Origin of the sequence: Vibrio sp. CJQ_6, assembly GCF_043106745.1 — a bacterium.
Taxonomy (GTDB): domain Bacteria; phylum Pseudomonadota; class Gammaproteobacteria; order Enterobacterales; family Vibrionaceae; genus Vibrio; species Vibrio furnissii.
Map to the genome: position 1 here is coordinate 115,343 of NZ_JBICMV010000037.1, position 57,671 is coordinate 173,013.

Sequence of the window (57,671 nt, forward strand, 5' to 3'; positions counted from 1 at the left end):
GCGTTGCCTGCTGTGTTACTGGTGCTGGTCGGTCTGATCCCTCTTGTTGTTGTTAACCGTTCTCTGGAGCAAACCCACTGATGAGCTGTGCATTATCGATTCAACATCTGACTTGTCAGTACGAGACGCAAACGGTCCTGGAATCACTGTCGCTGAATGTCGAACAGGGTGAGATTGTGTGTTTGTTGGGGGCCAGTGGTTGCGGAAAAACGACCTTACTGAAAGCGATCGCGGGGTTGTTGCCCTTGTCGTCGGGCATCATGAGTCTCAATGGCGTTACGATTGACGATGGCGAGCATTGGCTGCCACCCGAGCAACGCAACATCGGGATGATCTTCCAAGACTATGCGCTGTTCCCCCATTTGACCGTGGCGGACAATATCGCTTTTGGTTTGCGCCACATGTCGACGACGGTGCGTCAGTTGCAAGTTCAACAGATGTTGGAGTTAGTGCATTTAAGTGGTTATGGCGACCGGTATCCGCACCAACTTTCAGGTGGACAGCAGCAACGTGTGGCAATCGCACGTTCACTGGCCTATAAGCCCGATCTACTGCTGCTGGATGAACCATTTTCCAATATTGACACTCAGGTGCGCCATGACCTGATTGCCGAGATTCGTAAGATCTTCAAAAAGCAGGGGGTGACAGCGATTTTTGTCACTCACTCGCGAGAAGAGGCGTTTGCCTTTGCCGACAAAATGGCGGTGATGAATCACGGGGTTATCGAGCAATACGGCACCGCGTCGGCGTTGTATTATCGTCCGTCGAGCAAGTTTGTTGCTGATTTTCTAGGTGGCGGCAGTTACCTGCCTGCGACACGTATCGATGAACAGCGTTATCAAACGCCGCTCGGTGTGGTGGACGCGCAGGCGCAGCAAAGTATTGCGCCGGGCAGTGAATGTGAGCTGCTACTGCGTCCCCAACAGGTCATGATTCGCGCCGATGCCGAGAGCAGCGTTGTGGTACTCGAACAGCAATTTATGGGCGATCATTGTCGCTATGTGATTGATGCACATGGTTCCACGTTATTGGCGACTTCATCGCAAGGTTTGTCTGTGGGACAAACCGTGGCTGTGAACATTGATACACAAGGCGTATTGGCCTTTGCATAAGACAAAAAAAGCCCGGTGGACAGACCGGGCTTTGGTTTTTTACAGCGCTGGATTACAAGGACAGAAATTGTTTCATTTGCTGTAAAACTCGTTCTGCGGTGTCTTTGTCGTGCATTTCAGCAAAGATACGCAGCAGAGGTTCGGTGCCGGAGAAGCGCGCAATCACCCAGCCGCCGTTACGGAAATAGACTTTCGCCCCATCTTCGTAGCTGACTTTTTCAACCTCAAATTCAAATTCAGGCAACTGTTTTTCCACGTAGAGTTTCGAGTAGAGTTCTGCTTTCTGCGCGGGCTTAAATTTACAATCCCCTTCGGCAGTGTATGCATAGCCATAGCGGTTGTAGATTTCGCTCAGCAATTCAGACAGCTTTTTCCCCGTTACACTGATCATTTCCACCAATAGGCTCGATGCGAATACACCATCTTTGCCTTTAATGTGACCACGAATGGTCAGACCGCCGGAACTTTCGCCGCCGATCAGTGAGTCGTCGGCCTCCATTTGGGAGCTGATGTGCTTAAAGCCTACCGGAACCTCAAAGCTCTTTTCGCCATGGTCGGCGGCGACTTTATCTAGCAGATGCGTGGTCGCGATATTACGCACCACTGAGCCTTTCCAGCCTTTGTATTCAAGTAGGTAGTAGTAGAGCAGCAACAGCACTTCATTGGGATGAATGAAGTGACCTTTTTCGTCAATGATTCCCAAACGGTCGGCATCGCCATCGGTGCCAATACCAATGTCGTAGCCTTCATCTTTGACCAAGTGTTGCAGGCGATACAGTGTTGCAGCGCTGGGTGAAGGCATCAAGCCACCGAAATCTGGGTTTTTGCCATCGTTGATCACGTCGACGTCACAGCGGCCACTGATCAAGACGGTTTGCAGCGCGTTTTTCGCCACGCCAAACATCGGATCGATCAACACACGCAGGTTGGCGCGTTTGATCGCTTCAATGTCGATAAAGTCGATGATCGAATCGACAAACTCATTCATTGGGTTGATCACTTGAATGCGACCGTTGGCGACCGCTTGATCAAAGTCTTCGCTGCGGACGTCGGATGCAGTCAGTGTGCCAACTTGCTGCTCGATCTTGTGGGTGATCACTTCATCGGCGTCGCGTCCACCTTGAATGAAGACTTTGATCCCGTTGTAGTCCGCCGGGTTATGTGAGGCGGTGATGCACGCAGAATAGGCGCAGTTCATCGCTTTGGCCTTATACATCACCACCGGCGTGGGCACAAACTTATCAATGAAGCTGACGGTGATGTGGTTACCTGCCAAGACCTCGGCAAACCAACGGCCTGCTTTGTCTGACAGAAAACGGCGGTCATAACCGATCACGAATCCGCTGTCGGCCACTTGCTCGTGGTTGATGATGTTGGCCACGGCTTGTGCGACCAGACGAACGTTGTCTTTGGTAAACTCTTCGCCGATAAAGGCGCGCCAACCACCCGTACCAAATTGAATCATGCTATGTCTCCTTACGAGGGTGCCGCTGGGCGGCACCCGAAATCGGATTAACCTAAAATCACCGTGACTTGATTTTCGCTGCCTGCCGGTTGGGCATCAATGGCATCGACCGCTTCACCGTTGACCAGAATCGATTGCACGCCTTTGCTGACGCCATTCGGGTTTTGGACTGAGATGTGATACATCGCACCGCGCCACTCGCGCGTGACCTCAAAGCCCGGCCAAGCGGCAGGAATACATGGATCCACGGTCAAGGTGTCAAATCCGGTACGCACTCCCAAAATGAAGTTGGTGGTCGCGTAGTAGGCCCAGCCCGATGTACCGGTGAGCCAAGGGTGGTTTGCACGGCCGTGATCTTGGTGGTCGCGACCCATGATGAATTGCACGTAGGAATATGGCTCTGCCACGCGCGTTTCAATGATGTCGTTCTGGTTGTATGGGTTGAGCGAATCGTAGAATTCCATCGCGCGATCACCGCGTCCCAGTTTGGCTTCGGCGACCCATGCCCACGGGTTCGGATGCGAGAAAATCGCACCGTTTTCTTTCACGCCTTGGTAGACGCGGGTGACAAAACCGATGTCATCGTTGGGCGTTGCAAACGAGGGGGCGTTGAGGTGTAAACCGTATGGGGAGAACAGGTACTCATACACGGCATCCATGGCTTTTTCGCCGCGCTGTTGAGAGACGGCGCCAGACAAGACGGCCAGCGTATTGGACTCAAGGTGAACCTTGCCTTCCTGTTGCTCAAACGTGCCGATTTTGTCGCCATCTTTGGTCAGGCCGCGAATGTACCAGCCGCCATTGTCATCCCATAAATGGGTTTCACATGCTTCGCGCACGCCGTTGGCCATCGCCTGATATTTGTCGATGGCTGCCGCATCTTGACGATGACGTGCCAGTTCCAAGAACGCTTCCAACGCCCAGAAATGCAGGAAGGACACCATGGCAGACTCGCCGCCGCCAAGGTTGAGGCAGTCGTTCCAGTCGGCGCGTAAGCCTTTACAAATACCGGTTTGACCCACGTATTCCGCAGAGAAATCCAAGGCTGCCATCATGTGTTGGTACACGGTCGCATCGCCGCCGTCAGCATAAGGGATCACTTCATCAATAAAGCTCAGATCCCCCGTCTCTTTGACGAAGTTGAGAATGGTCGGCACGATCCACAGGTGGTCATCCGAGCAGGTGTCTTTGATGCCGTGGATCTTGTCTTCATCCGATGGGGTCGGGACCACCGTCGGTGATTTCGACGGTTTGACATCGGCTTTTTCTGGATCGAACCAATCTGGATCAAACAAGTGCAGCCCGTAGCCCGCTTTCACTTGCCCACGCAACAGATCCACCAGACGTTTACGGGTCATGGCGGGGTTGGTGTGCGGGACGGAGATCGCATCTTGCGCGGTGTCGCGATAACCCAAGCCTGTGCGACCACCGACTTCAATGAACGAGGCAAAGCGTGACCACACCACGCAGGTTTCGGCTTGATACAGAGTCCAAGCGTTGATCATGGTGTCCAAACCTTGGTTGGGGGAACGCACTTGGAATTTCGCGCAGCGTTCGTCCCAATGCTGTTTGATGCCCGCAAAAGCAGCATCGACTTGGCTGAGGTCTTGATATTTCGCTCGTAGTTTCTCTCCGTTGCCTTTACCGACCCCCAGAATCACCGCAAAGCGGACTTTTTCACCCGGTTGCAATACAAACTGTTTGTGCAGGGCGCCACAGTGGTTGTAGCAGGTTTGCGCGCTGTTCGAGCAGCGACCGTTAGCAACGGCAATCGGGTTGGCTTCGTCGCGGTACATGCCGAGAAACGCATCACGCTGACCGTCGTAACTATCCGCATCAAACGTGGCGGTCAGGTAGTAGAATCCGAGGAAATCATCAGTGTTGTAGTACAGGTCGTATTCCAGAACGCCATTGTTGTATTCGGTGCCCGCAGAGTAGAGTGACATCTGGTGGTTCTGGTTGTCTGAGGCGATGTGGCTGAACGAGAACTCAACATAGCCGAATGCGCTGATCGTGCGTGGTTGATCGGAGGTGTTTTCAATTTCAACATCCCACACCTGCGCATCTTCGCCTTTTGGTACGAACAACGTTTTCGTGGCCACAATGCCGTTGTAATCACAACGGAATTTGGAGTAGGACAAACCATGGCGCACTTCGTAATGGGCATCGTCAAGGTTTTTGGCAACGGGCTGCCAAGAGACCGACCAGAAATCACCAGTTTCATCATCGCGCAAATAAATGTAATGCCCGGGACGATCTTGCGTGAAGTTCGGACGGAACTTGGTCACACGGTTGTACTCGGGTGAGTGATAGAACGAGTAGCCCCCCGCATTATGGGAGATGACGGTGCAGAATTTTTCCGTGCCGAGGTAGTTGGTCCAAGGTGCAGGAACATCGGGACGAGTAATGACGTATTCGCGATTGTCGTTATCGAAATAGCCGTATTTCATGGTAATTTCCTTTTTAAACAGTGGCGCGTTGGCGCCACTCAATGTCGATGCTAGAGAAAACGTGTTGCGTTATGCTTTCCAGGGCGCCCGGTAGCGGATGCCTTGTTGATCAAGTTGGGGTAAATGGCCTTTGAGGCGCGCCAGGTAATCCAGCCAATCACGCTGGGATTTTTGTGTCCAAGCCGCTTCCGCCAGTGCGGTCAAACGCGGATAGATCATGTAGTCCATGCGGTCTTGATTGTTGACCAGTTCACACCACAGCGCGCACTGAATCCCCAAAATGCGTTTACGCAGCGGGTCGTGTTCTGGCACCTCGGCCAGCGGCTCGTAGCGATAGGCACGCTCCAGTGGTGTCACGCCGGCCCAGTCGACGCCCGGCTCTTCTGGCGCGTAGTCTTGAGCAATGTCGAGATACGTAAACTGACCCGGTTGTAAAATGACATCAAACCCTTGACGGGCGCAGTTCAGTGCGGCTTGTTCGGATAACCAAGAATAAATCACGGTATCTTTGCTGACTTTGTCGCCATGCTGCGCTTCTTCCCAACCGACCATGCGTTTGCCGAGTGATTTGAGCTTCTTCTCCGCATAGCGCAGCAGGTGCCCTTGTAACTCTTTGGCGTCGGTGTAGCCCTGTTCTGCCATCAATGCCTGGCATTTCGGGCTGTTGACCCACACGCCATCTGGCACTTCATCGGCGCCAATGTGAATGAAATGGCTCGGAAACAGCGCAGCCACTTCCTCCAATACGCAATCGAGAAAACGGTAGGTGCCGGGCAGGGCTGGCGATAGCACGTTGTCGTTGTAGTACTGAATGCTGCGGTATTGTGATTGGTCATCTTCGTCAAGTAGCCATTCCGGTAAGGCTTTGATCGCCGCTCGGCTGTGACCGGGAATGTCAATTTCTGGAATCACCGTGATGCCGCGCTCTGCGGCGTAGGCGATCACCTCGCGGATCTCCTCTTGGGTGTAAAAGCCACCGTGTTTTTCGGTCAGCAGGCTGTATTGCGGTTCCAGGACTTCATCCACACCGCGCCACGCGCCAATGTCGGTCAATTGAGGCAGAGACTTAATTTCGATGCGCCAACCTTCATCATCGGTCAGATGCCAATGAAAGGTGTTGAATTTGTAATGCGCCAGTTGGTTGATGAGGCGTTTAACGCGCTCCAGCGGATGAAAATGACGCGCGCAATCCAGCATCATGCCGCGGTATTTAAAGCGCGGTGCGTCTTTGATAACGATGTGTGGCACCAGCAGGTTGTCGCCATCTGGGCGAACCAATTGCAGCAATGTCGCACTGGCATGGACAAAGCCGATGTGGCTGCTGGCTTCCAAACGAATACCTTTGCGGTCGACCGACAGCAGATAGGCGCCTTCATCCAGCGTTGGGTTGGTGCGTAGCACAATGTCGGCGCTGCCAATATCGTGTGGCTGCCACTGATAGAGATGCGTCAGTTCTTGCTTGAGCCACGTGGCGGCAGTTTCTGCACAAGAAGATTGCAATGAAATCTGGCTGCCGGCGGTAAGGGCAAATTCACCATCCGAGCGTTCGATATGATTGGGTTTGGGTAACAGGCTCAACGTCGCGGCATCCGTAGCCGGGATTTCGCTGCGTTCCCGATAGGGGGAGGCGAGTGCGATGGGGGTGACGATCACGTCGTGACGAACCCGCGGCTCTACATCATTAATTTGGACAAACGCGGCTTTGATGCCGTCGGTGTAATAGTGAAACGGCGCGGTTTTGATGCTGAATTCGCAGTAGAAATGGCTGTTGGCCTTTATTACGTCCTGCTCCGGCGTGAGCGAACAGAAACTGCCGACTTGATGAATCTGGCTGTGACTGATGCTATCGGGCTGAATGTAGCGATCGATGGTGAAATGCAGGCTCCAGGCCTTTAAGTCCTGATCGCTGAGGTTATGCAGCGTCAAGCCAAAACGGCAGAACTGTGGATGTTCTGACAATACCGCGAAGTCTATTCGATAGTTCATGAGCAACCCTTAATACAAATTATGCTCGGCTTTGCCGGCAAACATTAATACGCCCTCCATCGCATCCGCTTGCGGTGCGACGATCCATTGCTGAACGGGAGGGGATAACCATGCGTGAATGCGTTCCGCGATGCTGCCCATCAAGCAGATTCGCTGTGCCCCTTTGCGATGCAGGGCGTTCAAAAACATTTCGATATCCGCAGCGGTCTGTTTCAGCAGGGACATTGCTAGCGTGTCACCTTGATTCGCCAACGCGAAAATCTGCGGCGAAAATTGACCATAGTCGCGAGGTAAAGCGGTTTTCGACCACGCGACAATGGCGTCAACATCGTGTTCAAAATGCTGCATGACACACTGACTGAGTGGCGTGGCCGGATAAATACCATCTTCAATCAGCAGCACTTGTTGAATCAGGCGCAGTCCCATCACCGCGCCACTGCCCTGATCGGAGATCGGGAACTCACGCCCCCCGACCACATGCTGGTGGCCGTCTTGCAAGAACAAACCGCATGAACCCGTGCCAGCAATCATGATGGCGCCGTTGTCACCGTGGTGCGCACCGAGGCACGCACCATAGGCATCGGTATTGAGCGTGAGCGACGCAAACGGGTGTGGCAATTGCATAAAGGCATGCCAAGTCGCTTGGTGCTCAGCGCCAGCCAGCGCCAAGCCCACGTGCAGTTGACCAAAGTCACCTTCATTCAGGCCGCCTTGTTCGGCGGCTAAGGTGATGGCGTGAATGACGGCGTCCATCGTGCGTTCCACGCCAAGCAACAGGTTGGCGCTGCCGGTCTTGGCTTCGCCAATCAAAGCACCGGACGCATCGCGAATACGCGCGCGGCAGGAAGTGCCACCGCCATCAATGCCAGCGTAATAGACCTTCATGCCTCACCTCGCTGCGTTGAGAAAAACTCAAATTGGTGAATGATGGCCAGTAGGTACCAAGCGCCATGTGGAATCCATTGCTCGCCCCAACGCCAGTTTTGCAACAGATCTTGATCGTGCGGTGTGGGGTTGAAGGCAATGTCTTGTTCATCATCGAAACCGGCGGTGATGCCGTTGCACACGCCGCCCTTGGCATTAAAGAATCCCAGCTGAGGCAGGTAGTCTGGGTTGTTGCGACCATGGCCGTCGAGCATGCACATGTCGTAGGGGTTGAGGCCGACAATCCAGTCGAGTGCGTTGTGTGCCATTTGCAACAGCGCGTGTTTCAGCGCCTCGTCAGTGAGGTAGGTTTGCGCAGCAAAGGCCATGGTGGCCAGTGACGCCAAACGCGCATTCTCGCCCTGCCACCAGTACCCACTTTCGTTGTCGTGGGTAACAAAAAAGGCACTGCGTTTACCGCCGTGAACATCGCTGACGTATTGGCGTGGGTAGCCAAACGGGTTGTGCTCTTCATGCGTGATGCTGAGCTCGAACTGACATGCGCGATGAAGAATTTGTATGGCGTTGTGGCGTGCGTTGCTTTCGGTTTCAATTGCCAGATATTGACACAAAGCCAGCGCAGGTAAGCCTGCTTCGACCGCGTGATAATAGGGGCGTGAGCCATCGCGGTTGGCCGACCAGAAATATTGCTGCTGGTCGTCGCTGTGCTGACGCGCCATCAAGCGAGTGGCCCATTCGCGTGCTTGGTGCAAGTAATCCGGTTGTTGCGTGGTCGTGTACAGTTCGCACGCGGCCATCAGCGCGCAATACTCATCGATGATGTTCTCTTCGCCATCATCTAAGTAACGTGCATTGTTGGCTTTCAAATGCCAATAGCCGTGTTCAGCCGCAGCCAGATAATGCTGTGGCGTAAACTCTCCGCCGATGCGTTCGCGAGCCGCCGCAGCCAAGGCAGCGATCGCCATACCGCCGCCCTGACGAAAGCCTGCTTGATAGGCATCTGACTTCGCGCCTTGTTGAGTGGCATAAGCGCAAATCTCCCGTTGCGCCGTGTCTTTGCTCCATTGATCAAAGACCGTCATATAAAAAAATCCCTCGGGATTTTGCATGCGAAGCAGAAAATCAGCACCAAACAACGCTTCTTCCTTGAGGCGAGTGCGAGAAAACGGTGCAAAACCCGAGTGATTGTCTAAAAGCGCCAGCCCTTTGAACATGTTCCAGACCACCATGGGTGTTTGTTGTGGGTTCAAATAGTTGGCGTAAGAAAGGTGACTTAAATATTTACTGACGTCACCTGAAGCGTCGTACCAGCCTCCGTGCACATCGGCAGTGGTTGATGTGCCCAGAAGCGGTACGTGCTTATCCTGTTGGTCAAACGTGCCGCCGCAGCGTTGGGATTTGAAATAGTGCAGTACATCGGAAAATGTACGTTGCATCAGCACCCCTTCACCTATGGTAAATGGCTGCGATTGCGCGGTTTCGACACATAAATAGAACTCGCCTTCACGGCGAATATGAGAAAAATCAATACGATGAAAATACCCTTGATGCCAGTGAGCAACCTGGCCACCACATTGAAAAGCGATGCGCTCAACCGTTCGGTGAGTGCGGGCGCAAACCAATAAGGCTTCTTCAACTTGCAAATAGGCCACATGCGTTAGCAAAACTGCTTGCTTGGGACCGAAAGTTTCATAGCCAATGTGGTTGATGAGTAACTGCATTCAACGTCTCCGAGTGAATTGGCGCCTGCGACGCAGGCGCTTGAACTTAGTTTTCGTACAAGTAACAACGGACAAAATGGTTGTCTGACAACTGGGTGACGCCGGGCAGTTGCTCGCGACATTTGTCGGAGGCGTGCAGGCAGCGTCCCGCAAACGGACAACCGACCGAATCCGGGGTCCAGAGCGGAATGTCCCCTTTGTTCCCTTTGAGCTTTTCGTGGATCGATTTTTTCGGATCCGGTACTGCAGACACCAGCAGTTGTGTGTAAGGGTGCTGAGGATCGTGAATGATGGCTTCGGTGTCGCCCCATTCAACCATGTGGCCGACGTACATCACCGCGAGATCTTCGGCGATGTAACGTGCAGTCGCGATGTCGTGCGTGATGTACAGCAGCGACATTTGCTTCTCGAACTTCATCTCTTCCATCAGGTTCAAAACCCCTGCACGAATCGAGACGTCGAGCATGGACGTGGGCTCATCGGCCAACACCACTTCTGCACCGACTGCAATGTTTCGTGCGAGGTTGACCCGTTGACGTTGACCGCCGGAAAGTTGGTGCGGGTACTTTTCCGCAGTCTCTTTTGGTGGGATCAGGCCCACTTGTTCTAAGAGGTCATAAACGCGTTCTTGTAACTCTTTTTTATTGCCGGGTTTGATCTTCTTGTGGATCAACAATGGGCGCGCAATGTGGTGAAAAATGGTGTGCGTTGGGTTGAGTGAGCCGAACGGATCTTGCCATACCATTTGCACGCCTTCGCGGTAATGCATTAGGTCAGAGCGTGATTTGATCGTTTGAATGTCACGCCCTTTGTACTCGATCTCGCCTGAGGTCGGGGCATACATTTTGGCGATCATTTTCGCGGTGGTGGATTTCCCCGAACCGGATTCACCCACCACGGACAAACCACGGCTTTTGTACATTTTGAATGACACGTCATTGATGGCGCGCATCATGGGTTGTTTGAGTGCGTTACTGTTGATCGGAAAATCCTTGACCAGATTTTTGCCTTCCACCAGTAGTTCGCCGAATTGTTTACTCATATTGGACTCCAGAAATTCTGTCTCTACCGGACTTACAGTTTCACTTGGGCAATGGGCTCACCATACAGGTGGCAGTTGGATAAACGTCCCGGCTCGATTTGACGCAGGCTGGTTGGGATCTTGGTACAGGTTTCGTGTACGCGATCGCAGCGTGCCTGAAAACGACAACCCTGTGGAATTTCCAGCAGGTTGAGCGGGTTCCCCGGAATGCCCGTTAGGCGAGTTTTTGGCCCGGTTAATGGTGGAAACGAACTGCCAAGGCCTTTGGTGTAGGGGTGATACGGGCTCTGCAGAATTTCTTTAGACGGCGCGACTTCAATCAGTTCTCCGGAATACATGATGCCGATGCGATCTGAGAATTCGACCATCAGCGACAAGTCGTGCGTGATGAACAAAATTGAAAAACCAAATTCTTCTTTCAGGGCGTAGATCTTTTGCAGGATCTCGCGCTGCACCACCACATCCAGTGCGGTGGTCGGCTCATCCATGATGATCATCTTTGGATTGAGCGCCAAAGCGATGGCAATCACCAGACGTTGACGCATGCCGCCGGAAAATTGGTGCGGATAGTCGTTCAAACGGCTAGGGTGAATGTCGACAATTTCCAGTAATCCTTCTGCACGACGTTTCGCTTGTTGGCGGTTCATGGTGGTGTGACGCATGATCACATCGCAGAACTGCTCTTCCATGGTCAGAACCGGGTTGAGGGCGTTCATCGCACTCTGGAACACCATCGACATTTGGCTCCAGCGGAATGCCTGCATTTGGTCATCGCTGTATTTCAGAATGTCTTCACCGTTGAAAATCACTTCGCCACCAGTGATGAATGCGGGCGGCTTATGCAGGCGCATCAACGAGAATGCGACGGTCGATTTACCACAACCTGACTCGCCGGCCAGGCCAAACACTTCACCGGGAGCGATATCAAAGCTGACGTTATTGCAGGCGCGTACATCGCCTGCGTCGGTAATGTAATCCACGCATAAGTTGCGGATCGAGATAAGTGGTGCTGTCATGATTATTTGTCTCCGCTCCAGATTGGGGTTTGTGGCGCAGGCTCAGGCTTACGCTCTTGCTTGTCTTGTGCGGCCAGTTTTTTCCAACGTTTCATGCCTTTGTGAGAACGCAATTGCGGGTTCGCAATTTCATCCACGGCGAAGTTCAGCAGTGCCAAACCAGTCACCAACAAGGTCAAGGAGATACATGGTGCCAAGAGTTCCCACCAAGCGCCGATCAGCATGGAAGAAGACGTTTGCACGTTGTAGAGCATGATGCCCCAACTGATGGTGTTTGGATCGCCTAGACCCAAGAACGAGATGGTGGCTTCCATCATGATGGCGTACATCACGGAACCGATGAAACTTGCGCCGACAATCGAGATGAGGTTCGGCAAAATTTCCACAAAGATGATGCGCCAGGAGGATTCGCCTAGGACTTCCGCCGCTTTCACAAACTCTTTTTCGCGCAGAGCGAGTGTTTGAGCGCGTACAACCCGAGCCCCCCAAGCCCACGAGGTACAGCCAATGATGAGGGAGATGGTTAATGGCCCAGCTTCCCCGATAAAGGCAGCCACCACAAACAGTAATGGGTATTGTGGAATCACCAGCATGATGTTCATGGCTGCGGTGAGGAAATCATCCACGCGTCCCCCGAAATAACCGGCTGACACCCCAATGACGGTGGCCAGAAAACACACGGTAATCCCGGCGCCAAATCCCACGGCCAGTGACACGCGAGCACCGTAAGCTACTTGTGACCACACGTCGCGACCCATCCGTGTCGTGCCTAAGGTGTGATCGGCTTTTTTCGACATCGCCAAAGTGCGGCGGTCGGTTGCCAGATTTTCAGCGACCCAACCCTCAGGGTTGGCTTTGGCCGCTTTCACGACAAATGCAGGGTATTCATGTGGGTTCCCTGTACGCTTATCGGGAGCATGCTTTGTGATCAGCGGGGCTGCGACAGCGATAAACAGGAAGATACTTAAAATGGTGACACCCACCATGGCGACTCGGTTGCCGCGCAGTAGTTTCCAAAGGGCTTTCATGATTATTTACCTCCTTTGCGCAGACGCGGGTCGAGTACGACGTACAACATGTCCGCCAGCAGGTTAAAGAACAGCATAAACAGTGTCATGATCAGCAATTGACCCTGCAGTACTTGATAGTCACGGGCTGTAATGGCGTTGAACAACACCGTACCGAGACCCGGATAGTTGAAGATGATTTCAATGATGAGCTGACCTCCAATCGCCATGCCCAACGACATGGAGAGGGCGGTGACACTCGGCAACAGCGCATTTCGCGCGGCGTAGTTAAAGACCACGCGGTTCTCGCTCAAGCCTTTACCTTTGGCCATCGTGATGTAGTCTTCGGCCAACAGGTTAATCATGTTGTTTCGCATGTTGACCAAAAAGCCGCCAATTTGGACCACTGACGCACAGACCAGCGGGAGAATGGCGTGGTAGCCGACATCTTTGATGAAGGTCCAACTGGTCCAGTCTGGAATTGTTCCGGCGGTGTAGGCATAACCTGTTGGGAACCAGCCTAAACCAATGGCAAACGTGAACATGGCCAGCATGGCGATCACCACTTGCGGTACCGCTTGGATTACCAACATGCCCGGCGTGATGAAGGTGTCATAGTGACTACCACGTTTCCAAGCCGCAAAAATGCCTAAGATGGAACCAATCGAAAAGGAAATGACCACCGCGGTGCCGGCAAGGAACAGCGACCAACCAAAGGCGCTACCGAGCAGTTCATTGACGCTTAGTGGATAAAATTTGATGGAGGTCCCCAGCTCCCAGCTGAAGATACTTTTCATATACGTGGCGTATTGCACGTACCAAGGGCCATCGACAAAACCGAGCAGCTTTTGCATCGCTTCGATTCGTTCTGGCGTTACTTGGGTTGTCGCGTTAGCAAACATCATGGTAACCGGGTCACCAGGCATTGCTCGCGGAATAACAAAGTTGAGTGTCGCAGCAACGATCAATGCGACAAAATAGAACGACAAACGTCTTAAAAAATAACCCATAACTCACACACCTTACTCACCCAGTTTGTTCCTGAATTGGCTTCAGGCCGCTCCTAGCGAAATTGAGAGCGAGAAATCCCCTAACGACGAGCGCCATATGGACAATGAAATCAGGGGATTTTTAATCAGCGGCGCACAATGGGTGCGCCGCAAAGATAGAACGCTTACTTAACTGGTTTTAGGTCCAGTACATGCAGTAGACGCTCAGGGATACCAGCCCAAATGCTTGGACGGCCTTTTGGATTTTCTTCATTCCACCAACCCGTGAAACGCGTGGTGTTGTACTGATACATCCATGCACCAGACATCACAGGCACCGTCACTTGGTTTTCAGCGATGATCTTCTGAATGCCATGTGCGATTTCAACCTGCTCGTTCTTGTCTGCTGTTTTGTAGAAGCTGTCTAGCAGACCGTCCAGTTTGTTGTCAGTGAAGAAGTGCATCGCAAAGCGAGGCATGCCATCACCTTTCTGCAGTGCTGAGTTGTATGCACTGTTCCAGTAGGTGTATGGGTCTGCACCGTGGAAGTAGTTGGTGTACGCCACATCGTACGTTCCTTCCAGCATGGCTTGGTTGTAAACCGCAAATTCTGGTGTACGCGCTTTCGCTTTGATACCCACATCTTGCAATTGTTCAACCGCAAGCTGAACGGTGTTGTTGAAGTCAGTCCAACCATTTGGTGATTGAATCAGCAGTTCAAATGATTTACCCGATGGCGTTTCAACAAAGCCGTCGCCGTTGATGTCTTTGAAGCCCGCTTTTGCTAGCAGCGCTTTCGCACCGTCTACATCGTACGTGTTGAAGCCTTTGTACTTGTTATGAACTGATTCGTCAGACCAAGATTGGAAGGCGTAACCCAGACCGGATGCGAAGTCATTCACGGTACCGCCGCCGTAGAACGCGATATCAATGATGGTTTGACGATCGAGTGCCATTGAGAATGCACGACGGAAATCAACATTGTTCAGCGCTTCTTTTTTCGCTGGGTCAGCGTTTTTGAAGTTCACGACGAACGATTGTGTCCCTGCCGCTGGATACCAGTAATGGTGATTCTGGTTCGCTGCTGCGTAGGTACGGTCGATGTCTGGGACGAATGATGATGTCCAGTCGAGTTCTGAGTTAACAATTTTACCCAAGAGTTGGTCGTTGTTTGCGATTTGTGGCACGCGCAGACAATCCACGGCTAGGTTGGCAGAATCCCAGTAATTCGGGTTACGGCACTGAATGTAAAGCTGTGGTGTAAAGGTATCGATAACCGTAAATGGACCTGTACCTACCGGATTCTCGTTCGTAAATGTGGTTGGATCTTTGACGTCTTTCCAAACGTGCTCTGCCACAATCGGCACCTGAGCAATTTCGTAAGGAACGTTAGAGTTCGCTTCCGTCAAACGGAAACGGACTTTGTAATCATCCAATTTTTCTACGCTGGTGACCCAGTTGTTGATACCGCGCTGATCAAGCTCAGGCTTGTTTTTCAGCAGGTTAAACGAGTAAACCACATCGTTTGCTGTGAATTTTTGGCCATCTGACCATTTCACACCTTTACGGATGTCGAACGTCACACTCATCAGATCGTCAGACATCTTGTAGTTTTCAGCCAGGCGCATCACCGGAGTGTTGCCATGCATTTCGTTAAATACAACCAACGGCTCGTAGATGAAGTCGGTGGTGGTACGTAGGTTTGTGGCTAGGTACGGGTTGAAGTTACGCACCATGGTAGGGTAGAAATCTGGCACGATGGTTAGCTCGCTACGGGCAAATGCCGGAGCTGAAACGCTGGTTGCTGCAGCAATAACTGCGGCTGCAAGTGCGGTTTTCTTAATATTGGCAAGCATAGCTGTTCCTTACTATTTGCTTTTATTTCACAAATGGAGTCGAGTGCTATCGTATTGAACAACACTCACAAGGACCTACCTCATTGAAGTGTTATGCGGTCGGAGGTGCCGGATAACATGAGTGGCCTGTAGGCCTTTGACAGGGGTAAGGAAACACCTTGTCAGGAAATTTATCAATTTCAATTCCCGTCAAAAACGTCAAAACCAAAGGGTACGTTGTTATAAACGTCAAAATTGACTAAAAAAGTCTCATGGTGAGTAAAAAATAAGCGCAGATCGATATCACATAAAATCCACTTTAACACGAGGTGAGTTAGTGTTTGCTAACGCTTTATGTATTGTTATTTGTGGGTTTGTTCCTGTTCTTTTATTAGTGAGATCTTGCTCACTGCTCGTTTGAGATAGAAATTTTTTGTTGGAAATTAAATCTGGCGAATTGTTGTGATTCGTTTCGCAAAGTTGTTCATACACTCCGTTTGAAGCGGCATTGAACACCGTATTCGCGCGGACCTTGACGTTTTTAGAGGGGGAAGCGCGGCGCGACAAATGGGTTTATTTTACGGGTAAAAGGAAGCACGCATGATGAAGTTTTGCCCGGTTATTCGAGCCAATCTGGTGCGGCCAGAATGCGACTAGGATGCGGCGTGTCGGCCATAAAAAAGCCCGTCAAGTGACGGGCTTTGTCGGCAGCAGTGCGGTTATTCTGACGTCAGTAGCTTTTGTAACTTATCCCGTTGCACTTCAATGTAAGTGCGTTCTGGTCCTTGTTCCTGGCAGTGATCCAGAATGTAATCTAACGAGTTAAGCACGGTGCGCCAGCGCGGCGTTTTAGGCAGTGTTTCGATACGCAGGTATTTGTCGAGTGTTCGAGTTTGCAGCGTACTGCGATCGAGGTAGACGCGCCACAGCCCACTTTGTTCAGCAAAGGTGAACTTGCTTTGACCGGAGACTCTTTCCCAGTAGTTGAGGGCGGAGGTCATGGCATCGACCAGAACAGAACGCATCAACTCTTGTTTGGATTGGCCGTCACCGGAGGCTTTGTCGGCCAAGCGTGTGAATTCACCGCCCAGCTCTTTGAGTTGTTGCAATTTATCTTTGTCGCCGTCAAACGCGTAACTTGATAGGGCTTCAACCGCCGTTTCAAGGTTGTGGATGCGCGCCGCGTTAATGTTACCGCCGACATTAAAGATATACATCGCTTGCAATCCGGCACCTTTGGGCAGACGCAAGACATCGGCGTTCACGTGTTGGCGCGTGTCGTCGATGAAGATGTCGACATTGCCACAATAGTGATCCTGTTCGACCAACAAGTATTTTTGCGCAATCAATTCGTCAGCGTTGGAGCGTTTGAGCTGTTCCTGACTGCGTTTAAACAGGCGCGCTGCGGCGTCATTGGCAAAGCGAACCTTGTTGTCTTCCCGAATGCACACAATCGCTTCTGGCGCTGATTCCAGCTGTTCCAGCAGTCGGCCTTGTGTTTCCAGCAAGCTTGCTTCCACCATGGCGCGATGTTTGAGTTCTTTTTGCAGTTCCGCGTTCTCAAGGCGACGTTGTTCCGCTTTACTTGCGGTCAAGTGCGCGACGATACGTGCGGCTAATTCCTGCTTATTGAACGGTTTGGATAGATAATCGTTGGCGCCGGCTTCAAAGCCGCGCACTCGGTCATCGGATTGATTGAGCGCGGTGAGCATGATGACTGGCAACGCTGCATGATCGTACGTTTTACGCAGCTCTTCACACACCTGATAGCCGCTCATGCCGGGCATCATGATGTCCAGTAGCAACAATTCAGGTTTCTCTTCTGCGACGGCCTGCAGGACTTCGTTCCCATCCTGAGCGGTGCGCACGCGATAGCCTTCAAGACGCAGGAAGCTATCGAGCACGCGTAAGTTCACCGGCTCATCATCAGCCACCAAGAGCAACGGCCCGGTTGGATTCTCCGGAATGCTGTGATGGTCTGGCAGATCCAGTTCAGTCAATTCAGGCGCTTGGAAGTGCGGTTGTTGCGTCAACTGCGCTTGGGCGATTTCGTCGTCAGAGGCCATCGGCAGTGTGAAGCTAAACGTCGTTCCGACCATGGGTTGACTGCTGACATACAGCGACCCTTGCATCAGCTCGATCAACTGACGGCTGATCGAGAGGCCCAGTCCGGCCCCTTGGCGGTAGCGACTGGTGTCGTGCCCGGCTTGAATCAGGGGTTCGAAAATATGTTCTAATTGCTCTGCCGGAATCCCTTGTCCGGTATCCACCACTTGTACGCGAATGTGTTGGTCAACGCGAGTGGCAGAAATGACAATCTTGCCTTCGGAGGTGTATTTGATCGCGTTGCCAATCAAGTTGTACAACACTTGCTCAAGACGCTGCGCATCAGCAGAGACCCATACCGGCGCTTCTTCTGCGACCTGATTGATGATGCGAATCTGTTTTTTACCCAACAGGTGATTTGACAGCTCCAAAACCAAACGTGTGGCGTTGGAAAGATTGACTGCCGTGCGATGAATATCCAGATTGCCGTAACGCATTTTGTGGTAATCGAGTAGGTCATCGACCAGTGTGGCCAAACGTTGCCCGCTGCTGATAATGATGTCGAGTTGATACTTATGCGCGGCGCTGATTGGGCCATTGGCGCCGGAAGTCAATGCTTCGGCAATCCCGATCATGCCATGCAATGGAGTTCGCAGCTCATGGGATGTTGTGGCCAGAAACTCATCTTTGAGTTTGTTGGCCAGTTGCAACTCATCATTCTGTTTACGGATGACCTGAATGTTGCTCTCGAGCTCTTTATTCTGTGCCTTAATCAGTTGCATTTTTTCGCGAATCGAGCGCTGCATGCGTTCAAAACTAACCGCCAGTCGCCCAATTTCATCACGCCGATCGGTGTTGATCATGGTTTCATCTAAATCACCAGCCGACACGCGTTCAGCGGCCCATGTCAGTTTTAGCAGGGGTGAGGTGATGAAATTCGATAGGTAATGTGAGGCAATCACCACCAAAATAATGGCAGTCAGCATCGCGAAGATGAACAGTTTTTCCAATTGACGAATGCGTGCGAAAGCTTCTTTTTCAGGCAGTTCGACCACCAACGCCCAATGCAGGTCTTTGAGATTGATCGGCGCGTAAGCGGCAATGGTTTTCTCGTCATCAAGATTGGTGTACGTGCCGACGGATCGGCTGCCATTGAGCGCCCAATCAATCACTTGCGTACTTTTATCGATTTCCGGTTGATCGTAAGCCAGCGTGCGTGAACGATGATCCTGACCGACCAATAACGTGCGCATCGATGACGTGGTGTTGGTGTCTGCGATCAGCTTGGTGATGCCGTTGTTGGGTAAACGGAACATGGCGTAGCTGTGCAGATAGCCTTGTTGAATAATGGGCGCGCCCATCCAAGCAAATTGACGGCCTTGTTCATCGACAAAGTCCGACAACACCACTGGTGTGTAATCTTCGTTGGTTTTTCGGTGTTCACTGACTTGCTGTTCCAACTGGCGGAAGGTTTGCCCTAAGTTACTGTCTTTGAATCGCCCCGTGAGCAAGTTGGTGCCGTAGTTCTCACGTTTGTAGATGGAATACACCACGTTGCCGGTGATATCGACCAACAGGATGTCATCAAAGTCGGACCGTTTGAGTAGCTCGAGATAGGCCCAATGGTAGCGTTTGTGCAGGAGGCGATAGCGCTCACTGCCGACATAACTGCTCGATTCTGGTAGCACGGAGGTTTTGACTTCATCACCAGAACCGGTGACGTAACGCTGCTGTGCATGCTCTCGTGCTTGGTCGATATCAACGCCTAAGCGTTGAAATGCGTTCACTAACCCATAGAAACGCCCGCCACTGGCGTAAGCCAGTTCTGAGCGAACAAAGCCCATGACTTCAGACTCTTTCGCGCTGAGGTAGTCGATGACTTGCTGTTGCTTCGTATCACGGACCGAAAGAAGGTGCGATGTGCTTTGTTCCTGAAGATCTTTACTGTGAGATTGAAGGAAAAAAATCGCCGTCACCGTCAATGGGGTGATGCTAAGAACCAAGAACGCGAGCATGAGGGTATTTTGCAGGCGCTTAAACTTTTGCTTCCGATTGAACCTAAACATAGAAAAGGCGTTACTTTGATGGCACCGGCTCTTTGCGGTGAGTCAGTGGCGTGGTTGATTAGAATGAACTGAAATAACGAAATTAACGAGTTTTTTTACTTTGACAAGTAAGTTGGGTTCAAAGCGTGGGCATGGACGCACTTTTCGGCAAAATGGGTGAGAAATCACCGTTAAAAACGGCAATTTCTCTCTATTCACTTATTTGTGAGCGTGATAGATGGTGAATTTATTGGTCTTATTTAACGTCTCACAATTACCAAATGCTTGTTCGATGATCGGCGGATATTTGAGGAAACTGTTGGCAACCACAACCAGTTGGCCTTGACGTTGAAGATGCGCAGGTGCTTTTGCCAGTAATGTCTCTGCGGCGTTGTAGCTGGTATCCAATCCGGCATGGAACGGTGGATTGGTAACAATGAACTGGTAGTCCGACGCGGTGTCGGAGTATACATCCGACGCAAACACTCGGCCTGAGAGTCCGTTGGCCGCGAGGGTTTCTTGGCTCGAACGAATCGCCAATGCGCTGATGTCGCACATTTCCAATGCAATGTTGGGATAAAGCATGGCCATCACACCGCCGAGAACACCAGCACCACAGCCAAAATCGAGCACTTTGCCTTGTAGGGGCGGGAGCGTATCGAGTAGCAGACGGCTGCCCATGTCAAACTCACCATGGCTAAAGACGCCCGGCAGGCTGCGCACGGTGAGGGTATGGTGGTGATACTGCACCGCGTAAGATTTGAACCATTCGTCGAGAATAAATGGTTTCACCGCCTGCGTACATTGACCCCAATAAAAGGAGCAGCGGCGCGCTGAGTCATATTTGTTGATCAGACCATACGCGGCAAACATCTTTTCAATGCTTTTGACGCCAGAGCGATTTTCACCCACCACGACGATTTCGGTGTTTTCCCCCAGCTTAGCCATCAACATGGCGAGCAGGTATTCCGCTTCCAGCTTGGCTTTGGGCCAGTACAGCAGCACCATGTCGGCATGGACTTCATCCACCAATTCGGCACCAAAGTAACAGTGAAGCGCGGATTTGCCGTGTAATTGGCGGTAATAACCATAGTTGGTGGTAAAGACCGACACGGAGGCGCAGTGTTTGGCTAGTTCCAGTGGGAACAAATCTTCGGCTTCACCCGCAACCAAGACGTGTTTACCTTCGAAGTAGGCCAACTGACGCTGTGCAATTTGGCTCGGCGCGATGTAATTCGACATAACAGACTCGACACAAAATAGGGGGGCTGATTTTCGCATAATCAGCCCAGTGCTTGAAGTGCTTTTATCCTTCGGGTAAGGCTTAGAATGGCGGTTTAGCTGTTGTCTTGACGGTTTAAGAACCCTTTAAATTCTTCTTCATAGATATTGAACAGCACCATGGTGATGGCAAAGATCAGTGGGCCGTAGATCAAGCCAATCAAACCGAACAACTGAATACCGCCCAGTAGTGAAAAGAAGATCATCAGCGTGTTCATGCCTGCGCTGCCCTGCATCAGGAGCGGACGCAGCAGGTTGTCGATGGAACCGACCACTGCCACACTCCATACACCAAGGAAGATGGCCCACGTGGTGTCGCCAATGAGAAACAGATAAATCGTCGCAGGAATCCAGATCAGCGCCGTCCCGACCAACGGAATGAAAGACGCAAAGCCCATCATGGTGCCCCAGAAGAGGCCCGGGAATCCGGCCATCCACATGCCGAAACCGCCGGCCGCACCTTGTGCGATGGCGGTCAGAAACGATCCCATCACTGCCGATTTCGAGACTTGTTCGATTTCCGACAGCAGTTTGTCTTCTTGGCTGCGAGACAGCGGCAGAATATGACGAATGGCGGTGATGATTTTGTCGTGATCGCGCAGCAGGAAAAACAGCACAAACAGCATCAACAAAAAGTTCATGATGAAGTTGGTGGCGTCGCCGAGTATTTTGGCGCTGATGCCGACCAGATTGCTCCCAAACGAGGTGGCCAATTGGCCGACTTTTTGCGCAATCTGCTGCGGTTGGATTTCATCAAATGGCAGGTAATGGTTCGCAAGCGAGAGACCTTTCACCACCCAAGGATGGTTGAAAACCGTTTGAATGCCGCCGTGCGTGACCCATTGATAGACGTTTTGTGAGAATTTAGAGCCTTGTTGGACGATTGCCCCAAACACAAACAGCAGTGGAATCACGATGATGAAGGTCAGAATAATGCACGATAGCAGCGAAGCCAGATTCTTGTGTGACGGCAGTTTGGCTTCGAGTTTCTCATGGATTGGGAACATCAGAAGTGAGATGATAAATGCCATCACAATCGAGTTCACGTAAGGCTTGACCAGTAAATAGCAGGTAAACGCCGCAGCCAATAAGGCAACGATCAAAACCCAATGACTGGAGGAGATTTTCAGTTTGTCAGGCACGGTAGTGGTCCCATGTGATCATCAATTGGGTTTATAATGGCCGCATTTCAGGCGGTTAGCAATGAGGAGCAGAAAATGGGATGTTGTGATAACGATAAAGGCTGCGAACAGACGTCACCCAAGCGCCGTCGTATCCCGTGGCTGGGCGTTGTGATCGCCATTTTGGTGATCTTGGTGGCGGTAAACTGGCAAGCATAATGTCAGTCATGTGCTCACCCGAGGCTTTGACGCTGAAAAGCGTTCAAGCACAAAAAAAGGCTGCGTCGGCAGCCTTTTTCGTGTCCCGCAGCTTGCTTATGCTTCTGCAGCCATGATCGCAAAACTGCGTTCGGCAGCTTCCAACGTGGCTTCAATCTCTTTAGAACCGTGTGCCAGAGACGTAAAGCTCGCTTCAAAGGCTGATGGTGCCAAGTAAACACCGTGTTTCAGCATCAGGTGGAAGAAGCGTTTAAAGCGTTCAACGTCACATTGGGTCACGTCTTCGAAGCACGTGACGCTGGTTTGGTCCGTGAAGAAGAAACCGAACATCCCGCCAACTTGATGAACCAACAGTGGAATCCCGTGGCGGTCGGCCATCTCTTTAAAGCCATCAGCCAGTTGTTTGGTTTTCGCCGCAAGGCGTTTTTCGTTGCCTTCTTCTTTTAGCAGAGACAGACATGCATAACCTGCTGCCATTGCAATAGGGTTGCCAGACAGTGTCCCTGCTTGATAAACCGGACCGGTTGGCGCGATGTATTGCATCACGTCACGACGACCACCAAATGCGCCGACTGGCATGCCGCCGCCGATCACTTTGCCCAGTGTGGTTAAGTCAGGTTTGATGTTGTAATGCGCTTGAGCACCGCCCAACGCGACGCGGAACCCGGTCATCACTTCATCGAAAATCAGCAGCGCGCCTTCTTGGTCACAGATTTCACGCAAGCCTTCGTGGAAGCCTTCAACGGGTGGAATACAGTTCATGTTGCCCGCCACCGGTTCAACGATGATGCACGCAATTTCACCTGGATTGGCGGCAAACAGCGCGCGAACTGAGTCGAGATCATTAAAACGGGCGGTAAGCGTGTATTTTGCGAAATCCGCTGGAACGCCGGGAGAGCTCGGTTGGCCCAGCGTGAGGGCTCCCGAGCCAGCTTTCACAAGCAGGCTGTCTGCGTGGCCGTGGTAACAGCCTTCAAATTTGATGATTTTGTCGCGGCCAGTAAAACCGCGCGCCAGGCGAATGGCACTCATGGTCGCTTCTGTACCCGAGTTCACCATACGCAGCTGTTCCATGGATGGCACCAGTTCTGACACCAGTTCAGCCATCGCGATTTCCATTTCAGTGGGGGCACCAAAGCTCAAACCACGATTGGCAGCATCAATCACCGCTTCACGAATCACTGCGTGGTTGTGACCGAGGATCATCGGACCCCATGAACCGACATAATCAATGTACGCTTTACCATCAGCATCAAAAATCAGCGCGCCGTCTGCACGGTCAACAAAGATTGGAGAACCGCCAACGCCATTAAATGCGCGTACAGGAGAGTTTACGCCTCCCGGGATTCTTGTTTGTGCCTTTTGATAAAGATCTTCTGATTTGGTCATGGATAGTTCCTCTTTATGATTGCTCGGACCAATGTGGCCAGCATTGTACGCTGATGCGGCGCGAGACGAAATCTTTTCCCCGATTTTCTGAGCCCATTCACAGAGTCATTCATTCGATTCGAGGTAAAAAAAGACCATTGAATGATTCGCAGCGATGATGGTTCGGGCTGAGAGATAGCGAAATTCAGGCTAATACTTGAACGGACAAGTCAGGTATTAGATAATCGTCACAAATCACAATTAGACAGACCCGACGCAGAGCCTGAGATGACTTGAGCGGCTGGGCACAGACACGAGTGAGAGAGGTCGTCGTGAGCGATATAAATGTACCATTATCTTTTTCCGATGCAGCGGCAACACGCGTGAGAGCGTTGATCGCTGAAGAAGAAAATCCAGCACTGAAACTGCGCGTGTATATCACCGGCGGCGGTTGCAGCGGTTTCCAATACGGTTTTACGTTTGACGAAAACGTCAATGATGGTGACACCACGATCGAAAACAGCGGCGTAACCTTAGTGGTTGACCCGATGAGCCTGCAATATCTCATCGGTGGGGTGGTTGATTACACGGAAGGACTGGAAGGGTCTCGTTTCTTTGTCAACAACCCGAACGCAACCACAACTTGCGGCTGCGGTGCATCGTTTAGTGTCTGACATCAGACCATAGATGCCAAAGTCAGTCGCCTTCAGCGGCTGACTGTCCTACGTATAAGGCGGTTGCGTAGGGATATAAGTATAAAGGATTATTTATGTCTCACCCTACGTCGGGCCGCTTGTCCGTGGGTCACTTTCTGACCCAACGTCCTTGGCTTTTTTCTGCCTATCTTATTGGTCTTCTCGCTGCTTGGCTTAGTCTTGGGGCGTTAAACGCCGAAGAGCGCCGAGAGCCCAACGCCGACACCATTCCCCTTGCGCGTGTGTTGTATCAAACCTTCGTCGCGCAGCCCACCGACAAAAAAATCGAACTCTACGGCCGAACCGCGCCGAATCGTCAGGTGCGTCTGGCGGCGGAGTTTGGTGGCCGAATTCAAGCGTTACTGGTCGAGAAAGGCCAAGCCGTGACACAAGGCCAAGTCATTGCGCGTATTGAAACGGGTGATTTGGCGGCGCAACTGGCACGTGCTCGCGCGCAACTTCGTGTACGTGAGCAAGAGTATCAGGCGGCGAAGTCGCTCAAAAATCGAGGCCTACAAGGTGAGGTCGCCTACACCAATGCGCTGGCGGCGCGAGCGGATGCCAACGCTGAACTCAGTCGTGTTGAACTCGCCTTGCGTCATACCCAAGTGCGCGCGCCATTTGATGCAGTGGTTGAGTTGTTACCTGTTGAACACGGTGATTATGTTGGTATTGGCGATCCGATCGCGACGCTGATTGAACTCAATCCTTTGGTCATCGAAGCCGATGTCAGTGAACGTCACATTCAACATTTAGCGGTGGGGCAAAGCGCACGAGTGCGATTGATGGATGGCATGCTGCTCGATGGCACCATTCGCTATCTGGCTCGAGTGTCCGATCCAGCCACCCATACCTTTGCGCTGGAAATCACCGTTCCCAATCCGCGTGATGCGATGCCTGCGGGGGTGAGTGCGGAAGTAGAATTAGCGCTTGCCACGCAACCGGCGGTCAAAGTCACATCGGCGATGCTCGCGTTGGATGCAGAAGGCAATCTTGGAGTGAAAACCTTGGTTGCAGACACGGTCCACTTCGTGCCCATTCAGTTGGTGAAGGCAGAACAAGATGGCGTGTGGCTGACGGGGCTTGGCGATCAGGTCAAGATTATTACGCGTGGGCAAGGCTTTGTGCGCGACGGTGATCGTGTCATTGCGGTTCAGCAACTGGTGACCCCGTAGGAGCGCGCGATGTTTACATTGATTGATGCCGCGCTGTCTCGCGCGCGAACCATGTTGACGTTGCTGGTGTTTATTCTGGCAGCGGGTGTGCTGACCTACCTGACCATTCCCAAAGAGTCCAGCCCTGACATCACCATTCCCATCATTTATGTTTCGGTCACTCACCAAGGCATCTCCCCCGATGATGCGGAGCGACTGATCGCCCGTCCATTGGAGCAAGAATTACGCGCCATCGAGGGGGTGAAAGAGATGACGGCCAATGCCGCGGAAGGGTATGCCTCAATTGTGTTGGAGTTCAATGTTGGCGTTGATCTCACGAAAGCGATGGCGGACGTGCGTGAAGCCGTTGACCTCGCCAAACCGAAGTTGCCGGCAGACAGCGATGAACCGATTGTCAATGAAGTGACGTTGGCGTCCGAGCAGCCTGTACTGTCGGTGGTGTTATACGGCACGGTGCCTGAGCGGGGGATCGTGCAGATCGCCCGAGCGCTGCGCGATAAGCTGGAAAGCTATCGCCAAGTGTTGGAAGTGGATATTGCCGGCGATCGCGAAGACATTGTGGAGATCGTGGTCGATCCATTGCTGATGGAGAGCTACGGCTTGGATCAGGGGGACATCTACAATCTCATCGCACTCAATAATCGCGTTGTGGCCGCGGGCTTTGTCGATACCGGCTATGGGCGATTTTCGGTCAAAGTCCCCTCGGTGTTTAACTCGTTAAAAGATGTGTTGGAGCTGCCCGTCAAGGTGGAGGGCAAGCGGGTGATCACGTTTGGCGATATCGCCACCGTGCGCCGTGCGTTTCGCGATCCGGAAAGCTTTGCCCGTCTTGATGGCAAATCGGCGGTGGTTCTAGATGTAAAAAAACGAGCGGGTGAGAACATCATCGACACCGTGGCGCTGGTGAAAACCGTGATGCGTGAAGCGCAAAAGCGTGAGGATTGGCCGAATAACTTACTGGTGAAATACACTTGGGATGAGTCGAAAGATGTGCAGTTGATGCTAAACGATCTGCAAAATAACATCCTGTCAGCAATCCTGTTGGTGGTCATTGTCATCATTGCCATTTTAGGCGTACGCACCGCGTTTTTAGTGGGGGTATCGATTCCCGGTTCGTTTTTAACCGGATTGTTGGTGCTGTCAGTGTTTGGTTTGACCGTCAATATTGTGGTGCTGTTTTCACTCATTATGGCGGTTGGCATGCTGGTGGACGGTGCGATTGTGGTGACGGAGTTTGCCGACCGGCGCATGCAAGAGGGCATGCCCCGTGGTGAAGCGTACCGCGATGCCGCCAAGCGTATGGCATGGCCCATTACCGCCTCGACCGCCACCACGTTGGCCGCGTTTGCGCCGCTGCTGTTTTGGCCGGACATCACGGGCGAATTCATGAAGTTTCTGCCGTTGACGCTGATTGCCACGTTGGCCGCCTCATTGGTGATGGCCTTGCTGTTTGTGCCAGTACTAGGCAGCCTGATGGGAAGGCCGCAGCACGTCTCACCACAAGAGCAGGCGCGTATGATTGCGCTGCAAAATGGCGAGTTTGATCAAGCCACAGGCCTGACCAAACTTTATTACCTAACATTGTCAGTGGCCATTCGTCACCCACTCAAAATACTGCTGGCTGCCGTGGTGATGGCGGCGGCGGTCGGTGTGACCTATGCAAAAGCGGGATTGGGCGCGGAGTTTTTCCCCGAAGTCGACCCGCCATTCTTTACCGTCAAAGTGCGCTCTTATGGCGATTTGTCGATTCAGGAAAAAGACACCATCATGCGAGACATTGAGCAGGTGATGCTTGGCCACGATGAGTTTGAAAGTGTGTACACGCGCACGGGGGTGGAGGACGGGATTGGTCAGATTCAGATCACACCGGTTGACTGGCAGCATCGGCGCAAAGTAAAGACCATCATTGAGGAACTCAAACAGGTCACGGATCAATTCGCTGGCGTCGAGATTGAATATAAGTTTCCTGATGCCGGTCCTCCAAGTGAACACGATTTGGTGATCGAACTGTCGGCGCGCAACGCCGATGAGCTGAATGCGGCAGCCACACAGGTTCGGACTTGGGCTGATGCCAATCCGGCGTTCACTAACATCAGTGATAGTGGTAATAAACCGGGCATTGATTGGCGAATCGACATTCGCCGCGATGATGCGTCGCGTTTTGGCGCGGATGCGACGTTGGTCGGTAATACGGTGCAGTTGGTCACCAATGGATTAAAAATTGGCGACTATCTGCCTGATGATGCCAATGAAGAAGTCGATATTCTGGTGCGTTATCCCACAGCGCAGCGGGACATTGGTCGGTTTGATCAGCTGCGAGTGAAAACGCCTGCGGGACTGGTTCCGATCACCAACTTTGCGGCCATCAAGCCGGATCATAAGCAAGACACCATCAAGCGCGTCGATGGTCGTCGTGTCATCCATGTGATGGCCGATCTAAAGGAAGGGTATAACCTCGCATTGATGTTGCCCAACATCGAACATGCTTTGGCTGAACTCGCCTTACCAGACAGCGTTGAGTTTCGTTTGCGCGGGCAAAATGAAGAGCAGGAGCACTCGGCGGCGTTTTTGCAGTCGGCGTTTGTGGTGGCCTTGGTGGCGATGGCGCTGATCTTGGTCACTCAGTTCAATAGCTTTTATCAGGCCTTTTTGATCCTCAGTGCCGTGTTGTTTTCGACGGTGGGCGTCTTTGCTGGTTTATTGATTTTCCACAAACCGTTTGGTGTGATCATGTCGGGGATTGGTGTGATTGCGCTGGCTGGGATTGTGGTCAACAACAACATTGTACTGATTGACACCTACAATCAGCTGCGCAAACGTGGATTGAATCCACAAGAGGCGATTTTACGCACAGGTGTGCAGCGTCTGCGTCCGGTGATGTTGACGACGATCACCACCATTTTAGGCCTGTTACCGATGGTGTTGGAAATGAACATTGACCTCATCCATCAGAAGATTGAATTTGGCGCACCGAGCACGCAATGGTGGTCACAGCTGGCGACGGCGGTGGCGGGAGGATTGGCGTTTGCCACGCTGTTAACCTTGGTGTTGACGCCGTGTCTGTTGATGCTGGGACGCGAGAAAAAATAAACCGAAAAAAAAACCGAAGCAAGCTCCGGTTTCTCTGGTGTTAGTTTTTGGCGTACAGCAATTCACTGTAGCGTGAAAGCTTTTGCAACCGAATGTGCGCGTTGGCAATGAAGGTGTCTTTGGCCTTGCCGTTCAACGATTTGGATTGTGGCAGTGCAACCGTGCGCGGGTTTTTGTGTACGCCGTTGACCAAGAATTCATAGTGCAAGTGTGGGCCGGTGACGCGTCCGGTGCCCCCCAGTGTGCCGATCACTTGCCCCTGTTTGACGCGTTGACCGGTCTTCACCGTGCGGCGTGTCAAGTGTAGGTACTTGGTGATGTAAGTGTTGCTGTGACGAATGAACACGTAGTTCCCGTTGAACTGGTTGTAACTCGATTTTTCGACAATGCCATCGCCCGCGGCCCAAATCGGCGTGCCGACTGGCGCCACATAATCCGTGCCTCGGTGCGCTTTAACTTGGCCGGTCACGGGGTGCAGACGGTTTGGGTTGAAGTTGGACGACACGCGGCGAAAATCGAGGGGGGAACGCAGGAAGGCTTTTTTCATCGCTCGACCGTTTTCATCATAATAATTGCCCGTATTGTCATCCAAAATTGCAGTAAACGTGGTGCCTTGGTTGGTGAACATCGCAGCGATGATGTTACCGCGGCCAATCACTTCTCCTTCTACCACTTTTTCTTGATACAACAGTTTGAAGTTGTCTCCCGCGCGAATGTCGAGTGCAAAGTCGATATCCCAACCGAAAATTCCCGCCAATTCCATGATTTGGTTTGCGGTCAGCCCCGCGCCCATCGCGGCATTCCAAAAGTTTGAACTGATGTCGGCTTCGGCGTAGTTGTATTGATAGAAAATCTCTTTCTTATCAAAAGCTGAGGTGTAGCCGGATTCAGCTTTTGTGATGGAAAAGGTTTCGTAGGCGCTGAGTTTTCGTTTGAGTTGAATCAGGTCATTGTTTTCATCAAAGCCAAATTGCAGTTCATCCCCCGGCCTTAAACGCGACAACTGATGGTTGATCTCGCTATTGCTGGACGTCAGTGCATACAACTGGCGAGCGGAGAGGCCGATACGTTGAAATAACACCGCCGCACTTTCACCCGCGTGAACCGTGTGTTTTTCCCAACGCAAAATGGCAGAAGGTAAAATGGTGGAACCGGGAGAGAGCGCTTCACTATTGATAGCAAGCGGATAATGGCGGCCAACTTCCAGTCGGTTGGAATCGTTTCTCAGATCCTCCGGATTCGGCAGAAAAAACAGGGCGACGACAATCAACGCGCTGAATAGGGCGATTAAGGCCCGATGAATCCACGGAAGACGAGCAAAAATAGAATGCATACTCGGGTTCGTTCAATGATTAATTAACAAAAACGCTAGTTCGTTAGTCTAACTGGTTTCAAAATTCATCGCTATTCAAGTAAGATGTCGAACTATTAAATTTTTGCCAAATCTGTGGGAGTGAACAAGAATGGCGAGTATTGAAGCTGCTTTAGCTGAGATTAAGCGTGGTGTCGAGGAGCTGATTCCGGAAGAAGAACTGATTGCCAAGCTCAAAGAAGGCCGTCCTCTGCGTATCAAATTGGGTGCGGATCCAACGGCTCCGGATATTCACCTTGGCCACACTGTCATCCTGAACAAGCTGCGTACTTTCCAGGACTTGGGCCATGATGTGACGTTCCTGATCGGTGACTTCACCGGGATGGTGGGTGACCCAACCGGTAAAAACACCACTCGTCCACCGCTCACGCGCGAAGATGTGCTGCGTAACGCAGAAACCTACAAGCAGCAAGTGTTCAAAATTCTGGACCCTGCGAAAACCAAGATTCAGTTTAACTCGGAATGGCTGTCTCAGTTGGGCGCAGAAGGCATGATTCGCCTGGCGGCAAACCAAACGGTGGCACGCATGCTTGAGCGTGATGATTTCAAAAAACGTTACGCCAATGGCCAGCCGATTGCGATCCATGAATTCATGTATCCGCTGCTGCAAGGCTACGACTCTGTGGCGATGGAAACCGACGTTGAGCTGGGTGGTACCGACCAGAAATTCAACCTGTTGATGGGCCGTGAATTGCAAAAATCCAACGGTCAGAAGCCACAAGTGGTGCTGATGATGCCACTGCTGGTGGGCTTGGACGGCGAGAAGAAAATGTCGAAGTCTGCTCACAACTACATTGGTGTGAGTGAAGCGCCGAGCGAGATGTTTGGTAAGATCATGTCGATTTCCGATGATCTGATGTGGAGCTACTACGAACTACTGTCATTCCGTCCGTTGGAAGAGCTGCAACAGTTCAAAGACGATGTGGCAAACGGCACCAACCCACGTGATATCAAAATCCTGCTGGCAAAAGAAATCATTGCCCGTTTCCATACGGAAGCGGATGCCGATGCTGCAGAGCAAGAATTCATTAACCGTTTCCAAAAAGGCGCTATGCCAGAAGAGATGCCGGAATTTGAATTCGAAGCGGGTATCGCGATTGCTAACTTGCTGAAAGAAGCGGGTCTTGTGGGGTCAACATCCGATGCGATGCGCATGATCAAACAGGGCGCTGTGAAGCAAGATGGTGAAAAACTCGATGACGCCAAACTGGTTCCTGCCGCTGGCACTGCAGTTTACCAAGTGGGTAAACGCAAGTTTGCTCGCGTAACAGTGAAGTAATTGCCTCATCATTGTGACAAAAAAAGCGCCTCAGGGCGCTTTTTTTGTGGCGTCCGCTGGGGCGACATAGGTTTTCAATCGCAGAATGAACCCCGTTTCAAACACTAATAATGCAGCAATCGCGTATTGCCAATGGGTGTTTTGAGCCATGAAATACCATACGCTGCCCATCGATAGCCAGATCACGGCAAGCGATTGCCATTTCTCAGCGCGGGTAAAGCCTTGCTTGTGATGCAATCGTCTCGCCAGTGGCCCCAGCGTTCGATGCTGCAAGAGCCATTGTTGAAAGGCTGGGGAGGAAACGCCGAAGCAATACAGGGCAAGCAGCAGAAACGGTACGGTTGGCAGCAAAGGGACGGTCGCGCCGATCAGACCTAATATCACGCAAGTGATGCCCACGCATTGATAGCCTTTCCGCTTTATCCTATTCATCGAGATGGAAAACCCTGCCGCTGATGGTCATCTATCAAGTATTGGCGTTGCTTGGGGAGATGTCGAGGCGTTGAGAAAATTTACGCGCTTTTGACTGCTTTTTCGCGTCGCGTTTGTTACAATCAGCGCGTTACTCTAGAAGTAACGCCATTTTCGGAGACTAACATGAACAATACCGACCATCCCCCTAGTATGAAGGGAGAAAAATAACCGCTGTTGGTATCGGCTTGTTAGCCCTGCCCACGCGGCAGGAATCCTGTTCTTCAATTCCCATCTTTTTTCTCCATTTTATCTAGTTGATAAGTTTTGGCATGTCACATCACAGTGATGTGTGCGAATTTGTTGTGCCTGCTTATTGATGGTCGTTACCCAATGCCAATCGGGAGATTCGCCATGACGGTAATGAACAATTATTACATTGAAAACAACGCCCATTTTTCTCAAGAGGAAATCGGCGCTGCGCGTAATGCTTTTTTGCAGTACGACGAAGCAACGCAAGTGCATTTATTAACGGTTATGCCGATTGATGAGGCGGTGGCTATTTTGCATCACTGTTCTGTCGGCTATGTGCAGCATTTGTTGAACTTGTTGGATAAAGACGATCACGATAAACGGGCACGTCACTACGCGCACCGCCTGGGATTTATTCACTCAGAAGTCGAAACGTCACACAGCTATCTCACCACCAGTGTGATGGATCACGTGAAACATCGTATCGGCTGGATTATTTCTCTGGCGTTGCTGGGGATCGTTTCCGGACTGATCATTTCACACTACGAAGATACCTTGAGTCAGTTGGTATTGCTGGCGATTTACATGCCAGTGATCGCGGCAGCAGGGGGAAACACCGGAAGCCAAGCGGCGACTTTGGTGATCAGTGCATTGGCGACGGGTGAATTGAAAAAACGCCAGTGGATGAGTGTGTTGTGGAAAGAGAGCCGTGTAGCGCTGTGTATCGCATTTGCCATCGCACTGGTCATGATTGGCCGCATTCTGCTGTTTAGCGATCCGAATGCGGCTGGTGGATTCAGCCTCAATAGCATTGCATTGGCCATTGCGATTGCGCTGTTTATTCAGGTGACGATTTCCACCACGCTGGGCGGTATTCTGCCAATCATTGCGCGTGCGTGTAAACTGGACCCAGCTGTCCTTGTGAGTCCAGTATTGGCGTCAATCGTTGATATCTCCGGCATGTGGATTTACTTCAATGTGGTGAACTATGTGCTTGGCTTAGGCTAAGCACATGCTGATAAAAGCCCAATTCAAACTGAGTGATGGGTGATTCCACCGGCACGTCCTGCACGGGTTTGGGCGGAAAGTAGTCGGTGACGTACTGAATAAACAGCGTCTCCGGCTTACCTTGCTCATCAAGGGCGAAACCGACCATGTTGTATGTGCCATACAGCGAACCGCTCTTCCCTTGGATTCTTCCTTTCACCTCATTGCTGCGCATGCTACGACGGTACTTCAACGTGCCGCTTTCTCCGGCTACGGGGAGCAATCCCATCAAACCTAATTCAGCGTCATGCTGCCACAGGTACATTAGCACCTGACGCATGCTATCGAGGCGCAGTCGGTTGTTGCGTGACAAGCCAGAACCATCAGCCAGTTGCGCATCTTGTAGTGAAATACCCGTGCGCGCGAAAATGATCTGCTTGATCGCCTCTGTGCCATTGCTAAAACTGCCGGGTTGGAGAAAAAACTGATGGCCCAGCGTTTTGGTCAGAGAATCTGCGATGAGGTTGTCGGACTCTTTCAGCATGGTTTCAAGCAATTGCGTCAAGTTGGCCGAACGGTGCACAGCCACGGTATGGGGCGTGTGCCCGTGATGATTCGGCATTGCTCCAATGCGGATGTCGCCTTTGAGCGTGATACCCAGTTGATTGAGCAGCTTGTACACCACACGTTGAGCGTACAGCTCGGTGTTTTGAACCGCAAACTTGAGTGGCAACGGTTTGCTGCGATGCGTCAGGCAGCCAGCGAGTCGATAATGGTTTTCTTGTGATGCGGTGAGTTCTAAATCGCAGAGCTGACTTTGCTGCTCAGTGTCACTGACCGTTTGTGCATCGGTTGTCACGTGAACCGGGTAGTGTTCAGGGACGAAGACGCGCGTCGCGCCATCATCTTGTGTGTATATCGAGGCCTGAATGCAGTTGCCATCAATGCTGATCGCACTCACGGGGGCGCTGTAGCACACACCCATCACATCCCAAGGCCAGCCCACGGCGCGTTCATAACCCGTGAAGCGGCGATTGTCGAGCCAAAGATTGCCTTTGATGACCGTGCCATGCTGCTGTTTCAGCGCCAGCAGAAGCGTCTTAAGGTCTTGTGTGGTGAGTGTGGGGTCTCCATCAAAGTTCAGCGCAACATCATCGGCGTTGACGTTCAGGGTGGTTTCAAAGCGAAACTCAGGGCCGAGTTCCAACTGGCTGGCTAACGCCGTAATGACTTTGAGGGTGCTCGCGGGCGGAAAATAGTCTCCGGTTTGTTGTACGGTCGCGGTGGCATGGGGTTGCAGTGGCTGAATCAGCAGCCCGGCACGGCTACCTGCGGGCAGTGGTTCGGTCGATATTTGGGCATGAGCGACGATGGAATACAAGGCAAGACACCAGAAACCGCTGAGCGTGCGGAGTCGTCGCAAGGAAAAAAAATACATAACACCTGATCGCTGGGAGAATGATGAGGGGAAGTATAGCGAGATACAAAAACGCCTGCTAGTCAGCAGGCGTTTTGAGATTGACGGAATCGTCAAATTAGAAGTCGTAACGTAGACCTACAGAGATCTCGTCTTCAGCGTCTGCTTTAGATGCTGTTGTTTTACCAGTTGTGTTACCAGTAGTACCGATTGTGTCACCGTCGTCGATCAGGTTAAAGTTGTAAGAAACCCAAGTACGGAAGTTTGGTTTGAAGAAGTAAGCTGCTTCGAACGCTAGGTTGTCTGCAGACGTTTCGCTTTCAGTTTCAGCGTAGTTGTATGCAGTGGTGAACACAGTTTGGTTCATGGTGTAAGACGCTGCTAGCTCGTAACCAGTGTAATCGTATTTGTTACGTGCTGAGTCTTGTTTTTCGCCGTCAGTGAACAGGCCTGCAACGTAGAAATCAGAAACTGTGTAAGATGCTGCTAGCATGTACTCGTTAGCTTTGTCTTGGTCTGCGTAACCAGCACCTGCTTTAAAGCCAGTGTCGCCGAATGCGTAGATAGCAGATAGCGAGAAACCATCAGCGTTGTTGTCGTATAACTCACCGTTTGCATCTTCGGCATCGTTGCCATCAGAATCTTTTACGCGATCAGAAAAACGGTAAGATGCGCGCAGTGCTAGGTCGTCAAATTGACCTTTGTACGAAATCATGTTGTCAGTACGGTCTGCTACAGCCAGTTTGTCTGCTGCTGTATTACCTGCTAGGCCGTTGAAGATATCAGTGAAGTCAGTGATTACGCCCAGTGAACCTTCAGTTTTACCGTAGGCAACCAGACCGAAGTTACCGCCGATACCAGCGTAAGCCAGACGTGTAGTGAAGTCATCACTACCGCCATCAACTTTGCCTTCAGTATAGGTTTTCATTTCTGCTTCGTAGAAACCCAGACCGTATACGCCGTCATTGATTTCAGTTTTACCCAGAACATTGATACGTACGCGAGATGCGTCATCAGCTTTGCCATCTTTCAGAGAAAGACGAGCTTCAGCACGGCCGCCTAACGCTAGAGAAGTGCCATCTTGGTTGTATAGTTCACCAGCGTTTACGCCAGTTGCCACTGCTGCAGCTGAGACTGCAAGAGCAATCAGAGTCTTGTTCATCTTATTAAGTCCTAATTTACTGTCCATAAATAGTAATCCAGCCACGTTGTTAGTTAACGTGCGGCGAATATTCAAATGAGTCTTGTTGAATACGCATCTAATATTAGTATTCGTATCGCTCATTGAAACGATTCGTGGGTCAATTTGTACCCGCAAAGTTCCTCTATTAGTTAGTAAAATGATATAAATCCGGCTTATGAACAGTGTTTTATTAAATGTAAAAAAAGGTCAAGTTGTTGTTTTTTTAAGGGGTAGTGCGCAAATTAAATAGGTATTAAAATGGTAAAAAAACTTAAAAACTTTATTTTTTTTTACGTGTTTTAGCGGAAAATCTAAACAGTTGAATTGTGCAGAAGATCACGGTGAATAAAGGAGTTGGCGGTGAATCTCAATTTCTAGTCGCAAAACTTGAATTTGGATGATTTCATCGGCATGTTTGTTTACACTATTCGAAACGAAATGATTACGCATGACCTAAGCCTTTTATAGGATTGGGTAGGTTTGTATTGTCCAAAGATAACTTTGGCATTGAGGTATAAAATGGAAAAAGTTCCAATGACTGTTCGCGGCGAAAAGTTGCTGCGTGATGAACTGGATAGACTACTTAAGCTTCGTCCGAAGATTTCAGAAGCGATTGCGGAAGCTCGCGAATTGGGCGATCTCAAAGAGAACGCGGAGTATCACGCGGCTCGTGAAGAGCAGGGGATTTGTGAAGCGCAAATTCGTGATATCGAATTCAAATTGTCGGTCGCTCAGGTAATTGACGTCACCAAGATGGATAATTCTGGCAAGGTCATCTTTGGCTCAACTGTGACGTTGATTGACGTTGACACGGATGAAGAAAAAACCTACCAAATCGTGGGTGACGATGAAGCCGATATCAAAGCGGGCCGCATTTCAGTCAGCTCACCGATTGCCCGTGGCCTGATTGGTAAGATGGAAGGTGATGAAGTCACCATCAGCACGCCGGGTGGTGAAAAGGTGTTTGAGATTGACCACGTCGATTACGTGTAAATCAGTCCCGTCAGCACTAAAAATCAAAAAGGTCGCATCATGCGACCTTTTTGTAATCTTAAGTAACCGAAATTACTTGCGTGGTAGTTCGATTTTACGCTGTTCAGAAGGACGGAAAAGCACCAAGACTTTACCGATGACCTGAACTTTCTCTGCGCCAGTCTCACGAACAATCGCATCGACAATCAGATGTTTCGTCTCGCGATCTTCTGATACCACTTTCACTTTAATCAGCTCGTGGTGGTCAAGCGCAATTTCGATTTCTGCTAAAACAGCTTCAGTAAGTCCGTTGCCACCCATCAGCACAACAGGCTTTAAATTGTGTGCTAGGGCTTTTAGATGCTGCTTTTGTTTGTTGCTTAGGTTCATTACGCGCCCAATTTTCTTTACTATTAGGGTTGAAAAAACACATTTTAACGCCATCTACCTTGGAAGACTATATTTTCTACCATACTTTCTCGGATAGAGGCTGCTAAGTTAGGAATCGAATGAGTAAACAGAAACATTCGGCGAGCTCCGGCCGCTGGTTGAAAGAACATTTTGATGACAAGTACGTAAACGAGGCCAAAAAGAAAGGTTATCGTTCTCGTGCTATCTTCAAGATAGAAGAGATTCAAAATAAAGATAAATTATTGCAACCAGGCATGACGGTGGTCGACTTAGGGGCGGCACCGGGTGGATGGTCGCAGTACGCTGCGGGGATTGTGGGTGAAAGTGGGCAAGTGATTGCTTGTGACATTTTGCCGATGGACTCCATTGCGGGCGTTTCATTCTTGCAGGGCGACTTTCGTGAAGAAGCCGTATTGGATGCACTGCTAGAACGAATCCAACCGAATATGGTTGACGTCGTGATGTCTGACATGGCCCCCAATATGGCGGGTAATTTGTCAGTGGACCAACCACGGGCTATGTATCTGGTGGAATTAGCTTTAGATATGTGTCGACAAGTTCTTGCACCTAATGGTAGTTTTGTGGTCAAAGTGTTCCAGGGCGAAGGGTTTGACCAATATGTCAAGGATGTCCGAGACATGTTTAAAGCGGTTAAAATTCGTAAACCTGATTCTTCAAGGGCGCGTTCCCGCGAAGTCTACATCGTCGCCACCGGTTACAAAGGTTAACTATTTTACCCCTTGAGGGAAAAGTTAACACTATGGCTACAGCCCACAAACTGTAGTACCCTACCTTTAATTACAACTAGTTATCGCGAGGCTTACACCTTGAGTGACATGGCAAAAAATTTAATACTGTGGCTTGTGATCGCTGTCGTATTGATGTCGGTATTCCAGAGCTTTGGCCCTGGTGACAGCAACGGCAGAACCATTGATTACACCACATTTGTACAGGAAGTTGGCCAAGGCCAGATTCAGGAAGCTCAATTCAATAACAGTGAAATTTCTTTCACCCGTCGTGGTGGAAGCACTCGCTACGTCACTTACATGCCAGTGTATGACCAGAAGCTGCTGGACGACCTGATTAATCAGAACGTCAAAGTTCAAGGGACACCACCAGAAGAACAAAGCTTACTCGGCACGATCTTTATCTCTTGGTTCCCGATGATTCTGCTGATCGGTGTCTGGATCTTCTTCATGCGCCAGATGCAAGGCGGTGGCGGCAAAGGCGCAATGTCCTTTGGTAAGAGTAAAGCTCGCATGATGGGCGAAGAACAGATTAAAACCACGTTTGGCGACGTCGCTGGTTGTGACGAAGCGAAAGAAGACGTGAAAGAACTGGTGGATTACCTGCGCGATCCAAGCCGCTTCCAGAAACTGGGCGGTAAGATCCCAACGGGTGTCTTGATGGTCGGTCCTCCAGGTACGGGTAAAACGCTGCTTGCAAAAGCGATTGCGGGTGAAGCGAAAGTCCCATTCTTTACGATTTCCGGTTCAGACTTCGTTGAAATGTTCGTGGGTGTCGGCGCCTCTCGTGTGCGCGACATGTTTGAACAAGCGAAGAAAGCCGCACCTTGTATCATCTTTATCGATGAAATTGATGCGGTGGGTCGTCAGCGGGGGGCTGGTGTTGGCGGTGGTCACGATGAACGTGAACAAACGCTTAACCAAATGCTGGTTGAAATGGACGGCTTTGAAGGGAACGAAGGCATCATCGTTATCGCCGCAACTAACCGTCCAGACGTACTTGACCCTGCGCTATTGCGTCCAGGCCGTTTCGACCGTCAGGTTGTAGTTGGATTGCCAGACGTACGTGGCCGTGAACAAATTCTGAAAGTGCATATGCGTAAAGTGCCGCTGGCTGGTGATGTTGAACCATCACTGATTGCGCGTGGTACACCGGGGTTCTCTGGTGCAGACTTGGCGAACTTGGTCAACGAAGCGGCTCTGTTTGCTGCACGTGGTAACAAGCGCAATGTCTCGATGGTTGAATTTGAACTGGCGAAAGACAAAATCATGATGGGTGCAGAGCGCCGTTCTATGGTGATGTCGGAAGAGACGAAAGAATCGACCGCGTACCACGAAGCGGGTCACGCCATTGTCGGTCGCTTGGTGCCTGAGCACGATCCCGTCTACAAAGTCTCGATCATTCCACGTGGTCGTGCATTGGGGGTCACCATGTACCTGCCAGAGCAAGATCGCGTCAGCATGTCGAAACAACATCTGGAATCGATGATTTCCAGTCTGTACGGTGGTCGTTTGGCGGAAGAATTGATTTACGGCGTTGAGCGAGTGTCGACAGGCGCCTCGAACGACATCGAACGTGCAACAGATATTGCACGCAAGATGGTCACCCAATGGGGCTTCTCAGAAAAACTAGGTCCAATGTTGTATGCGGAAGAGGAAGGCGAAGTCTTCCTAGGTCGTAGCGTGACGCAGACCAAACACATGTCAGATGACACTGCGAAACTGATTGACGACGAAATCCGTAAGATTATTGATCGCAACTACGAACGTACGCGCAAAATTTTGATCGACAATATGGATATCATGCACGCCATGAAGGATGCATTGATGAAGTATGAAACGATTGATGCGGGTCAGATCGATGATCTGATGGCTCGCAAAGCAGACATTCGTGAACCCGCAGGTTGGGGAGACCGCGCGAATGCGGCACCTCAAGACAAAGCTGAGCCAGAAGCAAAAGCTGAAGCGCCAGTGGAGGCTGCACCAGCAGATGAACCTACGGCTGAACAAGATGCAGCGCAGTCTGTTGACAAGAAAGACACCGAATAATCCTTCTCTTTAATCAAAACCCCGACTTGTTCGGGGTTTTCTGTTTCAGGCTAACCTATTTTCAGGGACTTATGAAAATACAAACCGCAACCAAAACCCTCGAACTTGATCGCCCCCATGTGATGGGGATTCTCAATACCACGCCGGATTCTTTTTCTGATGGTGGTCGCTATACCACACTCGATAAAGCGTTAGAACGGGCTGAAAAGATGATTGCTGCTGGCGTTAGTATCATTGACATCGGGGGAGAATCGACAAGGCCAGGTGCGCCTGACGTCACGCTTGAAGAAGAACTGCAGCGCGTCATTCCGGTCGTGAAGGCCATCCGTGAGCGCAATCCAGCAGTGTGGATTTCAGTGGACACCAGCAAAGCGGAGGTGATGCGTCAGTCGGTGGCTGCGGGGGCCGATTTGATCAATGATATTCGTTCATTGACCGAGCCGGGTGCTCTGGAAGTCGCCGCTGAAGCAAATGTGCCGGTGTGCATCATGCACATGCAAGGCCAACCCAAAACCATGCAGAATGCACCGCAATACGACGATGTGTTGGCTGACGTGGAAGCATTTTTGGCGGAACGCATGGCGGTGTGTGAAGCGGCGGGTATCGCGCGTGAGAATATCATCCTTGACCCGGGATTTGGCTTTGGTAAATCCATCGAACACAATTATCATCTGTTAGCGAATTTGGAACAATTCCATCGTTTCGGCTTGCCTGTGCTTGCTGGCATGTCTCGAAAGTCCATGATCTTTAAATTGCTGGACAAACAACCTGCAGATTGCATGGTGGCCAGCGTGACGTGTGCATCGATTGCTGCAATGAAAGGCGCGCAGATTATCCGTGTGCATGACGTCGAAGAAACACTGGAAGCGATGACGATTATCCAAACGATGAACAAAAACCGCGCATTATAAAAACTAAGGAATCATCATGTCTGATCAAAGACGTTATTTTGGTACTGACGGTGTCCGTGGCAAAGTTGGCCAATACCCAATCACACCGGATTTCGTATTGAAGCTTGGCTGGGCTGCTGGACGCGTGCTGGCAAAACAGGGCACAAGAAAAGTCATCATTGGTAAAGACACTCGTATTTCGGGGTACATGCTGGAGTCGGCGCTTGAGGCCGGTCTGGCTGCTGCGGGCTTGAAAGCAATTTTTACCGGTCCAATGCCAACACCAGCGGTTGCTTACCTGACTCAAACGTTTCGCGCTGAAGCGGGGATTGTTATTTCTGCGTCGCACAACCCGTATTACGACAATGGCATTAAGTTCTTCTCATCCGAAGGCACCAAACTGCCCGATGATATCGAACTGGCAATTGAAGCGGAGCTGGATAAAACGCTTGAATGCGTTGAGTCTGCGGAACTGGGGAAAGCATCCCGCCTTATGGATGCGGCAGGGCGTTACATCGAGTTTTGTAAAAGCACCTTCCCGCATCAATTGAGTCTGTCTGGGCTGAAAATTGTTGTCGATTGTGCGCATGGCGCCACATATCACATTGCGCCAAATGTATTTAAAGAGCTGGGCGCTGAAGTGATCGCGATGGGGGTTGAGCCAAACGGCGTGAACATCAACGATCATGTGGGCGCGACCGATGTGCGTGCGCTACAACAACGTGTGGTGGAAGAAAAAGCGCATTTGGGGTTAGCGTTTGATGGCGATGGTGACCGATTGATCATGGTCGACGAATTCGGTAACAAAGTCGATGGTGACCAGATCGCTTACATCATCGCACGCGATGCGCTGCGTCGTGGCGAGCTGAAAGGTGGCGTTGTCGGGACCTTAATGACCAACCTTGGCATGGAAAATGGCCTGAAGCAATTGGGGATTCCGTTCATTCGCGCCGCGGTTGGCGATCGCTATGTGATGGAAAAACTGCAAGAGAAAGGTTGGTTAATCGGTGCGGAGAACTCTGGCCACGTGATTCTATTGGATAAAGTCACCACCGGTGATGCCATCGTTGCTGCACTGCAAGTACTGGCTTCTGTGGTCGGTAGTGGCATGACGCTGAATGAACTGGCGCAGGGAATGACGCTTTATCCGCAAGTGCTCGAAAACGTCCGCTTTAGCGGCGACAGCAACCCACTTGAAGCCGAAGCTGTGTTGGCTTCAGTTCAAGCAGTGGAAGCTGAACTGGGTGACAAAGGCCGCGTTCTGCTGCGTAAATCAGGCACTGAGCCGTTGATTCGTGTCATGGTTGAAGGTGAAGATGCGGCGTTGGTGAAAGCATCAGCGCTGAAAATTGCGGAAGCAGTGAAAGTAAACTGCTAAACGCAGCCGGCATTTGCCCGATTCGTCAGGTCATTAAAATGTGGCTGACAAATCGGGCAAGTTTTTGATTACACGTTCTTTGAATCATCTTTGAATCTTTTTTGACCGTTTGATTCGTAAAGTCGATTTTTTTCGAAAATTCCGCTTGTCAGTCAAACGCGCATTCGTTAGTATTGCGTCCGCCTTCGAAGAGGAGGTCGCTAGCCTTGTTCAAGTCACATGATTGAACGGCGCTGGCTCAACAATTTGGAACATAGGTGGAAGTAATGTTTACAGTTCTACTTGTGATTTACCTGTTGGCAGCGGTTGGTATCATTGGCCTGGTGTTGATTCAACAAGGTAAAGGCGCAGATATGGGAGCCTCTTTCGGTGCTGGTGCTTCAAACACAGTGTTTGGCGCGAGCGGCTCAGGTAACTTCCTAACCCGAATGACTGCAATTTTTGCAACCGTATTTTTTATCATCAGCTTGGTGCTAGGTAATATGTCTACGCATAAAACTGAATCACAATGGGTTGACCCATCGCAAGGTCAAGTGATTCAACAAAAAGCTGCTGAGACAGTGAGTGATGCTCCCGCCAAATCAGGCGACGAGATTCCTCAATAACTTATCGAAAGCGATAAGTCAGGTTATGCCGAGATGGTGAAATTGGTAGACACACTAGCATGAGGTGCTAGCGCCCTAGGTGTGAGGGTTCGAGTCCCTCTCTCGGCACCATATTTACAAACTTGTAAATCACCTTGTAGAGCGTATAATTGCTCACAAGTCGGACGCGGGGTGGAGCAGCTTGGTAGCTCGTCGGGCTCATAACCCGAAGGTCGTCGGTTCAAATCCGGCCCCCGCAACCAATTAACCTCTGAAGGTTACGGATTCAAGTTTGGCAGTGCGAACCTCACTGCAGTTGAGAAGAAATTCTCAATTTATCAGGGTCCAGCAACAAAAACCCCGACTTTCGGGGTTTTTTGTTATCTGAATTTTTCGTTTGAAATTCAGGTGCTTGCTTGGAATTTAAATTGGGCTCTATGCCCTTTTTTTGTTTCTGGAGTGGTTTAAATGACTGGTTTAGAAAGACAACTTACTGAAATGCTTGACGCGCCAGTTGTTGCATCAGGTTATGAGTTAGTTGGATTAGAATTTGTCCGTGCAGGACAGCACTCAACGCTACGTATCTATATCGATCACGAAAACGGTATTACCGTCGATGACTGTGCAGAAGTTAGTCATCAAGTGAGTGCAGTGTTGGATGTTGAAGATCCAATTACAGTGGCTTACAACCTTGAAGTTTCTTCACCAGGTTTGGAAAGACCACTTTTCAAAGCTGCACACTACGAGCAATTTAAAGGTCACGAGGTCAGCATCGTGTTGAAAATGGCAGTGGGCAACCGTCGCAAGTGGAAAGGTGAAATCCTGGGCGCCGACGGTGAAACCATCAATGTCATGGTTGACGGGCAAGAAGAACACTTCGCTCTCAGCAACATTTCTAAAGCTAACCTGATCCCTAAATTTTAAGTCTTAGAGGCTATAACAATGAGTAAAGAAATTTTAGCGGTTGTTGAGGCGGTTTCTAACGAGAAAGCGGTACCTCGTGAGCGTATTTTTGAAGCGCTTGAAATTGCGCTGGCGACGTCTACAAAGAAGAAATATGAAATCGAAATCGATGTGCGTGTTGCGATTGACCGTAAAACCGGTGAATTCAACACGTTCCGTCGTTGGTTAGTGGTTGACGAAGTTGAAAACCCAACCAAAGAGATCTCTTTGGAAGCAGCTGTTTACGATGATGAATCGGTGAAACTGGGTGACTTCATTGAAGATGAAATCGAATCCGTGACGTTTGACCGTATTACGACTCAAACGGCGAAACAAGTGATCGTACAGAAAGTGCGTGAAGCAGAACGTGCTCAAATCGTTGAACAGTTCATCGATAACGAAGGCGACTTGATCACCGGCGTGGTGAAGAAAGTGAACCGCGATACTGTGATTCTGGATCTGGGCAGCAACGCTGAAGCTGTGATTCTACGTGAAGACCAATTGCCACGCGAAAACTTCCGCCCAGGCGACCGTGTTCGTGGCCTGCTGTACAAAGTAGCGCCAGAAGCGCGCGGCTTCCAACTGTTCATCACACGTTCTAAGCCAGAAATGTTGGCCGAGCTGTTCCGCGTTGAAGTACCTGAAATTGGCGAAGAGTTGATTGAACTGAAAGGTGCTGCGCGTGACCCAGGTTCTCGTGCGAAAATCGCGGTGAAAACCAACGACAAACGCATTGACCCTGTGGGCGCATGCGTGGGTATGCGTGGTGCACGTGTTCAGGCGGTTTCAGGCGAACTGTGTGGCGAGCGTATTGATATCGTGCTTTGGGATGATAACCCAGCACAATTCGTGATTAATGCGATGGCGCCAGCCGATGTTGCGTCGATCATCGTTGATGAAGATGCACACGCGATGGACATCGCGGTTGAAGCAGACAACCTAGCACAGGCGATTGGCCGTAACGGTCAAAACGTTCGTCTGGCATCTCAACTAACAGGTTGGGAACTGAACGTCATGACTGTGGCGGATCTGCAGAAGAAACACCAAGAAGAGTCAATGGCTTCTATCGAGAACTTCATGAAGTACCTGGATATCGAACAGGATTTCGCGGAGCTATTGGTTGAAGAAGGCTTCTCGACTCTAGAAGAAATCGCCTACGTCCCAGTCCATGAACTGCTGGAAGTAGACGGACTGGATGAAGATCTGGTTGAAGAACTACGTACCCGTGCGAAAGACGCGCTGACCACCATCGCGTTGGCACAAGAAGAATCGTATGAAGGTCTTGAGCCTGCAGAAGATCTGCTGGCACTAGAAGGCCTAGAACGCGAAATGGCGTTCAAACTGGCTGCGAAAGGTGTTGCAACACTGGAAGATCTCGCAGATCAGGGGATTGACGATCTAGAAGGAATCGAAGGCCTAACCGAAGAGCGTGCAGGCGAATTAATTATGGCGGCTCGCAACATTTGTTGGTTTGGCGAAGACGCATAATTTTCAGCAAGGGGAGGAAGCGGCATGACACAACTTACAGTTAAATCACTGAGTGAAGAAATTGGTACTCCAATTGACCGCTTATTAGAGCAACTTGCTGATGCTGGGATGACAAAATCAGGCTCTGACAGCGTAACCGAGGACGAGAAGCAGAAGCTTCTTTCCCACCTACGTAAAGAGCATGGCGAAGCAACGGCTGCAGAGCCAACTCGTTTGACACTCCAGCGTAAAACCCGTAGTACACTGAGCGTGAACGCCGGTGGCGGTAAAAGTAAGAATGTTCAGGTTGAAGTGCGCAAAAAACGTACGTATGTTAAGCGCAGTACAATCGAAGATGAAGCGACACGTGAAGCTGAAGAAGCTGCAAAACGTGAAGCGGAAGAACAAGCGAAACGTGATGCTGAAGAAGCGCTGAAACGTGAAGCTGCAGAAGCAGCGAAACGTGAAGCGGAAGAAAAAGCAAAACGTGACGCGGAAGAAAAAGCAAAACGCGACACTGAAGATAAAGTGAAGCGCGAAGCTCAAGAAGCAAAACGTGAGCGTTCTGCTGAAGATAAATCTAAGCAAGAAGCAGCGCGAAAAGAAGCCGAAGCACTGAAACATCGCCAGGAAGAAGAAGCGAAACGTAAGGCTGAAGAGGAAAGTAGCCGTCAGCTTGAAAAAGCGCGTGAATTGGCCGAATTAAATAAAGAGCGTTGGTCTGCTGAAGAAGAGAAAAAGGGTGATATGCAAGAAGATACAGATTACCACGTAACGACTTCACGCTACGCTCGTGAAGCCGAAGATGAAGCAGACCGTCGTGAAGAAGGTTCCAGCCGTCGTTCTACCAAAGCGAACAAGAAAAAAATGTCTTCTCGCGATGATAAACAAGAGCGTGACAATTCTCGTGCTCGCGGTGGCAAAGCCGGTCGTAAAGGTCGCATCAGCAAGCCTTCATCAATGCAACATGGCTTCGATAAGAGCGCTGTGGTTGCAAAATCAGATGTAGTCATCGGCGAAACTATCGTCGTGTCTGAGCTGGCTCAAAAGATGTCTGTGAAAGCGACAGAAGTCATCAAAGTGATGATGAAACTGGGCGCAATGGCAACCATCAACCAAGTGATTGACCAAGAAACTGCGCAGCTGGTTGCAGAAGAAATGGGTCACAAAGTGATCATCCGTAAAGAGAACGAACTGGAAGAAGCCGTTCTGTCTGACCGTGATGACGAATTTGAGTCTGTGCCACGTGCACCAGTTGTGACCATCATGGGTCACGTTGACCACGGTAAAACGTCAACACTGGACTACATTCGTCGTACACACGTTGCGTCTGGCGAAGCGGGTGGTATTACTCAGCACATCGGTGCTTACCACGTTGAAACGCCAAACGGCATGATCACCTTCCTTGATACTCCGGGACACGCGGCGTTTACGTCAATGCGTGCTCGTGGTGCTCAAGCGACGGATATCGTTGTTCTTGTGGTTGCAGCGGACGATGGCGTGATGCCACAAACAGTTGAAGCGATCCAGCACGCGAAAGCGGCCGGCGTACCTTTGATTGTTGCGGTCAACAAGATCGATAAAGAAGCAGCGAACCCAGATAACGTGAAGAACGAACTGGCGGCATACGACGTGATTCCTGAGGAATGGGGCGGCGAGAACATCTTCGTTCACATCTCTGCAAAACAGGGCACTAACATCGATTCACTGCTAGAAGCGATTCTGCTGCAAGCGGAAGTGCTAGAACTGCACGCCGTGAAAGACGGCATGGCCTCTGGTGTGGTGATTGAATCACGCCTAGATAAAGGTCGTGGTCCAGTTGCAACCGTTCTGGTTCAGTCGGGTACGCTTCACAAAGGCGACATCGTACTGTGTGGTCAAGAATATGGCCGCGTTCGTGCAATGCGTGATGAGCTGGGTGAAGAAGTGGACGAAGCTGGTCCTTCTATCCCTGTGGAAATCCTGGGTCTGTCAGGCGTTCCTGCTGCTGGTGATGAAGCAACCGTTGTTCGTGATGAGCGTAAAGCACGTGAAGTAGCGAACTACCGTCAAGGTAAGTTCCGCGAAGTGAAATTGGCTCGTCAGCAGAAATCGAAACTGGAAAACATGTTCTCGAACATGGCTGCCGGTGACGTTGCTGAACTGAACATCGTTCTGAAAGCAGACGTACAAGGTTCGGTTGAAGCAATCGCTGACTCACTACTGAAACTGTCGACTGACGAAGTGAAAGTGAACATCGTGGGTTCAGGCGTCGGTGGTATTACTGAGACAGATGCCGTCTTGGCCGCTGCATCAAATGCTATCGTTGTCGGCTTTAACGTTCGTGCGGATGCATCAGCGCGTCGTACAATCGAAGCAGAAAATATCGACCTTCGCTACTACTCGATCATTTACCAATTGATCGACGAAGTGAAACAAGCGATGAGCGGTATGCTGGCTCCAGAATTCAAGCAAGAGATCATTGGTCTTGCTGAAGTTCGTGACGTGTTCAAGTCACCGAAACTGGGTGCAATTGCTGGTTGTATGGTGACCGAAGGTACCATCAAGCGTCATAACCCAATTCGCGTACTGCGTGATAACGTGGTTATCTACGAAGGCGAACTGGAATCTCTGCGTCGCTTTAAAGATGACGTCGCAGAAGTGAAGAATGGTTACGAGTGTGGTATCGGCGTGAAGAACTACAACGACGTTCGCGTAGGCGACCAGATCGAAGTGTTCGAAGTTGTTGAGATTCAACGCACCATCGACTAACCAACTAAAATTGCATTATCGGCAAGTTTAGGTTGTTGAATACACCATGGGGGGCTGGGTAAACCATCCCCCCATTCTTTCTATCAGTGAGAAAAGAATATGCCAAAAGAATTTAGCCGTACTCAACGTGTGGCACAGCAATTACAAAAAGAATTAGCGATGATTCTGCAACGCGAAGTGCGCGATTCCCGCCTGGGAATGGTGACCATTTCTGACGTAGAAGTGTCTCGCGATCTGGCTTACGCCAAAGTTTTCGTGACCTTCCTGTGCGTGGGTGAGCAAACGCCAGAATCATGCCTGAATGCGCTGCGTGAGCACGAAGTGCACATCCGTATGATGCTGGGCAAACGCATTCGTCTGCGTCTGACGCCAGAGATTCGTTTCCACTACGACAACACCCTGGTGGAAGGCATGCGTATGTCTAACTTGGTGACCGAAGTGGTCAGCCAAGACAAGCAAAAACAAAAAGAATCGGGTCGTGAGGACGAAGAGTAATGGCGCGTCGTCGTAAAGGCCGTGCGATCAACGGTGTGCTGTTGCTAGATAAGTCAACAGGCATTTCATCGAACGACATTTTACAGAAAGTGAAACGCCTGTTTTTCGCCGAGAAAGCCGGACACACCGGTGCGCTGGATCCGCTTGCAACCGGTATGCTGCCGATTTGCCTTGGTGAAGCGACCAAGTTCTCCCAGTTCCTGCTTGATTCCGACAAACGCTATCGCGTGATTGCCAAACTAGGTGAGCGCACCGACACCTCAGACTCTGACGGTGACGTGGTGGAAACGCGCCCGGTGCAGGTCGATCGCGAGACTTTGCTGGCCAAGATTGAATCATTCCGTGGCGAAACCGATCAGGTGCCATCGATGTTTTCTGCGCTGAAATATCAAGGACGTCCGTTGTACGAATACGCACGTCAAGGTATTGAAGTGCCACGCGAAGCGCGCAAAATCACCGTGTACGACATCGTCCTGCATCGCTTTGAAGGTGATGAAGTGGAAATGGAAGTGCACTGCTCAAAAGGCACGTACATTCGAACCATCGTTGACGATTTAGGCGAAATGCTGGGTTGCGGTGCGCATGTCACAATGCTGCGTCGCACTGGTGTGGCGAAGTACCCGTACGAAAACATGGTCACATTAGACCAACTCAACGCGATGGTGGAAGACGCCAAGCGTGAAGAGCGCTCGCCTTACGACGTGTTGGATGCGTTGCTGCTGCCAATGGATACCGCAGTGCAGGATTTACCAGAAGTGAATCTGGTGCCTGAACTGGTCCACATGGTGCAACACGGCCAAGCGGTGCAAGTCTTTGGCGCGCCAAGTGATTGCTTCGTTCGTTTGACCGGCGGAGAGGAGAAACTCTTCTTGGGCGTGGGTGAAATGAATGACGATGGCAAAATTGCGCCAAAACGTTTGGTGGTTTACCCGACAGACGCTGAGTAACGGTCTTTTTTGATCTTGTGCGAAGGGGAATAATTCCCTATAATTCGCGCTCCTCGTGTCGGCTGAATCAGAGATTGGCTGACACAAATATAAACTTAACTCTTTAGGAGAGAATTATGTCTCTGAATGCAGAAACTAAAGCAGCAATCGTTGCTGAATACGCACGTGCCGAAGGCGATACTGGTTCACCAGAAGTTCAAGTAGCTCTACTGACTGCTTCTATCAACCACCTGCAAGGTCACTTCAAAGCGCACAAAGGCGATCACCACAGCCGTCGTGGTCTGCTACGCATGGTTTCTAGCCGTCGTAAACTTCTTGATTACCTGAAAGGCAAAGACCTGTCTCGTTACCAAGATCTAATCAAACGTCTAGGCCTACGTCGCTAATCAGTGACTGCATAGTACAGTTTGTTTAAAAAGGGGCTATATGCCCCTTTTTTGTTATCTAAATTTGGCACATCTTTCGCAATGTAGTTTATACTACCCGCCGTCTGACTCGATGGAGTCAGCATTATCTAAACTCAAGGCATTACAGTCACCGTAAGTCGGCCAACAGGTCGCGGCTATTAAAAACCGATTGGGCAATCAGTCCGTTTTTACTAGTCGCGATTGGTGATGTTTTGAGACCTCAATCGATTCATCCAGGTACGCCCTGGAAAAGGAAAAACTCAATGTTTGAAAAACCAGTAGTAAAAACATTCCAGTACGGTAACCACACCGTGACACTGGAAACTGGCGTGATGGCTCGTCAAGCAACGGCAGCTGTCATGGTAACGATGGACGATACAGCAGTATTCGTAAGCGTGGTTGGTAAGAAAGAAGCCGTTGAAGGCCAAGATTTCTTCCCGCTGACCGTAAACTACCAAGAGCGTACTTACGCTGCAGGTAAAATCCCAGGTGGTTTCTTTAAACGCGAAGGCCGTCCTTCTGAAGGCGAAACGCTGACTGCTCGTCTGATCGACCGTCCAATCCGTCCGCTGTTCCCTGATGCATTTAAAAACGAAGTTCAAGTGATTGCGACTGTTGTGTCTGTTAACCCAGACGTACAACCTGACATCGTGACCATGATTGGTACTTCTGCTGCGCTAGCGATCTCTGGTATTCCGTTCAACGGTCCTATCGGTGCTGCACGTGTGGGTCACATCGATGGTCAATTGGTTCTGAACCCAAGCAACACTGAGCTGGCAACATCGAAGCTTGACCTTGTGGTTGCCGGTACTGAATCTGCTGTGCTGATGGTTGAATCTGAAGCAGAAGTTCTGTCTGAAGAAGAGATGCTGTCTGCGGTTGTATTTGGTCACGACCAACAACAAACTGTGATCAAAGCGATCAACGAATTCGCAGCAGAAGTTGCGACGCCAGCATGGGATTGGGTTGCGCCAGAAGAGAACACGGCTCTGACTGCTAAAATCGCTGAACTTGCAGAAGCGAAACTGGTTGAAGCATACCAAATCACTGAAAAAATGGCGCGTTATGACCGCATCCACGAAATCAGTGCTGAAGTCAGCGCAACGCTGCTGGCTGAAAACGAAGAGCTGAATCCAAAAGAAATTCACACCATTTTCCATGACCTAGAAAAAACTGTGGTACGTCGTAGCATCATCGCTGGCAACCCACGTATCGATGGCCGTGAAAAAGACATGGTTCGTGCACTGGACGTACGTACTGGCGTTCTGCCACGTACCCACGGTAGTGCGCTGTTTACTCGCGGTGAAACTCAGGCGCTGGTGACGGCGACTCTGGGTACTCAACGTGATGCGCAAATCATCGACGAACTGACTGGCGAGCGAAAAGATCACTTCCTGCTGCACTACAACTTCCCTCCATACTGTGTGGGCGAGACAGGTTTTGTCGGTTCTCCTAAGCGTCGTGAAATTGGTCACGGTCGTCTGGCAAAACGCGGTATTGCTGCAGTGATGCCTTCGATCGATGAATTCCCATACACCGTACGTGTGGTTTCTGAAATCACTGAATCAAACGGTTCGTCTTCTATGGCGTCTGTATGTGGTTCTTCACTGGCTCTGATGGACGCGGGTGTGCCAATCAAAGCATCGGTTGCGGGCATCGCAATGGGTCTGGTGAAAGAAGAAAATGACTTCGTAGTTCTGTCTGACATTCTGGGTGACGAAGACCACCTGGGCGATATGGACTTTAAAGTTGCGGGTACTTCAAACGGTGTGACTGCACTGCAGATGGACATCAAGATTGAAGGTATCACCAAAGAGATCATGCAGATCGCTCTGAACCAAGCAAAAGGTGCACGTCTGCACATTCTGTCGGTTATGGATCAAGCAATCTCTGGTGCTCGTGACGATATCTCTCAATTCGCGCCACGTATCCACACCATGAAGATCAGCGCAGACAAGATCAAAGACGTGATCGGTAAAGGCGGTGCAGTGATTCGTCAGCTGACTGAAGAAACTGGCACGACCATTGAAATCGAAGATGACGGCACCATCAAAATCGCGGCAACTTCAGGTGAGCAAGCACAAGATGCGATCCGTCGTATCGAGCAAATCACCGCAGAAGTTGAAGTGGGTAAGATCTACACTGGTAAAGTGGCTCGTCTGGCTGACTTCGGCGCATTCGTTACCGTACTGCCAGGTAAAGATGGTCTGGTTCACATCTCTCAAATCGCTGACAAGCGTATCGAGAAAGTGTCTGACGTGCTGTCTGAAGGCCAAGAAGTACAAGTTAAAGTTCTGGAAATCGACCGTCAAGGCCGTGTCCGTCTGAGCATGAAAGAAGCGGTTGAGAAACCAGCTGAAGAAGCGTCAGCGGCACAAGATGCACCAGCAGCTGAATAAGCCTCACTGGGTTAAAGCGCGATCTGTTTTCGCTTTTTAACGCCAAAGCATGTTATAAAGGGAGCGTCATTCGCTCCCTTTTTTTATGCGGGATACACAGGAGTATCGATTTGTGAAATGGTTTCGAACCGCAACAGCCAGCGTCGCGCTGATGATTTTGGCAGGTTGCGCCTCTCAATCTTCGACCCAAGGTACGCAATGGGTGTACCCACCGATGGCGATTCCGCTACAGGCGAGTGTGCAGCAAGAAGTGCAAATTGCGCGTTTAACGCAACTGCTGCAACGTCCGGATTTGAGCGATGAAGTTCGCGCTAAGATGCTGTTTGAACGCGGCAATTACTACGACAGTGTGGGGTTAAGAGATTTAGCGCGCCTCGATTTTACGCAGTCTCTTTCACTCAATCCGGCACAACCGGATATCTTTAATCTGCTCGGCGTGTATTACACCGAAGCCGGTGAATTTGATGCGGCATACGAATCATTTGATTCAACCTTAGAGCTCGACCCCGAGAATTTTTACGCAGCGCGTAATCGTGCGATTGCACTTTATTACGGCGAGCGTCCCGAGCTGGCGTTGGATGAAATCAACAACCATTACCTGCAAGATCCCAGTGATCCGTTTCGCGCGCTCTGGCTGTATATCATTCAAAGCGAGTTACACCCAGCGCAGGCACGTCAGGATCTGATGACGCGTTATCAGCAACATGATGAACAGTGGGGCTGGGTTTTGGTGGCATTGATGCTCAACCAAGTGTCTGAAGAGCAAGCCTTTAAAGCGGTATTGGCAGCCACACGCGACAACAGTGCGTTGGCACAGCACCTGACAGAAGCTTACTTCTACCTCGGAAAACGCTATCAAATGCAGGGGGATTACGCGCATGCCATCTCTTTGTATAAACTGGCGATCTCCTTTAACGTGTACGAATACGTTGAACACCGTTACTCATTCATTGAGCTGGGGCGCATCTACCAGCATCTGCGTGACGTGCAAATTGCCAAAGCAAAGGCTGAAACGCCCTCACTCGATTAACGGCATGAACTCAGTTGTCTTTTCATCAAAGCTGCCCCGCGGGCAGCTTTTTTATTGCCTATGAATTTAAATTTCGGCAAAATAGTTAGCTTTTCTAACTAAATGGTCATCGGGATGAGTTTAGATATCCAATTAGAGAAGCTGGAGCGTTTCACCTCCAAAGTGTGGCGAAAGTACAGTAAAGAAGATCCCATCGCGCAGCTCAGTTTCAATGAATATGACTACTTAAAGGTCATTCAGGGCGCGCAGGAGGCGATTCGACTCACGGATTTGGCCGCGGAGCTCGAAGTGAGTAAACCGTCGGCATCAAATATGGCTAAACGCCTAGAAAGAAAAGGATTGGTGCAAAGAACACGATGCAGTGAGGATGCTCGGTCACATCGGTTGTCATTGACCGAACTGGCGGAAATCCATTTGGCATCGGAAGCCAAAGTGTATCAATTGCTGGCTGAACTGGTGTCGCAGCACCTCAGTGACGAAGAGTCATCATGCCTTGATATGTTGTTGAGTAAAGCATTACGTTAATGGCTAACATTAGTTAGCAAAGCTAATAATATAAATGAGTAGTTGAACATGAACACCGCTATCAATCGTCAGTTTCTTCGCTACGCGATTCCAACCGTAGCTGCCATGCTGGTGAATGGTCTTTATCAAGTCGTGGATGGTATTTTTATCGGTCACTATGTTGGTGCGACCGGATTGGCCGGCATCAACGTTGCCTGGCCGGTGATTGGGACCATTTTAGGCGTGGGGATGTTGGTGGGGGTCGGCACCGGTGCATTGGTGTCGATCAAACAAGGGGAAAAAGATCTGCACAGTGCCAAGCGTATTCTGGCGACAGGCTTGTTGACCCTCGTGATGTTGGCGCCAATCGTGGCGACATTACTGTGGTTTTTTGCCGATGACTTTTTGCGTTGGCAAGGCGCACAAGGGCGCACATTTGAATTGGGCATGCAGTATCTGCAAGTGCTGATCGTTGGCTGCGTGTTTACCCTTGGCTCCATTGCGATGCCGTTTTTGCTGCGCAATGATGACAGCCCCAATTTGGCGACCATGTTGATGGTGGTGGGTGCGCTGTGTAACATCGTGCTTGATTACGTGCTGATCGCATGGTGGCAATGGGAATTAACCGGTGCAGCGATTGCGACGGCCATTTCGCAACTGATCGTCACTGGGCTTGGTTTGAGCTACTTTTTCTCCAAGCGCGCCAAACTGCGTTTAACACGCGCTTGTCTCACCATGGAGTGGCGCTATCTGCCGAAGATTTTTGCCATTGGTGTCTCCAGCTTTTTTATGTACGCCTACGGTTCAACCATGGTGGCGTTACACAACAGCTTGATCATTCAGTACGGCGATGCCGTCATGGTCGGTGCGTATGCCATTTTGGGCTATATCGTCACCGTGTACTATCTCACGGTGGAGGGCATTGCCAACGGCATGCAACCGCTGGCGAGCTTTAACCATGGTGCGCGTCAGTACGACAATATTCGCCGCTTGCTCAAATTGGCGATGAGCATCGCTGTGTTGGGCGGGGTCGTGTTTGTGGTCCTGATCAACCTGTTTCCTGAACAGGTGATTGGTATCTTTAACTCCGATGATCCTCGTTTGATGGAAGGCGCGGTGTTTGCGCTCAAACTGCACATGTTTGCGCTGTTTCTGGATGGTTTTTTGGTGGTGAGTGCGGCTTACTATCAAGCGACCAATCATGGGGGCAAAGCGATGTTTGTCACCGTGGGCAATATGTTGGTGCAGCTGCCGTTTTTGTACATGCTGCCGAAACTGTATGGCATTACCGGGGTGTGGATTGCGTTTCCGCTGTCGAACATTGCGCTAACTGCGGTGGTCGCTGTGATGCTGTGGCGTGATGTGTCGCGCTTGGGCAAACCGGGCGCCCCGGCGTACGCCTGACGGCGATCTGTGAGTGAAAAGGCTGAAGAGATCCTTCAGCCTTTTTTCTATCCGTAAGCCACCGTCTATGACGGTGGTGATCGTTGTGTGGTGGGTTAGATGTTTTTGACTTCTAGGCCCGCCAGTTGATGCCAGTAGCCGTTGCATTGATGGTTCGCTAGAGGCTGAGGGTGCTGGCCATGCTCGTTCGCTTTAAAGCGGTCGAGATGGCTGAAGGTTTCAACGCCAAGCGGGCTCAGGCGCACCACGTCGACCAATCCCTGCATGGCTGGGAGATCATTGACCAAGTTGTAGCAGTAACCCGATTGCGTCTGAATGCCGTTCAGATTAAACACCGATTGACCTTCTTGGCTGTGAACTTGAATGCCGGTGGGGTATTTGATGCAACAGGTCTCGCATTCATCTTTGGCGCGATTTTCAGCCCGCGCGGTAAAGCAGCGCGCTGAGTAGGCGAGTGGCAGATAACCGTGGCTGAACACTTCGGTTTCAAACTGACCCCGAATACCCAGCTGTTCGCACTGTGCCAACACGTTCTGGAGCCAATCACGCGACAGTTCTACTGGCATGCACCAACGGGTCATCCCTTGTTTGAGAAACAGCTTCAGGGCGTAAGCGTTGTACGCATTGATGGCCGGACCAACCACAAACGGAATGCCTTTTTCGCTCGCCATTTGAATCGCTGCCATGTCATTGGCTTCGACCGCGAAGTCACCGTTATCAATGTATTTTTTCATCACATTGATTTCACTGGGGGCTTCGAGCAGCGCCATGGTCGATAACACGACTTGCTTGCCGGCAGCGCTCAGGGCTTGCGCGATCTCCAGCCAGTGTTGCGATTTCATTTCGCGTCGTTTGGAACAGACGGTTTCACCGAGATAAATGATGTCGGCGCTGCTGGCGCACGCTTGCTGATAAAATTGTTCTACATCTTGCTTGGGCCAGAAGTAGAGCAGGGGACCGAGGGCGTATTTCATGGTGTTCTCCACGTCGTTTATTGCCATTGACGGTGATAAGCACCGAGTGTGGTCTGTGTGCCTTCCGAAACATTAGCCAGCGCTGCATTCCACGCCGCTTCCACTTGATAGCCTTCTGGATTGGCCAGGTAACGGTCGATGGCGGCGCGCCAAGTACGCGTCACTTGTTCAACATACGCCGGGCTGCGCTGACGGCCTTCAATTTTGACTGAGGCCACATTCGCAGCAAACAGTTCTGGCAGCAACGACAAGGTATTAAGGCTCGTGGGTTCTTCCAGCGCATGGTAGCGTTTATGTTCACCGTCGATGTCGGCAATAAAGCGACCTTTACACAGCGTGGGGTAGCCCGCGTTCTCTCCGGCCGAATATTTATCGATCAGGATTTCATTCAAGCGCGATTCCAAACCGGACGCGGTTTCTTGCCAGCGTACGTATTTGGCTGGTGAGCACGCCCCCACGGTATTGGGCGATTCGCCTGTCATGTACGAAGACAAGTAGCAGCGCCCTTCCGACATGATGCACAGGCTGCCAAAAGCAAACACTTCCAATTCGACATCGTGTGGAATATTACGCGAGAGCTGTTTGACCTGATGAATGGAGAGTACGCGCGGTAGAACGACGCGTTTCACGTTGAAGTTCTGCTTGTAGAACTCGACCGCTTTGACGTTGGTGGCCGAGGCTTGCACGGACAGGTGCAACTCTAAGTCTGGGTAGCGAGTGGCGGCGTAATCGAGAATGGCCACATCGGCCACGATCAACGCATCAATGCCCAAATCGGCGGCTTGATCCACCGCACTGCTCCATCGCTCAAATCCATTGGGATGCGCGAAGGTGTTAAGGGCGACGTGAATCTTTTTTCCTTGGTCATGGACGTACTGAACGGCTTTATCCAGCTTTTTGCCACTGAAATTCAGGCCCGCGAAGTGACGTGCATTTGTGTCATCTTTAAAGCCGATGTAAACCGCGTCAGCGCCACAATCGATGGCTGTTTTGAGAGCAGGCAAGTTGCCTGCAGGACAGAGTAGTTCCATTGCTCGGGTACTGTTTTCTGAGGACAAGTTCCCGTATTTTATGAAGAATTATGAATATCGGATTTGATGTAAGGCAGGTTTCATTCAATAAAGGAAAAATTACTCACTTAGAGTGATTTACGATGACGGCGATGCTGAGAAAACAGCTCTTCGACTTCATGTTTCGGTTGCGGGCGATAGAAGTGGAAGCCTTGAATCGAATGGCAATTGAGATTGGACAGCAACGTGGCTTGCTGCTGAGTTTCGACCCCTTCGGCCACCACCGTTAAGTTGAGCGATTTACCCAAATTAATGATGTTTTCAATCACCGTCACCTGTTTCGGGAGCGTGTCGATGTCGGTGATAAACGCGCGGTCAATTTTCAGCTCGTCGATCGGAAAGCGTGCCAAATAGGCCAGCGACGAGTAGCCGGTGCCGAAGTCGTCAATCGACAACGAGAACCCCAGTTTCTTAATCGCATTGAGCATTTGCAGCGTGTGTTCGCTGTCGCTCATCACCGCACTTTCTGTCAGCTCAAAGGTGATGCAGTTGGGATCCAACGCCGTCGTGCGCAGTAACTTCTCAAGATAATCAATCAGTTGTGGGTTACCAAATTGTTCGGGTGAAATGTTAATTGCTACGCGGCCTGGCAGAATGCCTTGCTGTTTCCAGCGTTTGACGGTGGCAAACACATCGCGCATCACCACGCGGCCAAGGTGTTCGATCAAGCCGGCTTTTTCCGCCACGGGAATGAAGGCACCCGGGCTGATGTAGCCTTCAACCGGGTGCTTCCAGCGCACCAACGCTTCCGCGCCATTGATGCTGAAATCACGCGCATTCACTTTCGGTTGGTACCACACTT

Annotated in this window: 46 protein-coding genes and 2 tRNA genes (2 of these 48 running past the window's edge); 26 read left to right on the forward strand and 22 right to left on the reverse strand. The window is 50.8% G+C overall.

The features are described 5' to 3' along the window. Together ACF8PK_RS22180 and ACF8PK_RS22185 are read left to right on the forward strand one after the other, a co-directional pair. On the forward strand, positions 1–81 hold the 3' portion of the coding sequence (locus tag ACF8PK_RS22180) for an ABC transporter permease (protein ID WP_392443608.1). 1,545 nt of this gene lie to the left of the window's left edge; 81 of the gene's 1,626 nt are visible here — the last part of the coding sequence; its start codon lies beyond the left edge, outside the window; it ends in the stop codon at positions 79–81. Continuing rightward, positions 81–1,112, forward strand: a complete 1,032-nt coding sequence (locus ACF8PK_RS22185; protein ID WP_392443610.1) for an ABC transporter ATP-binding protein — start codon at positions 81–83, stop codon at positions 1,110–1,112. The genes ACF8PK_RS22180 and ACF8PK_RS22185 overlap by 1 nt, the downstream gene beginning before the upstream one ends. 52 nt (positions 1,113–1,164) lie before the next feature. Here ACF8PK_RS22185 and ACF8PK_RS22190 read toward each other — a convergent pair whose 3' ends face one another. From ACF8PK_RS22190 to ACF8PK_RS22250, 13 genes are all read right to left on the reverse strand, one after another. Continuing rightward, complete coding sequence (locus ACF8PK_RS22190) at positions 1,165–2,577, reverse strand: phosphoglucomutase/phosphomannomutase family protein (RefSeq protein WP_004729021.1); 1,413 nt, start codon at positions 2,575–2,577, stop codon at positions 1,165–1,167. A 47-nt stretch (positions 2,578–2,624) separates the two neighbouring features. Next, the gene (locus ACF8PK_RS22195) at positions 2,625–5,027 is read right to left on the reverse strand and encodes a GH36-type glycosyl hydrolase domain-containing protein (RefSeq protein WP_392443613.1); all 2,403 of its coding nucleotides are present in this window, start codon (positions 5,025–5,027) and stop codon (positions 2,625–2,627) included. Between the two features lie 69 nt (positions 5,028–5,096). Further along, on the reverse strand, positions 5,097–7,013 hold the full coding sequence (locus ACF8PK_RS22200; RefSeq protein WP_392443616.1) for a beta-N-acetylhexosaminidase: 1,917 nt from the start codon (positions 7,011–7,013) through the stop codon (positions 5,097–5,099). 9 nt (positions 7,014–7,022) lie between these two features. Further along, positions 7,023–7,898, reverse strand: a complete 876-nt coding sequence (locus ACF8PK_RS22205; protein WP_392443618.1) for a BadF/BadG/BcrA/BcrD ATPase family protein — start codon at positions 7,896–7,898, stop codon at positions 7,023–7,025. Next, positions 7,895–9,619 (reverse strand): glycoside hydrolase family 9 protein, encoded by a 1,725-nt coding sequence (locus ACF8PK_RS22210; RefSeq protein ID WP_014204480.1) that lies wholly within the window; start codon positions 9,617–9,619, stop codon positions 7,895–7,897. The genes ACF8PK_RS22205 and ACF8PK_RS22210 overlap by 4 nt, the downstream gene beginning before the upstream one ends. 46 nt (positions 9,620–9,665) lie before the next feature. Continuing rightward, positions 9,666–10,661, reverse strand: a complete 996-nt coding sequence (locus ACF8PK_RS22215; RefSeq protein WP_004729005.1) for an ABC transporter ATP-binding protein — start codon at positions 10,659–10,661, stop codon at positions 9,666–9,668. 32 nt (positions 10,662–10,693) lie between these two features. Beyond that, positions 10,694–11,677: an ABC transporter ATP-binding protein gene (locus ACF8PK_RS22220; protein ID WP_004729003.1), complete on the reverse strand. Its 984-nt coding sequence runs from the start codon at positions 11,675–11,677 to the stop codon at positions 10,694–10,696. A gap of 2 nt (positions 11,678–11,679) precedes the next feature. Then, complete coding sequence (locus ACF8PK_RS22225; protein WP_004729001.1) at positions 11,680–12,705, reverse strand: ABC transporter permease; 1,026 nt, start codon at positions 12,703–12,705, stop codon at positions 11,680–11,682. Positions 12,706–12,707: 2 nt separating this feature from the next. Next, on the reverse strand, positions 12,708–13,694 hold the full coding sequence (locus tag ACF8PK_RS22230) for an ABC transporter permease (protein ID WP_143680367.1): 987 nt from the start codon (positions 13,692–13,694) through the stop codon (positions 12,708–12,710). A 164-nt stretch (positions 13,695–13,858) separates the two neighbouring features. Then, positions 13,859–15,529, reverse strand: a complete 1,671-nt coding sequence (locus ACF8PK_RS22235; RefSeq protein WP_004728998.1) for an ABC transporter substrate-binding protein — start codon at positions 15,527–15,529, stop codon at positions 13,859–13,861. Between the two features lie 698 nt (positions 15,530–16,227). Then, a complete protein-coding gene (locus ACF8PK_RS22240; protein WP_392443622.1) occupies positions 16,228–19,620 on the reverse strand; it encodes a response regulator in 3,393 nt (1,130 codons plus the stop codon). Positions 19,621–19,818: 198 nt separating this feature from the next. Beyond that, positions 19,819–20,841, reverse strand: coding sequence for a 16S rRNA (guanine(1207)-N(2))-methyltransferase RsmC (gene rsmC / locus ACF8PK_RS22245; protein WP_392443624.1), 1,023 nt, complete (start codon positions 20,839–20,841; stop codon positions 19,819–19,821). 95 nt (positions 20,842–20,936) lie between these two features. Then, positions 20,937–22,022, reverse strand: a complete 1,086-nt coding sequence (locus ACF8PK_RS22250; RefSeq protein WP_004728992.1) for an AI-2E family transporter — start codon at positions 22,020–22,022, stop codon at positions 20,937–20,939. A 75-nt stretch (positions 22,023–22,097) separates the two neighbouring features. On the opposite strand from ACF8PK_RS22250, the gene ACF8PK_RS22255 reads away from it, so the two are divergent. Then, complete coding sequence (locus tag ACF8PK_RS22255; RefSeq protein ID WP_014204484.1) at positions 22,098–22,220, forward strand: hypothetical protein; 123 nt, start codon at positions 22,098–22,100, stop codon at positions 22,218–22,220. A 96-nt stretch (positions 22,221–22,316) separates the two neighbouring features. Here ACF8PK_RS22255 and hemL read toward each other — a convergent pair whose 3' ends face one another. Next, a complete protein-coding gene (hemL, locus tag ACF8PK_RS22260) occupies positions 22,317–23,609 on the reverse strand; it encodes a glutamate-1-semialdehyde 2,1-aminomutase (protein WP_004728988.1) in 1,293 nt (430 codons plus the stop codon). Positions 23,610–23,920: 311 nt separating this feature from the next. Between hemL and erpA the strand changes: the two genes are divergently transcribed. The 3 genes from erpA to ACF8PK_RS22275 all read left to right on the forward strand — a co-directional run bounded on the left by erpA (position 23,921) and on the right by ACF8PK_RS22275 (position 28,548). Continuing rightward, positions 23,921–24,262, forward strand: a complete 342-nt coding sequence (gene erpA, locus ACF8PK_RS22265; protein WP_014204486.1) for an iron-sulfur cluster insertion protein ErpA — start codon at positions 23,921–23,923, stop codon at positions 24,260–24,262. Between the two features lie 95 nt (positions 24,263–24,357). Continuing rightward, a complete protein-coding gene (locus tag ACF8PK_RS22270; protein WP_392443627.1) occupies positions 24,358–25,458 on the forward strand; it encodes an efflux RND transporter periplasmic adaptor subunit in 1,101 nt (366 codons plus the stop codon). A 9-nt stretch (positions 25,459–25,467) separates the two neighbouring features. Continuing rightward, on the forward strand, positions 25,468–28,548 hold the full coding sequence (locus tag ACF8PK_RS22275) for an efflux RND transporter permease subunit (RefSeq protein ID WP_392443630.1): 3,081 nt from the start codon (positions 25,468–25,470) through the stop codon (positions 28,546–28,548). Positions 28,549–28,588: 40 nt separating this feature from the next. Here ACF8PK_RS22275 and ACF8PK_RS22280 read toward each other — a convergent pair whose 3' ends face one another. After that, a complete protein-coding gene (locus ACF8PK_RS22280) occupies positions 28,589–29,881 on the reverse strand; it encodes a peptidoglycan DD-metalloendopeptidase family protein (protein WP_014204489.1) in 1,293 nt (430 codons plus the stop codon). Positions 29,882–30,011: 130 nt separating this feature from the next. On the opposite strand from ACF8PK_RS22280, the gene tyrS reads away from it, so the two are divergent. Next, positions 30,012–31,199: a tyrosine--tRNA ligase gene (gene tyrS / locus ACF8PK_RS22285; protein WP_004728978.1), complete on the forward strand. Its 1,188-nt coding sequence runs from the start codon at positions 30,012–30,014 to the stop codon at positions 31,197–31,199. A gap of 30 nt (positions 31,200–31,229) precedes the next feature. Here tyrS and ACF8PK_RS22290 read toward each other — a convergent pair whose 3' ends face one another. Further along, on the reverse strand, positions 31,230–31,631 hold the full coding sequence (locus ACF8PK_RS22290) for a YbaN family protein (RefSeq protein ID WP_038152684.1): 402 nt from the start codon (positions 31,629–31,631) through the stop codon (positions 31,230–31,232). A 393-nt stretch (positions 31,632–32,024) separates the two neighbouring features. Here ACF8PK_RS22290 and ACF8PK_RS22295 point away from each other — a divergent pair, with 393 nt between their 5' ends. Then, on the forward strand, positions 32,025–32,870 hold the full coding sequence (locus tag ACF8PK_RS22295; protein WP_004728974.1) for a magnesium transporter: 846 nt from the start codon (positions 32,025–32,027) through the stop codon (positions 32,868–32,870). On the opposite strand, the gene dacB is transcribed toward ACF8PK_RS22295, so the two are convergent. After that, the gene (gene dacB / locus ACF8PK_RS22300) at positions 32,836–34,287 is read right to left on the reverse strand and encodes a serine-type D-Ala-D-Ala carboxypeptidase (RefSeq protein WP_392443634.1); all 1,452 of its coding nucleotides are present in this window, start codon (positions 34,285–34,287) and stop codon (positions 32,836–32,838) included. The genes ACF8PK_RS22295 and dacB overlap by 35 nt on opposite strands. A gap of 97 nt (positions 34,288–34,384) precedes the next feature. Continuing rightward, complete coding sequence (locus ACF8PK_RS22305; protein ID WP_392443637.1) at positions 34,385–35,428, reverse strand: porin; 1,044 nt, start codon at positions 35,426–35,428, stop codon at positions 34,385–34,387. 540 nt (positions 35,429–35,968) lie between these two features. On the opposite strand from ACF8PK_RS22305, the gene greA reads away from it, so the two are divergent. Beyond that, positions 35,969–36,442: a transcription elongation factor GreA gene (gene greA, locus ACF8PK_RS22310; RefSeq protein WP_392443639.1), complete on the forward strand. Its 474-nt coding sequence runs from the start codon at positions 35,969–35,971 to the stop codon at positions 36,440–36,442. Between the two features lie 72 nt (positions 36,443–36,514). Here greA and yhbY read toward each other — a convergent pair whose 3' ends face one another. Beyond that, a complete protein-coding gene (gene yhbY, locus ACF8PK_RS22315) occupies positions 36,515–36,811 on the reverse strand; it encodes a ribosome assembly RNA-binding protein YhbY (RefSeq protein WP_004728967.1) in 297 nt (98 codons plus the stop codon). Positions 36,812–36,930: 119 nt separating this feature from the next. Here yhbY and rlmE point away from each other — a divergent pair, with 119 nt between their 5' ends. The 17 genes from rlmE (at position 36,931) to ACF8PK_RS22400 (ending at position 54,825) form a co-directional block, all read left to right on the forward strand. After that, complete coding sequence (gene rlmE, locus ACF8PK_RS22320; RefSeq protein WP_014204493.1) at positions 36,931–37,560, forward strand: 23S rRNA (uridine(2552)-2'-O)-methyltransferase RlmE; 630 nt, start codon at positions 36,931–36,933, stop codon at positions 37,558–37,560. 99 nt (positions 37,561–37,659) lie between these two features. Then, positions 37,660–39,627, forward strand: coding sequence for an ATP-dependent zinc metalloprotease FtsH (ftsH, locus tag ACF8PK_RS22325; protein ID WP_392443644.1), 1,968 nt, complete (start codon positions 37,660–37,662; stop codon positions 39,625–39,627). Positions 39,628–39,698: 71 nt separating this feature from the next. Next, on the forward strand, positions 39,699–40,538 hold the full coding sequence (gene folP, locus ACF8PK_RS22330; RefSeq protein ID WP_004728962.1) for a dihydropteroate synthase: 840 nt from the start codon (positions 39,699–39,701) through the stop codon (positions 40,536–40,538). 16 nt (positions 40,539–40,554) lie between these two features. Beyond that, positions 40,555–41,895, forward strand: coding sequence for a phosphoglucosamine mutase (gene glmM / locus ACF8PK_RS22335; protein ID WP_004728960.1), 1,341 nt, complete (start codon positions 40,555–40,557; stop codon positions 41,893–41,895). Between the two features lie 266 nt (positions 41,896–42,161). Further along, positions 42,162–42,500 (forward strand): preprotein translocase subunit SecG, encoded by a 339-nt coding sequence (gene secG / locus ACF8PK_RS22340; protein WP_004728959.1) that lies wholly within the window; start codon positions 42,162–42,164, stop codon positions 42,498–42,500. Positions 42,501–42,527: 27 nt separating this feature from the next. Beyond that, positions 42,528–42,611 (forward strand) — tRNA-Leu (locus ACF8PK_RS22345). A 54-nt stretch (positions 42,612–42,665) separates the two neighbouring features. Continuing rightward, positions 42,666–42,742, forward strand: a tRNA-Met gene (locus tag ACF8PK_RS22350). 205 nt (positions 42,743–42,947) lie between these two features. Further along, positions 42,948–43,403 (forward strand): ribosome maturation factor RimP, encoded by a 456-nt coding sequence (gene rimP / locus ACF8PK_RS22355; RefSeq protein ID WP_004728957.1) that lies wholly within the window; start codon positions 42,948–42,950, stop codon positions 43,401–43,403. An 18-nt stretch (positions 43,404–43,421) separates the two neighbouring features. After that, positions 43,422–44,909, forward strand: a complete 1,488-nt coding sequence (gene nusA, locus ACF8PK_RS22360; protein ID WP_004728956.1) for a transcription termination factor NusA — start codon at positions 43,422–43,424, stop codon at positions 44,907–44,909. A 24-nt stretch (positions 44,910–44,933) separates the two neighbouring features. Continuing rightward, positions 44,934–47,639, forward strand: a complete 2,706-nt coding sequence (gene infB / locus ACF8PK_RS22365) for a translation initiation factor IF-2 (protein WP_004728954.1) — start codon at positions 44,934–44,936, stop codon at positions 47,637–47,639. A 99-nt stretch (positions 47,640–47,738) separates the two neighbouring features. Continuing rightward, a complete protein-coding gene (gene rbfA, locus ACF8PK_RS22370; RefSeq protein ID WP_004728952.1) occupies positions 47,739–48,134 on the forward strand; it encodes a 30S ribosome-binding factor RbfA in 396 nt (131 codons plus the stop codon). Continuing rightward, positions 48,134–49,081, forward strand: coding sequence for a tRNA pseudouridine(55) synthase TruB (gene truB / locus ACF8PK_RS22375; protein WP_004728950.1), 948 nt, complete (start codon positions 48,134–48,136; stop codon positions 49,079–49,081). The genes rbfA and truB overlap by 1 nt, the downstream gene beginning before the upstream one ends. A 116-nt stretch (positions 49,082–49,197) precedes the next feature. Beyond that, the gene (gene rpsO / locus ACF8PK_RS22380; protein WP_004728948.1) at positions 49,198–49,467 is read left to right on the forward strand and encodes a 30S ribosomal protein S15; all 270 of its coding nucleotides are present in this window, start codon (positions 49,198–49,200) and stop codon (positions 49,465–49,467) included. Between the two features lie 284 nt (positions 49,468–49,751). Next, positions 49,752–51,887 (forward strand): polyribonucleotide nucleotidyltransferase, encoded by a 2,136-nt coding sequence (gene pnp, locus ACF8PK_RS22385; protein ID WP_315905575.1) that lies wholly within the window; start codon positions 49,752–49,754, stop codon positions 51,885–51,887. A 112-nt stretch (positions 51,888–51,999) separates the two neighbouring features. Further along, the gene (gene nlpI, locus ACF8PK_RS22390) at positions 52,000–52,917 is read left to right on the forward strand and encodes a lipoprotein NlpI (RefSeq protein WP_154180360.1); all 918 of its coding nucleotides are present in this window, start codon (positions 52,000–52,002) and stop codon (positions 52,915–52,917) included. 114 nt (positions 52,918–53,031) lie between these two features. Continuing rightward, on the forward strand, positions 53,032–53,442 hold the full coding sequence (locus tag ACF8PK_RS22395) for a MarR family winged helix-turn-helix transcriptional regulator (RefSeq protein ID WP_392443652.1): 411 nt from the start codon (positions 53,032–53,034) through the stop codon (positions 53,440–53,442). Positions 53,443–53,490: 48 nt separating this feature from the next. Further along, a complete protein-coding gene (locus ACF8PK_RS22400) occupies positions 53,491–54,825 on the forward strand; it encodes an MATE family efflux transporter (RefSeq protein ID WP_158140240.1) in 1,335 nt (444 codons plus the stop codon). Between the two features lie 95 nt (positions 54,826–54,920). On the opposite strand, the gene ACF8PK_RS22405 is transcribed toward ACF8PK_RS22400, so the two are convergent. The 3 genes from ACF8PK_RS22405 to ACF8PK_RS22415 form a co-directional block, all read right to left on the reverse strand. Next, the gene (locus tag ACF8PK_RS22405) at positions 54,921–55,799 is read right to left on the reverse strand and encodes a U32 family peptidase (protein ID WP_158107741.1); all 879 of its coding nucleotides are present in this window, start codon (positions 55,797–55,799) and stop codon (positions 54,921–54,923) included. Between the two features lie 17 nt (positions 55,800–55,816). Continuing rightward, complete coding sequence (locus ACF8PK_RS22410) at positions 55,817–56,830, reverse strand: peptidase U32 family protein (RefSeq protein ID WP_004728936.1); 1,014 nt, start codon at positions 56,828–56,830, stop codon at positions 55,817–55,819. 107 nt (positions 56,831–56,937) lie between these two features. After that, positions 56,938–57,671 carry the 3' portion of an EAL domain-containing protein gene (locus tag ACF8PK_RS22415; RefSeq protein ID WP_392443655.1) on the reverse strand. Its footprint extends 1,312 nt past the window's final position, so only the last 734 of its 2,046 coding nucleotides appear in the window; its start codon lies beyond the right edge, outside the window — the gene reads right to left on this strand; the stop codon is at positions 56,938–56,940.

Bases quoted from the DNA above. Each gene is read 5' to 3' on its own strand.
- ACF8PK_RS22185 (WP_392443610.1), top strand. From the start codon at position 81: ATGAGCTGTGCATTATCGATTCAACATCTGACTTGTCAGTACGAGACG.
- ACF8PK_RS22190 (WP_004729021.1), bottom strand. From the start codon at position 2,577: ATGATTCAATTTGGTACGGGTGGTTGGCGCGCCTTTATCGGCGAAGAG.
- ACF8PK_RS22195 (WP_392443613.1), bottom strand. From the start codon at position 5,027: ATGAAATACGGCTATTTCGATAACGACAATCGCGAATACGTCATTACT.
- ACF8PK_RS22200 (WP_392443616.1), bottom strand. From the start codon at position 7,013: ATGAACTATCGAATAGACTTCGCGGTATTGTCAGAACATCCACAGTTC.
- ACF8PK_RS22205 (WP_392443618.1), bottom strand. From the start codon at position 7,898: ATGAAGGTCTATTACGCTGGCATTGATGGCGGTGGCACTTCCTGCCGC.
- ACF8PK_RS22210 (WP_014204480.1), bottom strand. From the start codon at position 9,619: ATGCAGTTACTCATCAACCACATTGGCTATGAAACTTTCGGTCCCAAG.
- ACF8PK_RS22215 (WP_004729005.1), bottom strand. From the start codon at position 10,661: ATGAGTAAACAATTCGGCGAACTACTGGTGGAAGGCAAAAATCTGGTC.
- ACF8PK_RS22220 (WP_004729003.1), bottom strand. From the start codon at position 11,677: ATGACAGCACCACTTATCTCGATCCGCAACTTATGCGTGGATTACATT.
- ACF8PK_RS22225 (WP_004729001.1), bottom strand. From the start codon at position 12,705: ATGAAAGCCCTTTGGAAACTACTGCGCGGCAACCGAGTCGCCATGGTG.
- ACF8PK_RS22230 (WP_143680367.1), bottom strand. From the start codon at position 13,694: ATGGGTTATTTTTTAAGACGTTTGTCGTTCTATTTTGTCGCATTGATC.
- ACF8PK_RS22235 (WP_004728998.1), bottom strand. From the start codon at position 15,529: ATGCTTGCCAATATTAAGAAAACCGCACTTGCAGCCGCAGTTATTGCT.
- ACF8PK_RS22240 (WP_392443622.1), bottom strand. From the start codon at position 19,620: ATGTTTAGGTTCAATCGGAAGCAAAAGTTTAAGCGCCTGCAAAATACC.
- rsmC (WP_392443624.1), bottom strand. From the start codon at position 20,841: ATGTCGAATTACATCGCGCCGAGCCAAATTGCACAGCGTCAGTTGGCC.
- ACF8PK_RS22255 (WP_014204484.1), top strand. From the start codon at position 22,098: ATGGGATGTTGTGATAACGATAAAGGCTGCGAACAGACGTCACCCAAG.
- hemL (WP_004728988.1), bottom strand. From the start codon at position 23,609: ATGACCAAATCAGAAGATCTTTATCAAAAGGCACAAACAAGAATCCCG.
- ACF8PK_RS22270 (WP_392443627.1), top strand. From the start codon at position 24,358: ATGTCTCACCCTACGTCGGGCCGCTTGTCCGTGGGTCACTTTCTGACC.
- ACF8PK_RS22275 (WP_392443630.1), top strand. From the start codon at position 25,468: ATGTTTACATTGATTGATGCCGCGCTGTCTCGCGCGCGAACCATGTTG.
- ACF8PK_RS22280 (WP_014204489.1), bottom strand. From the start codon at position 29,881: ATGCATTCTATTTTTGCTCGTCTTCCGTGGATTCATCGGGCCTTAATC.
- tyrS (WP_004728978.1), top strand. From the start codon at position 30,012: ATGGCGAGTATTGAAGCTGCTTTAGCTGAGATTAAGCGTGGTGTCGAG.
- ACF8PK_RS22290 (WP_038152684.1), bottom strand. From the start codon at position 31,631: ATGAATAGGATAAAGCGGAAAGGCTATCAATGCGTGGGCATCACTTGC.
- ACF8PK_RS22295 (WP_004728974.1), top strand. From the start codon at position 32,025: ATGACGGTAATGAACAATTATTACATTGAAAACAACGCCCATTTTTCT.
- dacB (WP_392443634.1), bottom strand. From the start codon at position 34,287: ATGTATTTTTTTTCCTTGCGACGACTCCGCACGCTCAGCGGTTTCTGG.
- ACF8PK_RS22305 (WP_392443637.1), bottom strand. From the start codon at position 35,428: ATGAACAAGACTCTGATTGCTCTTGCAGTCTCAGCTGCAGCAGTGGCA.
- greA (WP_392443639.1), top strand. From the start codon at position 35,969: ATGGAAAAAGTTCCAATGACTGTTCGCGGCGAAAAGTTGCTGCGTGAT.
- yhbY (WP_004728967.1), bottom strand. From the start codon at position 36,811: ATGAACCTAAGCAACAAACAAAAGCAGCATCTAAAAGCCCTAGCACAC.
- rlmE (WP_014204493.1), top strand. From the start codon at position 36,931: ATGAGTAAACAGAAACATTCGGCGAGCTCCGGCCGCTGGTTGAAAGAA.
- folP (WP_004728962.1), top strand. From the start codon at position 39,699: ATGAAAATACAAACCGCAACCAAAACCCTCGAACTTGATCGCCCCCAT.
- glmM (WP_004728960.1), top strand. From the start codon at position 40,555: ATGTCTGATCAAAGACGTTATTTTGGTACTGACGGTGTCCGTGGCAAA.
- secG (WP_004728959.1), top strand. From the start codon at position 42,162: ATGTTTACAGTTCTACTTGTGATTTACCTGTTGGCAGCGGTTGGTATC.
- rimP (WP_004728957.1), top strand. From the start codon at position 42,948: ATGACTGGTTTAGAAAGACAACTTACTGAAATGCTTGACGCGCCAGTT.
- nusA (WP_004728956.1), top strand. From the start codon at position 43,422: ATGAGTAAAGAAATTTTAGCGGTTGTTGAGGCGGTTTCTAACGAGAAA.
- infB (WP_004728954.1), top strand. From the start codon at position 44,934: ATGACACAACTTACAGTTAAATCACTGAGTGAAGAAATTGGTACTCCA.
- rbfA (WP_004728952.1), top strand. From the start codon at position 47,739: ATGCCAAAAGAATTTAGCCGTACTCAACGTGTGGCACAGCAATTACAA.
- truB (WP_004728950.1), top strand. From the start codon at position 48,134: ATGGCGCGTCGTCGTAAAGGCCGTGCGATCAACGGTGTGCTGTTGCTA.
- rpsO (WP_004728948.1), top strand. From the start codon at position 49,198: ATGTCTCTGAATGCAGAAACTAAAGCAGCAATCGTTGCTGAATACGCA.
- pnp (WP_315905575.1), top strand. From the start codon at position 49,752: ATGTTTGAAAAACCAGTAGTAAAAACATTCCAGTACGGTAACCACACC.
- ACF8PK_RS22395 (WP_392443652.1), top strand. From the start codon at position 53,032: ATGAGTTTAGATATCCAATTAGAGAAGCTGGAGCGTTTCACCTCCAAA.
- ACF8PK_RS22400 (WP_158140240.1), top strand. From the start codon at position 53,491: ATGAACACCGCTATCAATCGTCAGTTTCTTCGCTACGCGATTCCAACC.
- ACF8PK_RS22405 (WP_158107741.1), bottom strand. From the start codon at position 55,799: ATGAAATACGCCCTCGGTCCCCTGCTCTACTTCTGGCCCAAGCAAGAT.
- ACF8PK_RS22410 (WP_004728936.1), bottom strand. From the start codon at position 56,830: ATGGAACTACTCTGTCCTGCAGGCAACTTGCCTGCTCTCAAAACAGCC.